50 protein-coding genes and 1 pseudogene (1 of these 51 cut by a window edge) are annotated in these 57,671 nt (G+C 53.8%); 37 read left to right on the top strand and 14 right to left on the bottom strand.

Annotated elements, in window-relative coordinates:
• The first annotated feature begins 251 nt into the window (after positions 1–251).
• On the top strand, positions 252–1,235 hold the full coding sequence (locus TQ39_RS01345) for a helix-turn-helix transcriptional regulator (protein WP_050004277.1): 984 nt from the start codon (positions 252–254) through the stop codon (positions 1,233–1,235).
• 60 nt (positions 1,236–1,295) lie between these two features.
• Here the strand turns inward: TQ39_RS01345 and TQ39_RS01340 are convergent, their stop codons facing one another.
• The 7 genes and pseudogenes from TQ39_RS01340 to TQ39_RS01305 form a co-directional block, all read right to left on the bottom strand.
• Positions 1,296–1,649 (bottom strand): TnpV protein, encoded by a 354-nt coding sequence (locus TQ39_RS01340; RefSeq protein WP_050004276.1) that lies wholly within the window; start codon positions 1,647–1,649, stop codon positions 1,296–1,298.
• Positions 1,650–1,675: 26 nt separating this feature from the next.
• Positions 1,676–3,556, bottom strand: coding sequence for a recombinase family protein (locus tag TQ39_RS01335; protein ID WP_050004275.1), 1,881 nt, complete (start codon positions 3,554–3,556; stop codon positions 1,676–1,678).
• A gap of 90 nt (positions 3,557–3,646) precedes the next feature.
• A pseudogene (locus TQ39_RS01330) lies at positions 3,647–4,600 on the bottom strand (type IV secretory system conjugative DNA transfer family protein); the annotation flags it as partial.
• Complete coding sequence (locus tag TQ39_RS01325; RefSeq protein WP_412433752.1) at positions 4,587–5,024, bottom strand: PcfB family protein; 438 nt, start codon at positions 5,022–5,024, stop codon at positions 4,587–4,589. The pseudogene TQ39_RS01330 and the gene TQ39_RS01325, both read right to left, overlap by 14 nt.
• Before the next feature lie 193 nt (positions 5,025–5,217).
• Positions 5,218–5,931 (bottom strand): antirestriction protein ArdA, encoded by a 714-nt coding sequence (locus TQ39_RS01315; RefSeq protein ID WP_050004272.1) that lies wholly within the window; start codon positions 5,929–5,931, stop codon positions 5,218–5,220.
• Positions 5,931–6,272 carry a DUF7768 domain-containing protein gene (locus TQ39_RS01310; protein WP_050004271.1) on the bottom strand — a complete coding sequence of 114 codons (342 nt, stop codon included), beginning with the start codon at positions 6,270–6,272 and terminating at the stop codon, positions 5,931–5,933. Before TQ39_RS01310 ends, TQ39_RS01315 begins: the two co-directional genes overlap by 1 nt.
• A 277-nt stretch (positions 6,273–6,549) precedes the next feature.
• Positions 6,550–7,917 carry a ParB/RepB/Spo0J family partition protein gene (locus TQ39_RS01305; protein WP_050004270.1) on the bottom strand — a complete coding sequence of 456 codons (1,368 nt, stop codon included), beginning with the start codon at positions 7,915–7,917 and terminating at the stop codon, positions 6,550–6,552.
• A 235-nt stretch (positions 7,918–8,152) separates the two neighbouring features.
• On the opposite strand from TQ39_RS01305, the gene TQ39_RS01300 reads away from it, so the two are divergent.
• The 3 genes from TQ39_RS01300 (at position 8,153) to TQ39_RS21545 (ending at position 11,550) form a co-directional block, all read left to right on the top strand.
• A complete protein-coding gene (locus TQ39_RS01300; RefSeq protein WP_050004269.1) occupies positions 8,153–9,193 on the top strand; it encodes a hypothetical protein in 1,041 nt (346 codons plus the stop codon).
• The gene (locus tag TQ39_RS01295) at positions 9,180–10,787 is read left to right on the top strand and encodes a hypothetical protein (protein WP_050004268.1); all 1,608 of its coding nucleotides are present in this window, start codon (positions 9,180–9,182) and stop codon (positions 10,785–10,787) included. The genes TQ39_RS01300 and TQ39_RS01295 overlap by 14 nt, the downstream gene beginning before the upstream one ends.
• Before the next feature lie 433 nt (positions 10,788–11,220).
• On the top strand, positions 11,221–11,550 hold the full coding sequence (locus TQ39_RS21545; protein ID WP_243134021.1) for a BglII/BstYI family type II restriction endonuclease: 330 nt from the start codon (positions 11,221–11,223) through the stop codon (positions 11,548–11,550).
• 236 nt (positions 11,551–11,786) lie between these two features.
• Here the strand turns inward: TQ39_RS21545 and TQ39_RS01285 are convergent, their stop codons facing one another.
• Positions 11,787–12,353 (bottom strand): TetR/AcrR family transcriptional regulator, encoded by a 567-nt coding sequence (locus TQ39_RS01285; RefSeq protein WP_050004267.1) that lies wholly within the window; start codon positions 12,351–12,353, stop codon positions 11,787–11,789.
• 199 nt (positions 12,354–12,552) lie between these two features.
• Between TQ39_RS01285 and TQ39_RS01280 the strand changes: the two genes are divergently transcribed.
• From TQ39_RS01280 to rd, 12 genes are all read left to right on the top strand, one after another.
• The gene (locus TQ39_RS01280; RefSeq protein WP_050004266.1) at positions 12,553–14,616 is read left to right on the top strand and encodes an efflux RND transporter permease subunit; all 2,064 of its coding nucleotides are present in this window, start codon (positions 12,553–12,555) and stop codon (positions 14,614–14,616) included.
• A gap of 16 nt (positions 14,617–14,632) precedes the next feature.
• Positions 14,633–16,813 carry a hypothetical protein gene (locus TQ39_RS01275; protein WP_050004265.1) on the top strand — a complete coding sequence of 727 codons (2,181 nt, stop codon included), beginning with the start codon at positions 14,633–14,635 and terminating at the stop codon, positions 16,811–16,813.
• Between the two features lie 27 nt (positions 16,814–16,840).
• On the top strand, positions 16,841–18,586 hold the full coding sequence (locus TQ39_RS01270; protein WP_050004264.1) for a glycoside hydrolase family 3 protein: 1,746 nt from the start codon (positions 16,841–16,843) through the stop codon (positions 18,584–18,586).
• A 239-nt stretch (positions 18,587–18,825) separates the two neighbouring features.
• Positions 18,826–19,401: a 50S ribosomal protein L25/general stress protein Ctc gene (locus tag TQ39_RS01265; RefSeq protein WP_009325837.1), complete on the top strand. Its 576-nt coding sequence runs from the start codon at positions 18,826–18,828 to the stop codon at positions 19,399–19,401.
• A gap of 60 nt (positions 19,402–19,461) precedes the next feature.
• A complete protein-coding gene (locus tag TQ39_RS01260) occupies positions 19,462–20,265 on the top strand; it encodes a hypothetical protein (RefSeq protein ID WP_050004263.1) in 804 nt (267 codons plus the stop codon).
• Between the two features lie 172 nt (positions 20,266–20,437).
• The gene (locus TQ39_RS01255; RefSeq protein ID WP_050004366.1) at positions 20,438–20,812 is read left to right on the top strand and encodes a hypothetical protein; all 375 of its coding nucleotides are present in this window, start codon (positions 20,438–20,440) and stop codon (positions 20,810–20,812) included.
• 204 nt (positions 20,813–21,016) lie between these two features.
• Positions 21,017–21,211, top strand: a complete 195-nt coding sequence (locus tag TQ39_RS01250) for a hypothetical protein (protein WP_050004262.1) — start codon at positions 21,017–21,019, stop codon at positions 21,209–21,211.
• Positions 21,212–21,309: 98 nt separating this feature from the next.
• A complete protein-coding gene (locus TQ39_RS01245) occupies positions 21,310–22,290 on the top strand; it encodes an AraC family transcriptional regulator (RefSeq protein WP_050004261.1) in 981 nt (326 codons plus the stop codon).
• 136 nt (positions 22,291–22,426) lie between these two features.
• Positions 22,427–23,872 (top strand): rhamnulokinase, encoded by a 1,446-nt coding sequence (locus TQ39_RS01240; RefSeq protein WP_050004260.1) that lies wholly within the window; start codon positions 22,427–22,429, stop codon positions 23,870–23,872.
• Positions 23,869–25,116 (top strand): L-rhamnose isomerase, encoded by a 1,248-nt coding sequence (locus tag TQ39_RS01235; RefSeq protein WP_050004259.1) that lies wholly within the window; start codon positions 23,869–23,871, stop codon positions 25,114–25,116. Before TQ39_RS01240 ends, TQ39_RS01235 begins: the two co-directional genes overlap by 4 nt.
• Before the next feature lie 5 nt (positions 25,117–25,121).
• Positions 25,122–25,946, top strand: a complete 825-nt coding sequence (gene rhaD / locus TQ39_RS01230; protein WP_050004258.1) for a rhamnulose-1-phosphate aldolase — start codon at positions 25,122–25,124, stop codon at positions 25,944–25,946.
• Between the two features lie 167 nt (positions 25,947–26,113).
• Positions 26,114–26,272 carry a rubredoxin gene (gene rd / locus TQ39_RS01225; protein WP_009325829.1) on the top strand — a complete coding sequence of 53 codons (159 nt, stop codon included), beginning with the start codon at positions 26,114–26,116 and terminating at the stop codon, positions 26,270–26,272.
• Positions 26,273–26,371: 99 nt separating this feature from the next.
• Here the strand turns inward: rd and eno are convergent, their stop codons facing one another.
• Positions 26,372–27,652 (bottom strand): phosphopyruvate hydratase, encoded by a 1,281-nt coding sequence (gene eno, locus TQ39_RS01220; protein WP_050004257.1) that lies wholly within the window; start codon positions 27,650–27,652, stop codon positions 26,372–26,374.
• 193 nt (positions 27,653–27,845) lie between these two features.
• Positions 27,846–28,232: a metal-dependent transcriptional regulator gene (locus tag TQ39_RS01215; protein WP_009325827.1), complete on the bottom strand. Its 387-nt coding sequence runs from the start codon at positions 28,230–28,232 to the stop codon at positions 27,846–27,848.
• 203 nt (positions 28,233–28,435) lie between these two features.
• On the opposite strand from TQ39_RS01215, the gene TQ39_RS01210 reads away from it, so the two are divergent.
• From TQ39_RS01210 to nrdR, 10 genes are all read left to right on the top strand, one after another.
• Positions 28,436–28,648 carry a FeoA family protein gene (locus tag TQ39_RS01210; protein WP_040910281.1) on the top strand — a complete coding sequence of 71 codons (213 nt, stop codon included), beginning with the start codon at positions 28,436–28,438 and terminating at the stop codon, positions 28,646–28,648.
• Between the two features lie 13 nt (positions 28,649–28,661).
• Entirely contained in the window at positions 28,662–28,883 is a 222-nt protein-coding gene (locus tag TQ39_RS01205; RefSeq protein WP_009325825.1) for a FeoA family protein, read from the top strand.
• 73 nt (positions 28,884–28,956) lie between these two features.
• Positions 28,957–31,140, top strand: coding sequence for a ferrous iron transport protein B (feoB, locus tag TQ39_RS01200; protein WP_009325824.1), 2,184 nt, complete (start codon positions 28,957–28,959; stop codon positions 31,138–31,140).
• A 98-nt stretch (positions 31,141–31,238) separates the two neighbouring features.
• Entirely contained in the window at positions 31,239–31,628 is a 390-nt protein-coding gene (locus tag TQ39_RS01195) for a heavy-metal-associated domain-containing protein (protein ID WP_009325823.1), read from the top strand.
• Positions 31,629–32,048: 420 nt separating this feature from the next.
• Positions 32,049–35,168: an isoleucine--tRNA ligase gene (ileS, locus tag TQ39_RS01190; protein ID WP_050004365.1), complete on the top strand. Its 3,120-nt coding sequence runs from the start codon at positions 32,049–32,051 to the stop codon at positions 35,166–35,168.
• Positions 35,169–35,400: 232 nt separating this feature from the next.
• Positions 35,401–36,675 (top strand): aspartate aminotransferase type Ic, encoded by a 1,275-nt coding sequence (locus tag TQ39_RS01185; RefSeq protein ID WP_050004256.1) that lies wholly within the window; start codon positions 35,401–35,403, stop codon positions 36,673–36,675.
• 68 nt (positions 36,676–36,743) lie between these two features.
• Positions 36,744–38,183 (top strand): preprotein translocase subunit SecD, encoded by a 1,440-nt coding sequence (locus TQ39_RS21540; RefSeq protein WP_009325820.1) that lies wholly within the window; start codon positions 36,744–36,746, stop codon positions 38,181–38,183.
• Complete coding sequence (gene secF / locus TQ39_RS21535; RefSeq protein WP_009325819.1) at positions 38,167–39,105, top strand: protein translocase subunit SecF; 939 nt, start codon at positions 38,167–38,169, stop codon at positions 39,103–39,105. Before TQ39_RS21540 ends, secF begins: the two co-directional genes overlap by 17 nt.
• A 103-nt stretch (positions 39,106–39,208) precedes the next feature.
• A complete protein-coding gene (locus TQ39_RS01170; protein WP_050004255.1) occupies positions 39,209–40,030 on the top strand; it encodes a sugar phosphate isomerase/epimerase family protein in 822 nt (273 codons plus the stop codon).
• Positions 40,027–40,524, top strand: coding sequence for a transcriptional regulator NrdR (gene nrdR / locus TQ39_RS01165; RefSeq protein WP_009325817.1), 498 nt, complete (start codon positions 40,027–40,029; stop codon positions 40,522–40,524). Before TQ39_RS01170 ends, nrdR begins: the two co-directional genes overlap by 4 nt.
• On the opposite strand, the gene TQ39_RS01160 is transcribed toward nrdR, so the two are convergent.
• Together TQ39_RS01160 and TQ39_RS01155 are read right to left on the bottom strand one after the other, a co-directional pair.
• Entirely contained in the window at positions 40,504–40,872 is a 369-nt protein-coding gene (locus tag TQ39_RS01160; protein WP_050004254.1) for a DUF4363 family protein, read from the bottom strand. The two genes, nrdR and TQ39_RS01160, sit on opposite strands and share 21 nt — an antisense overlap.
• 38 nt (positions 40,873–40,910) lie before the next feature.
• Positions 40,911–41,588 carry a DUF421 domain-containing protein gene (locus TQ39_RS01155; RefSeq protein WP_009325815.1) on the bottom strand — a complete coding sequence of 226 codons (678 nt, stop codon included), beginning with the start codon at positions 41,586–41,588 and terminating at the stop codon, positions 40,911–40,913.
• Between the two features lie 114 nt (positions 41,589–41,702).
• On the opposite strand from TQ39_RS01155, the gene TQ39_RS01150 reads away from it, so the two are divergent.
• Genes TQ39_RS01150 through TQ39_RS01140 form a run of 3 tightly spaced genes read left to right on the top strand, consistent with a single transcriptional unit; the run spans position 41,703 to position 45,272 of the window.
• The gene (locus TQ39_RS01150) at positions 41,703–43,166 is read left to right on the top strand and encodes a spore germination protein (protein ID WP_009325814.1); all 1,464 of its coding nucleotides are present in this window, start codon (positions 41,703–41,705) and stop codon (positions 43,164–43,166) included.
• On the top strand, positions 43,163–44,218 hold the full coding sequence (locus TQ39_RS01145) for a GerAB/ArcD/ProY family transporter (RefSeq protein ID WP_050004252.1): 1,056 nt from the start codon (positions 43,163–43,165) through the stop codon (positions 44,216–44,218). The genes TQ39_RS01150 and TQ39_RS01145 overlap by 4 nt, the downstream gene beginning before the upstream one ends.
• Positions 44,199–45,272 (top strand): Ger(x)C family spore germination protein, encoded by a 1,074-nt coding sequence (locus TQ39_RS01140; protein WP_050004251.1) that lies wholly within the window; start codon positions 44,199–44,201, stop codon positions 45,270–45,272. Before TQ39_RS01145 ends, TQ39_RS01140 begins: the two co-directional genes overlap by 20 nt.
• Before the next feature lie 89 nt (positions 45,273–45,361).
• Here the strand turns inward: TQ39_RS01140 and TQ39_RS01135 are convergent, their stop codons facing one another.
• Complete coding sequence (locus tag TQ39_RS01135) at positions 45,362–46,735, bottom strand: NAD(P)/FAD-dependent oxidoreductase (RefSeq protein WP_009325811.1); 1,374 nt, start codon at positions 46,733–46,735, stop codon at positions 45,362–45,364.
• A gap of 2 nt (positions 46,736–46,737) precedes the next feature.
• The gene (locus TQ39_RS01130) at positions 46,738–47,952 is read right to left on the bottom strand and encodes a glycosyltransferase (protein WP_050004250.1); all 1,215 of its coding nucleotides are present in this window, start codon (positions 47,950–47,952) and stop codon (positions 46,738–46,740) included.
• Positions 47,953–48,120: 168 nt separating this feature from the next.
• Here TQ39_RS01130 and hprK point away from each other — a divergent pair, with 168 nt between their 5' ends.
• The 8 genes from hprK to pfkA form a co-directional block, all read left to right on the top strand.
• A complete protein-coding gene (hprK, locus tag TQ39_RS01125) occupies positions 48,121–49,059 on the top strand; it encodes an HPr(Ser) kinase/phosphatase (RefSeq protein WP_009325809.1) in 939 nt (312 codons plus the stop codon).
• 43 nt (positions 49,060–49,102) lie between these two features.
• Positions 49,103–49,858, top strand: coding sequence for a phosphatase (locus tag TQ39_RS01120; RefSeq protein WP_050004249.1), 756 nt, complete (start codon positions 49,103–49,105; stop codon positions 49,856–49,858).
• A complete protein-coding gene (locus TQ39_RS01115; protein ID WP_050004248.1) occupies positions 49,855–50,820 on the top strand; it encodes an ROK family protein in 966 nt (321 codons plus the stop codon). Before TQ39_RS01120 ends, TQ39_RS01115 begins: the two co-directional genes overlap by 4 nt.
• A 17-nt stretch (positions 50,821–50,837) precedes the next feature.
• The gene (gene murB, locus TQ39_RS01110) at positions 50,838–51,743 is read left to right on the top strand and encodes a UDP-N-acetylmuramate dehydrogenase (protein ID WP_050004247.1); all 906 of its coding nucleotides are present in this window, start codon (positions 50,838–50,840) and stop codon (positions 51,741–51,743) included.
• A 19-nt stretch (positions 51,744–51,762) separates the two neighbouring features.
• Complete coding sequence (gene rapZ, locus TQ39_RS01105; protein WP_050004246.1) at positions 51,763–52,629, top strand: RNase adapter RapZ; 867 nt, start codon at positions 51,763–51,765, stop codon at positions 52,627–52,629.
• 31 nt (positions 52,630–52,660) lie between these two features.
• Positions 52,661–53,578, top strand: coding sequence for a DNA-binding protein WhiA (whiA, locus tag TQ39_RS01100; RefSeq protein ID WP_050004245.1), 918 nt, complete (start codon positions 52,661–52,663; stop codon positions 53,576–53,578).
• Entirely contained in the window at positions 53,571–57,053 is a 3,483-nt protein-coding gene (locus TQ39_RS01095; protein WP_050004244.1) for a DNA polymerase III subunit alpha, read from the top strand. Before whiA ends, TQ39_RS01095 begins: the two co-directional genes overlap by 8 nt.
• Before the next feature lie 92 nt (positions 57,054–57,145).
• A protein-coding gene (gene pfkA / locus TQ39_RS01090; protein WP_009325802.1) for a 6-phosphofructokinase crosses the window boundary here: on the top strand, positions 57,146–57,671 show its 5' portion. The gene runs 449 nt beyond the window's last position; the window shows 526 of its 975 coding nt (coding positions 1–526); its start codon is at positions 57,146–57,148; its stop codon lies off the right edge, out of view.

Here is a 57,671-nt window from a genome sequence, read left to right as displayed (position 1 = left end):
TGACCTACGCACAAAATCGTGATAGAATTGCTGTGATTAGAGTCAGCTAACCAGCCAGTAATGTCATTCTACTCAGTGATTTTTTGGGTGTCAAATCCGGCAAAAAAGGTCAAAACAGGAGTTAAAAGTGGAAAAACAACCGGATATATCAGTGCTTTTTGTGGTTTTGCTGACAGCCTTTGCGACATTTTGGAGCATAAAAAAAGATACTGCGGATTATTCCGACTACATAAGAAACGGGGGTGAGCAGGATGCAGACCGATTCTACACAGGCCGCGCACGAATTAGGGGATGCTTCTTTTTATCTGCATGATTATCATTTTCGACAGGATAATCATAATGGAATCTGCACCTTGCAGCCGCAAAACAGACAAGGCTATGGAAATATCTATCAGGTTCAACCGACAGATGGATTATTCCTGTCAACCGGAAGCTGGATACCATACGCCTCAATGGAACGCAAATATGAGATCAATCAAAAGCTGGTGAAAATTTATTATTTGGAATCCGGCGGTGTTACCCTGATCCAGAATGGGCGGAAAGCCCAACCTATCACAGAGGGAATCCACCTTTATCTAAATAAGCCGTCACAGGGGCGAGTATTATATCAACCCAATATACCAATCAGCTATGCGTCAGTTTTGCTGTTTGAAGATTACATAGAGAAAAATCTGCAAGACCGTTTTACCCCGGACGATTTTGACTATGCAGAGGTTTATGATTGGAAAGCTTTTGATTATAATACCCCGGAAATTGGAACCCTGTTTTTGCAGATACGGGATAAACTGATTGCTGGCGAAACCTCCCGTCTTTACTACGAAAGCAAAGTAGGTGAACTGCTTTCTATTGTGGCAGGCAACTTTCATAAACAGCGACAGGAGATAGCATCTAAACACCAGTCTCTTTCCAAACAAGAGAAAAAGGCGCTGGAATCTGTACGTCTGGCTATTGAACAGAATATTTTAAACCCACCAGAACTCTCGCAGCTTTGCAAAATAGCAGCAATGGGGCAGACCAAACTTCGAGAATCATTCAAAGCCATGTATGGTGTTCCTATTGGGGCTTATATCCGACAGGCAAAAATGCGGTATGCGCTTTTATTGATGTCAAAACCGAATTTGACAATCGGCAATATTGCAGAGCATTTGGGCTATGCCAATGCAAGTAAATTTGCGGCCACTTTCCGTAAAGTTTATGGAAAATCCCCAGAAGAATATAGGAATCAAAAAAGATGAAGTCAGTCTATTTACACTAACTTCGTCTTTTTGATTATATTGTAATTTATTGTTAGGGAATCAGTCGTTAATCAATTCTGCTAATATGATTTCTTCTGCCTGCGCTTTCAGCGTGTTCATCAGCCCCACCCAGCGCATAGGGTCACAGGCTTTCAGTTCCTCCGTGACACCCGCAACTTCCATCATGTGAGGCAACATGGTTTCCACACGCCCCTGTGCTGTCCGCTCAATCTCTAACAGGTGCGGATACAGCTTCTCGCTCATCAGCAGTTGGTTGTAGAGAATAGGACGGTGTTCCTTCAGGTAGGACTTTCTCATCCTGCCGTACTTACCGATAGAAGTTTCCGGCTGTTCAGAAAGTTTTAGGTTGGGTATATCATAATCTCCACAACGAATGTAAGTCAACTTACTCATATTCATTCTCCTTTGCTCCGTGATGATTAGACTGCTGCGCTGGCTGCTATGCTGCCTTTGCGCGGTTCTTCTTTCGGCAGCTGTCCGACAGTAGAAAAAACACCTTTTTTCATATCCTCAGCCCGGATCAGGGCTTTCTTAGCGTCCATTTCCGCTTTTTTCTGCGCCTTGATTTTGTCCTCATACCGTTTCTGTGCGCCGCTGGCTTTTCGTTTCAAATAGTTCTGATGGAGCCTGTCCTTGCGTTCTTCTTTTTTTCGCAATTCTTCCTGTTCCTCCGGTGTTAAAGGAACCGGCTGTAAGGATGGTGGGATATAGCGTCCTAAAAAATTGAAGTAGATTTCAATTTCCTGCGTGGTGTCCTGGCTGCCTTTTCGGGCGCGTTCGTGGACAAGGATTTTCTCTACAAACTCATTGAGCATGGTGTTTGTCAGCGTGTCAAAATTCTCGTATTTATCAATCAGGGCTATAAATTTCTCTGCGGATTTCTGGCTCTGCTCATAGCCGGTAACAGCCTTTTCCAGCTCTGCAATTTCAATCTCAAGTGCGTCCTGCTCTTTGGCATACTGTGCATCAAGCGCCTTATATCGTGCATCCGGCAGCTTGCCGAGGGCGTTGTCCTCATAGATTTTGCAAATCAGTTTTTCCAGTTCTCCGGCTCTCTTTTGGGCAGCAGCCAGACGCATGCGCTTTTTCGATATATCGGCACTCTGTTGAGCAACCTGCGTCTCCTGAACAGTGTGAATAAATTCCGTCCGGTCATTTCTCGAATATTCAGCGATAGCCCGGAGCGTGTCGGAAACCAATGTCAGGACAGCACTCTCATTGATACGGTGTTGTGTAGGGCATAGTGTCCCACACGGAACTTTGGTATAATTGGAACAGGTATATTGAGAAACCCGCTTGCCATTGTTGGTGCGGTGGACATACATCTTGCCGCCGCAATCGGCACAATAGAGCAAGCCTGTGAGGGGAGCCGCTTCGCCCCAGCCGTTTGGATAACGCCGTACATTGCTGCGGATTTTCTGCGCCAAATCAAAGGTCTGCTGGTCGATAATGGCTTCATGGGTATTCTCAAAGATCGTCCACTCGTCCTCAGAAACATAGTGGCTTTTCTTGTCCTTAAAGTGCTTGCGGGTCTTGAAATTGATGGTATGCCCCAAATACTCTCGTTTTTTCAAAATGTTCACGATGGTAGATGATCCCCATCCATAGGGGTCTTTGACCGGCTTTGAACGGTTCACACCCTCGTTGAAGCGGGCAAGGTGTACGACAGGAATTTCAATCCGCTCTGCGGATAATTTGCAGGCGATCTGATAAGGCCCATATCCCTCCAGCGTGAGGGAGAATATACGGCGTACCACTTCGGCAGCTTCCTCATCTACCAGCCAATGCTCCCGCTTTTCGTCCCATAAGTAGCCGTAAATCACGGTGCCTGTCAGGTGCTTACCGCTCATGCCTTTTGACTTAAACACAGAGCGGATTTTCCGGCTGGTATCACGGGCGTAAAATTCATTCATAATGTTGCGGAACGGAGTGAAATCGTCATCGCCTTTCAGACTGTCCACACCGTCATTGATCGCAATCAGCCGAACTCCGCGCTGCCGCAAAACCTCCATGACCTGACCGACCTTTAAATAGTCGCGCCCCAACCGGCTCATGTCCTTGATGACGATTGCCTCTACACGCCCTGCCTCCACTTCCTCCATCATCGCCAAAAATCCGGGGCGGTCAAAACGGGTGCCTGAGATACCATCATCGGTAAAGTGCGTAGGGTTGGGCAGCCCGTTCCGGCGGGCAAAATCCTCTAACATCTGTTTTTGGTTGGATATGGAGTTGCTCTCGCCCTGTAACTCATCGTCCCGGCTCAGGCGCTCGTACAGTGGGGTAATTTTTTCATTTCTCATGGTTGTACCTCCTGAAACAAAAATGCTCTAAGTGATTGCTTCACTAACCATGACAAAATCATGATTAAGAAGTCACTTAGAGCATATATCACCGCTGGCCAGCTTGTACTTCTTGTACTGCTTCACCGCAAAGCAATCCGGCTTGCGCTGTTCCAGCCCCTTGAACATATAGTCCACGGCGTTGAGAAAGTCCTCGTCATCCTCCTTCACTTCCATGCCGGAGATCATGTCAACCAGCGTATTCATGTTGCGCTCCTCCTCGGAGCCCTCAAAAATGATGTACCCCAGCAGGGCGCAGTACAAAAGCGTTTCGGCCTTCGTCCAGAACGGATCGCCCTCTTTGCCCTCGCCCTTGGTGTTGGAAATCAAGGCGTTTACAAACTTCAAGATGTCCGCCTCATTCTTGATGTAGGCCAGCGGATTATAGTGCATGGATTTTGAAAAATCTATGCTGTTGAATACCTTGATTTTATACCCCCGCTGCTGGAGAAAGTGACCGACTTGCCCGAGGACACCTCCTTTGGGATCGACCACTACATAGGATGAATGAGCTTGGAGCAGCTGGGGGGTGAGCCAGAACCGGGTCTTGCCGGAGCCGGACGATCCGATGACACAGGCGTTGAGGTTGCGGGCGTTGGCCGGATTTTTGGGCCGGGTGTTGATGGTGAGCATCTCCGTCCCGGTGAGAATGATATTATTTTCAAACTTGGGATCGACAAAGGGCTTGATGTCCTTTTCCGTTCCCCACCGGGCGGAGCCGTATTCCTCGTCCCGCCTGTATTTCTTTGCGTTCTTGCTTTTGAAGTAGATCAGTAGGCGAAAGGCCACCGCCCCCACAAGGCCCACCAGCCAGTCAAAGGGATCGAGCCCTGGCGCAAAGTCGGCAAAGGCCGGGCCGATGCTCCGGCCCAGCCCCAGCAGCTTTTCACCAAACCCGGCCCCCGCTGCCAGACGGTAGGCCGTCCCCAGCTTCAGACAGGCCCAGCCGATAAACAGATAGGGAATGTTGGGGAGAATGTACTTTCGGATTTTATCTGTCGGCATGAACCACCTCCTGTACCCGCTCTTTGGGACGGGGCCGCTCTTGGGCAAGCTGCTCCGACGCCCGTTTGAGCTGATCCTGGATGGGGATGCGCCGGGACTTGGACTTGTTCAGTACCTTGCGGGAGTATTCAGAAAAACAGGCGGTCATGGCGTCGGCCTGCCCAGCCTTGAAGAACAGCAGATATTTGTCCGGCCCGGTTTTGTAAAAGGCGTAGTCCACATTCCATTTCCGGGCCACCCGGTCAAACAGCTTGGTGTCGCCGGACAGCTCGATGCTGGATGCCGATGCGCCGTGGGCCATGAGCTTTTTCACGCTTTGCTTGCCATGTGGCGTCTGCTTGGCCCGGTGGTGCTTGGCGATTTTCCGGCCAATGGCCCGCAGCACATAGGCAAGGCCCCGGGCGGTCAGTTTGGACGCCTTCACGGAAACGGCAATCGTGCGCCGGGAAACATCTTCATCAACCAGTCAAACCACCCCCTCGTCGTCACAAACTCCGCTTTGCTCCTTCGGGCGTTGCCGCCCGAAATCCGCCCGCTTCGTTGCTCCTTCTCTCCCCACAAAGTCATGCGACTTTGTGGGGCACCCCATGTTTGGGACAAATTGTCCCGAAGTGTTGTTATCGCTCCGGCACCTCCTTTCTCGGGTGCAGCCGTTCTCCCTCCAGCGAGGAACGGTCAATGACCTCCTTGTAGGCGGCCATCTGTTCCCGGATGTTAAGCTTGGGCATGGAGAAAACCTTGTGTTCGTCGGGAATGTCCTCCCGCCCGTGGTAGTGCTCAATGAAGCTGCCGCCATTGTTCAGCACATAGCCACCTGGGGCGTAATGCCCATCCTCGTTGAGCCGAATATCCCGCCCGTATGCCTCGTAGTCGAAATAGTTGAGCAGGTGCTCCGGCACATCAATAGCCTCCATGTCCTCCACATAGATGCGCCCCAGCGTTTCATCGTCTGTCACACCCGGATAAAACTCAAAGCAATCCAGATTTTGCGCCAGATTGATCAGCTCTTTCACGCTGCCGGTGTATTCGCCGCTGTCAATGACCGCTTCAAACTTCTCCAGATCGCTTTGATCCAGCTCGGAGATCACGCAGGCCAGATGGTTGAGTTCGTCGATGTTCTCATATTCACCCAAGTGGTCGTACAGCCCCAGCACATCCCCGTCAAAGTCGGTGATGAAGATTTCCTCATACCGCACCCCGTCAATGCCGATGCGCTTCAAGAGGGCCTGCACCTCCTCGTGTGTCGTGGGGAATTTCAGATATTCGCCTACCAGTTCACCTTCGTTGTACTTCCCCAAGTTGGTGACATAGGCTTCAAACAAGGAGGGCATCAGCGCCGCCCCTGTCCTTTGACGGTGAGGATACCCTCCAGCGTTGTGGCGGTGATCCCCAGTCGCTGGGCCACGGCGATGTCGTTTTTCATGGCCTCGGTGACGGTATGGCCGCACACCACCAGCACATGGGAGCGCCGCAGCAGGTCTCGGCTCATGTCGATGCCGCTCTTATGCTCCTCGGGAACCGCATCGTTGAGGAACAAGGGCAGATACAGCGTGGGGCAAATAGGCGAAAACCCCGCCTCGTACACCGCCCGGCAGTACCGGGCCGCCTGTTCCGTGCTTTTGTAGTCCTCGCCGCACCATGCGGCGGTGATATACGCAAGGGGTCTTTTCATAGAAAACCTCCGTTTCATGGTGTTCAACTCTATCCCCCCGCCCTTTCCCATTCATGGGAAAGGGGGCGGCTCTGGAGGATATGCCCCCGTCACGCCCCCGGGAATGGCACAGCCGGGGCCGCCCGTAAAGGGCAAGCCGCCGCAGGGCGGCGGTGCGATGCACCCTTGACGGACAGCGCCCGGCCATGCCGTATAAAAGGCGGCGACGGGGGATAAATCCCAAGAGCCTTGAACGAGGGAACGAAAAAGACCTCTGGACAAATTGTCCCAAGGTCGGTTACTTCTCCATGTCCTTTTTCTTGTCCGGCTTGCCCAACTCCGGGGGCTGCTTCTCCTTCCACTCGTCCAGCAGGGCCAGAATGGTGTCCTTCATCTCCCGGGGCGTCTTGTTCTTACCAAAATACTTTTCCAGTTCGGCGCTGTTGATGATCACCTTGTCAACCTCCTTCTTCTGTTCGCTCAAAATGCCGTCGATCACATCGCCGTTCAGCTTGCCCTCCTTATCCAGTTCCCGCATCTTCTGCGCTTGGGAGAGTGACGGAGAGGACGCCTGCCCCTCAATGGCAACGGCGATATACTTCTGGTGCTTGGGGCGGATGAAAGAAATCTCTACGGCGGGGGTAAAAGAGAGTTGCTTCTCGTCCACCATCTTTTGCAGATCAGGGACAAGCTCGGTCAGGCGGATATACCGCTGCACCTGCTTGTAGTTCATGCCGTTGCGATCCCCGACAATCTGCGTGGAGCGTTTTCCGGCGTCCCGGTCATCCTCGCCGGGCCGGGCTCCTTGGTGTTTGATAGCCTCCACCTGCTGTTTCAGCGCAGCCCCTCTTTCTGTGGGCACGATCTTCTCCCGGTGCCGCAGGTTGTCATCCGTCATGGCGAGGATGGCCTCGTCATCGGTCATGTTGCGGACGATACAGGGCATATTGATAAATCCGGCCATTTCGCTGGCCCGCTGGCGGCGGTGTCCGGCGATGATCTCATATCCGCCGCCCTCACGGGGACGCACCAGCGCAGGCTGATTGACCCCGGCAGCCTTGACCGACTCCACCAGCCCCTGCATTTCCGCATCGTCCCGGACACTAAAGGGATGATTTTTGAACGGGTGCAGCTCGGAAAGATTGAGATACACGATCTCCTCTTTCACGCCACGGGTGGCATCCCGAGGGGTGGGCGGCTGCTCAGTTGCAGCCGGGGCCTTCGCCGTGGCGGGAGCACCTTTCCCGGCAGGCGGTTTGCTTTGGGACATTTTGTCCCGAGGTTGCGGCTTGGCCTTGTCGGGGGCCGCCTTGTCAGCCCTGGCCGGGCGGCCCCTGCGGGGCTTGGCCGCATCCTTCGCTTTATCCGCCTGCTTGCCCTTATCCGGGGCCGCAGCCTTTTCCGGGGGCTTGCCCTTCGCCGCCCCATCCCGGGCAGCGGTAAAATCCACCACCTTTCCGGCGGGGGCGGGATCTCCCATGCCGGGGATCGTGGTCTGCTTCTCGTCCTTGCCCGGCTGCGGTGTACCCTCTACCACGGGGGACTCCGTCTTGGCCGGGGCGGGCTCCTGCACCGTGGAATCGGCTTTGATAGGCTCCACCTTTCCCGGCTTGGGGGACTCGTCCACCTTCCCAGCGTCAGGAATATTCTTTTTATCGTCAGCCACCTAAAAACCTCCTTCGTTGTGAAATAGAAAAAGCCAGCCCGACGGCTGGCCTGTAGGGGAGCACCCCTCCTTTCTTGTTGGAATATATGAAAACGCTGCTCACAGTCCCTATAAAGCAGCAGCATCATCCAAAGGTATTTAATGACATTCTAAAGTGTTCGTGGTAGAATTATTGTAAAAAACAGCGATTCTCTGAACTTGACCATCAAGTATTTTTCTGATGTGGGTGGTTTAAATGTACAAATTCAAAACCAGTGAACAGAATAATGATAAAGCAACTGAATTTGAAACCAAATCTCTCCTTTACCTATTGACTAAAATTAAAGGTCACCGTGGTATAAGCCTCTTTATCATTGATTGCTTTAACGATGTCACAGGTGTTTCCGAAGATTATTTTGACAGTTGGGATATTCAATCAAAAAATGTTGCATCGTTAACCCCTCGTACGGTCGGCAAAGCACTATATACGCTATTTTCAAATTATGTGAGTGACATTTCTTTTGGCCATTTTATTCTATACTTGCCACAACTTAAAGAAAGCTATGTTGAGAATACCTCAGTAGAGATTTTTGACATTAGTAATTTCAAGAAAACTAAAGTCTCTCATGTAAAGGAAGGGTTGATAGCCGAGATTAAGCGTCGAAATGATCCGGATATAAACACACCAGCTATTATTTCGGAAGTAGACCAATTTTTATTTGATGTTATTTTTATATTTGACAAATACAATAAAAGCGATTACATCAAATCTATTATTAAATTCAAGAACGTTTCCAAATTGGATGATGAGTTCTTGACTCGTATTTTTGATGAAATTCGAATGCAGCAAGCATCCAAAAAAATCAGAAATGTTTACGGTGAAGAAGTTTCTTCAATCCAAGAAGCAGAGAAATTCGAAAAAAATATCTATCGAAAAGATATCGAACTGCTTGTTGTTAATAGAGTAATTGGAAATGATTTATTTTCCTCAAGAGGAATTCCGCTCTACTTCATTCAAGAAGTCCAAGGAATGGATGAGGAAGACATTGCTGATTTAATCCAAGAATGCCAAGCCCAAATTAGTAGAACACTTTTTAATAAAAACAATAAAAGTGCATTTTGGATCCTATTAGAAGAAATAATGACAACACTCGAAAAAGATTCTGCGGCAGGGATTCGCGTGATTCTTGGAAAATTATCTTCTCGAACTAAAAACAGGCTATTCACATTAGACGAAACCGCACTGCTGTATTTGATAGCGTTAGTAAAGGAGGGCCTGAAAAGTGAAAATTCTTAAAACAGGCTGCGGAAATACCCAAGAATCGTTCATCGAGGATCGCCTTACTGATGGAGTGAATGTAATTTTTAGTAACGACAACAATAAGGGAAAAACTATTATCTTTCAAGGAATGATGTATGCTTTGGGAAATGAGCCAATTTTCCCGAGCGGTTTTAACTACAAATCATATTACTTTTATACCAGTATCGAACATAACGGAGAAATATTTGAGTTTCTACGAAAAAACAGCACGATTGCTGTTAAACAGAGAGATATTGTAACGGTATTTAATGATACATCTGAGTTAAAATACTTCGTTACAAAAAATATATTTTCACTACCATACATTATCAAGGATGGGTTTCAAAAACTTGTTGATCTCTCACTCTTCTACCAACTATTTTTTGTTGGTCAGGATAGACGTAATCCATCTAATATTGTAAATAATGGGTATTACAACAAGCAGGATTTTGCAAATATGTTGTATGCTCTTTCCGGCTGCCTGACGTTGACAGAATCCATCGAAAAGTTAAAAGCATTGAGATTAGAACTAAAAAAATGTAAATCTAATATCGAATCATTAAGTAAGCGGCTGACTCTTTACCGTGAACATCCCGAGATTGCGAGTGCAGTCTCAAAAACTGCTGATCGAGAAAACATGGAAAAGGAACGGCAAGAATACCAAGCTCTTAATGATGCTATTTCTACTATGCAAAAAAAGCGAGCGCGGCTCATAAATCGTAAAATTAAATTGGAAAACCTCATCTCCGAGCTTAATTCCTTGAATACGCAGTTAAAATCAGGCGAAATACGCTGTCGAGACTGTGGCAGCAGCAATATTACTTATGTCAGCGGAGATTTGAGCTTTGAACTAACAAATGACTTAGTAAGAAAAAACGTTATGCGCTCTATTTCTGACTCCATCACTCTATATACAGCCGAAATCACAGAATTACAGCAGAGAATAAATCAGAAGCAAGACGAGTTAAAGCAAAAAATCCAAAAAACACCTGTCCCTGTTTCAAATATGCTGATATACTCTGAAACAATTCGAACATATAGCGAGGATGAAGAACGACTGTCTGAATTGCATGATAAACAAGATGCTCTTGAAGCCGAAATTGAAACAGAGCAAAATCTTCAAGATTCAAACTCTCAAAAGCAAACCAAAGTAAAAGAAAGCATCCTTGCAAGCATGAACTCATTTTATAAGCTCATTGATCCTGATGGAACTCAAATCTTTAAAGACTTCTTTTCTACAAAATCAATGACGTTTTCAGGAAGTGAAGAGCAGGAGTATTATTTTAGCAGAACATTGGCAATCTTCTGGCATCTCAAGCACGATTTTCCAATTATTATGGATTGTTTTAGAAAAGGAGAACTGTCCACAAAAAAAGAAAACATTATGATCAAAGAGTACCAGAAGACCGGAGCGCAGGTTATCTTATCTTCCACCTTGAAAGATGAGGAATACTCATCTGGCACAAAATATTATAATATGGATGGTGTGAACGCAATAAACTACGAATCAAATCCCAATAGCCATATATTGCAAAGTATTTACTGCGAACGCTTTATGGGCCTTGTCGATTCGTTTGGTGTTATTTATTAAGGATTTCTAAAAACAAAGTGTAACCCAATGCTTATTGTGGGTTACACTTTGTGACTGTGACTGGGAAGAAGCCTTGCTTGCTGCTTGCAAACTATTGGTATTACTGGATTTCCACAGATCCTTTAATGACACTCGGACCACGGGTAAGTCCTTATGGGGCTTACCCGCTTTTTTGTTTGCATTTGTTGTGCTGTCTGGTCTTTTTTGTCGCGTTATGATATACTTCAATTATACTGTTACTGTGATTGGAACTGATATTGCATGGCTGTACGCCTTAAAAAGTATTCTTTCCGCTTTTCAGAGGAACTCTTTAACAGCCGTCTTGCCCAGAAAGCAGAAATTGAACAATTTTATATGCAGCGTGTGTTGATTTTTCCAAACTAAATCGTAAAGAATTTATTAAAATTCTAAATGATTTGTTTTTGGAAAAAGGCTGGGAGGGGCAACCACGCATATCTCCGGATATGAAAGCATACAGCAAATTCGATTTTCAAAAAAACGGATAGCTGTTGAGGTCCAATTTGGACATGCTTCGTTTTTGGGAACTGACTTGCTAAAGTTCCAGATGGCATCCTATTCAAATTTGGATCTTATTGATTTCGGTGTTTATATCACAACTGCAAAAGCCATGCAAAAATTTTTGACCAACCAATATGGCCATAACTGGGAGGGATCTCTTAATTTTGAAAAGGTTGAAAAATACCTGCCCTATTTCAAAAGCGCAATACAAGTTCCAATATACGTAATTGGAATTGATGTTTAATCACTTTAGCTACTTTCCTGAATCCTATAATTACACTCGGGCTAAAACCGTCGGAATCGTATGATTCTGGCGTTTTTTTGTTAATAGAAAGCTTGGTGTTTGCAGTAAGTGGGTTCATTTTCTTATAGGCCCGTTTGTGAAACATGAACGACATTTAGTTTTCCATATAGACTGTATCTATCATTTATGTTGAGGCGCAGCCGAATGCTGCGCCTTTTTGCATATAAAAACACAACTTACAAACCCGCAAGCATTGTGTTGATGGCCTGCGCCGCCTTTTCGGTCAGCTCGTCCAGCGAAAAAGGCAGGTTGCCGGAAAACCAGTCCTTATATAAAGTGATAACGCCGCCGGAACCAAACCGGACGGTAAACACATATTGTTCATGGTTGCGGACAGCATAGCCGCTTTCGCGCTGCATCATCTGTTCAATAAAGAATTCCCGCAGCTTTTCCAATACGATGTTGGAAACATTGGTGCGGATGGCATTTCGGTAAAATTCCGGGTCGCTTTCCAGCATGCGCTGCAAGTGCTGCAGCACAATGCGTGCATCTGGAGCTTTTGCCCAAAGCGGTTGTTTTTCCAGCGCTTCCCGGATGGTCTGGCAGACATTTTCCATAATACTGTCAAGCACGCCCGAAATGTCTGCATAGTGCGCATAAAAAGTACCGCGGTTGATGTCGGCGCGCGTCACGATGTCCGTAACGGTGATCTTATCAAGTTCCTTTTCCTGCAGCAGTTCGACCAGCGCGCGCTGGATCATCCTGCGTGAACGAATTGCGCTTTTGTATTCTGCTTTCGCCATTTATGGAACCTCCACTGCGGCCAATTGAGTTGACTGCAAAATATTTTTAAAACTGTACAATATCCGTTCAATTTATACAAAGTTGCATAGATCAGCGGGAATCTGCTGATTGCATTTTATTATCTGATTCCACTATAATCAATTCAGAAACAAAAGTCAACATATGTACAAAAATGAAAAGACTGAGGAGTTCGGTTGGATGAACAAAATAGCCCAGAAAATGCTCCATCATAAAAAAGGCATCGTTGCCCTGTTTGCGGTGCTGGCGGTTTTGTGTGCACTGCTCAGCCGCAGAGTAAAGGTAGACTATAATATGATGCATTATCTGCCCAAGGACGCGCCGTCCACCATTGCCCTGGATGTAATGGAGGAGGAATACAGCGCCAAAACTGCCAACTGCCGCATTATGATCGAGGATGCGGCGATTCCGGAGGCGCTGGCGCTGAAGAAACAGCTCCAGCAGGTGCCGGGCGTGTCGGAGGTGATGTGGCTGGATGATTACGCCAATGTTTACGCGCCGCTGGAGACGCTGGACGGCGACACAGTGGAAAGCTGGTACAAGGAGGGAAACGTGCTGTTCACCTGCTATGTGGATGAGGATGACTTGTACAGTCATTTAATGGATATCCGCGCTGTGGTTGGTGAGGACGCCGCCATGAGCGGGGAGGCGGTGAATACGGGGATGGCCACAGAATCTACGACCCGCGAGCTAAAGATGGTTATGGCCATTGCGCTTCCACTGGTATTCCTGATTTTGCTGCTCACCACCACGAGCTGGTTTGAACCGGTGCTTTTCATGGCAACCATCGGTGTGGCTATCGTTCTGAACATGGGCACGAATCTTGCATTCGGGACCATCAGCTTTGTGACGAATGCAGCGGGCAGCGTGCTGCAGCTCGCCGTCAGCATGGACTATTCGATTTTTCTGCTGCACAGCTTTTCCCGTTTCCGGGCGAGCGGGATGGATGTACAGGATGCCATGTCTCACGCGGTAAAGGACAGCTTTTCTTCCGTGACCTCCAGCGCACTCACCACCGTGATCGGTTTTGCCGCTCTGATCCTGATGCGTTTCCGCATCGGGCCGGATATGGGCGTTGTCATGGCGAAGGCTATCGTGTTCTCGCTGCTGTGCGTGCTGGTCTTTCTGCCATGTCTGGCGGTACTGTGTTATAAGCTGATTGACAAAACGCAGCATCGCAGCTTCATACCGACGTTCCGCGGATTTTCTTACTTCGTGATGAAGGTGAAGGTCCCGGTGCTTATCCTGTTCATTCTGCTGGCGGTGCCTTCCTTTGTCGCCAAAGACAGGATCGACTTTGCTTATGGCTCCAGCGAGATATACGGGGATGCCTCCACTCAGATCGGCGCGGACGCCATCCGCATCAACGAGGAATTTGGCCGTTCCAACCAGATCGTCTGTATGGTTCCCAGGGGGGACACAGCCCGCGAAAAGGCGCTCTCCGACGCTTTCAAGACCATTCCCGAGGTAACGGAGGTGCTCAGCTATACGGATACTGTGGGCAGCAGTATCCCGGAGGAATATGTGCCAAAGACGCAGCGGGAGCTGCTGATCAGCGAGCATTATACGCGCATGGTCATCAGCACCAGCGTAGGCGTGGACGGGGAGATCCCTTTCGCGGTTGCCACACAGCTGCGGGAAACTGCGCAGGAGTATTACCCGGACGCCTATTTGATAGCGGGAGAAGCCGTCAACACGCTGGATATGCGGGACACCGTGACAGAGGACGATATCGTAGTGAACGGTATCGCTGTGGGAGCGATCTTCCTCATCCTGCTCATCACGTTCAAGTCGCTCTCGTTGCCCGCGATCCTTGTATTCGTCATTGAAAGCGCCATCTGGATGAACCTTGCGGTGCCATACTTAACGGGAGAACGGCTGAATTATATCGCATACCTGATCATCAATACGGTACAGCTTGGCGCTACGGTAGATTACGCCATCCTGTTCACCAACAAATACCTGGAAAACCGGCGCGAAAATTCCCGTTGGCATGCGGCGCGTATCACTGTGCGCGAAACAGTCGTCTCTATTCTGACCAGCGGAAGCATTCTGTGCATTGCCGGCAGTATGCTGGGTGCGCTGTCCACAAACGGGGTCATCAGCCAGCTTGGGTATCTGGTGGGCCGCGGCGCAGTGCTGTCATGCTGCATGGTTTTGTTCGTGCTTCCCACCTGCCTGTGCCTGTTCGACGGACTTGTGCAGAAAACAAGCCTAGGACTGCGTTTTGAAAAGAATTATTAAAGGAGGATATTCCATTATGAAACGCCTCATTCAACGCGTGGCGGCATTGACGGCCGCACTATGTGTAGCTGCAGCCTGTGTGGCTCCTGTTTATGCGGAAACGGCAAATACCGAAAAAGAAGAAAATGTATATGTGAGCCTCGCTGGAGACGGCAGTGTGGCAGACATATATATTGTCAATATGTTTGCCCTGGACGGCAAGACGGAGATACGGGACTACGGCGCCTATTCCTCGGTGCGCAATCTGACGAGTGAAGCGGACATTTCACTGGATGGGGACTCTGTCACAGTGTCCGCGGAGGCAGGTACGTTCTATTATCAAGCGAACCTGAAGGATGCGCAGCTTCCTTGGAATATCTCTGTTGCCTATATGCTGGATGGAAAAAACGTCGCAGCCGATGAGCTTGCCGGGGCCAACGGACATTTGGTAATCAGCGGATCCGTCACGAAAAACAAATTGGCGGACGGCGATTTCTATGAGGCCTACATGGTCCAGGCCACAGTGCTGCTGGACACCGTGAAGTGCCGCAATATCCAGACCGAAGGCGCGACAGAGGCAAATGTGGGCGCTGACAAGCAACTGAGCTATATGAAGCTGCCGGGGCAGGATCTTTCTTTCACCATCGAGACGGATGTGACGGATTTCTCTATGGAGGGTATTTCCTTGAATGCCGTCCCCTTGGCGATTCATATGGAAAAGCCGGACACCAGTGAGCTGGACGGGCAGATCGACGACTTGCAGGACGGCGCGCAGGAGCTGGACGATGGTGCGAAAGAACTGGCAGCCGGAGCGCAGGAACTGAACAGCGGCGCGGCTGCCGTCGCCTCAGGCGCTGCCAGCCTTGTGGCAGGCGCAAACACACTAAGCGGCGGAGCGGCCGGGCTTGCGGGCGGAACAAGCGAGCTGTCCAGCGGCCTGTCGCTGCTGGCGGGACAGAGCGCGGCGCTGCAAAGCGGCGCGGGCACGATTTTCGATTCGCTCCTTTCTGCGGCCAACACGCAGCTGGAGAACCTACTGACGCGGACCGGTCTCAGCTATACCCCAATGACGCGCGAAAACTATGCCGCCGTTTTGGCGGATGTACAGCAGCAAATCGGCGGCGCGGCGCTGAAAGCCGCAACGGAAGAGGCCCGCGCAAAAGTGACGGCAGAAGTGACAGCTGCTGTACAGGTACAAGTGGAGCAGCAGGCAACTCGGGCCGCCCGCGCACAGGCGGAAGCAGAGGTGCGCAAACAGGAACAGCCGATTCGGGACGGCGTGACCGCCGCCATACGTGAACAGGTAAAGGCAAGCATCACGGAGGAACAGATCTTTTCGGCTGCCTACGAGAATGTGTGCACCCAACCCGGCGCAGAAAATATGACGGAAGAGGAAAAAAGGGGCGCCGCCGCGGCGCTTGCTGCTTCGGAAAGAGAAGCCCTGCTGGAAACGGTGACGGACACAGCGATGGTCTCGCCGGAGGTGCAGCAGCAGATCGATACGCAGGTGGAGAACGAGGTGCAAAAGCAAGTGGACGCCGTGATGGCAATGCCGGAGACCCAGGCGGCCATTCAGCAGCAGATTGACGGGCAGATGGTCAGTGACGAAGTACAGGGACTTATCGCTATGAATATCGAGTCTGCAATGGCGGGCGATGCTGTCCAGAGCGAGATTGCCGCCGCGGTAGAGCAGGCGACTGGGGCGGACAGTGCTTTGATCAAGCCGCTGAATACACTGGCAACGCAGCTGACAGGATTTGACGCATTTTACCAGGGCCTGCTGCAATATACAAATGGAGTGGACAGCGCAGCTCGGGCTGCGTCTCAAGTGGCGGACGGCACAGCCCGATTACAGGCGGGTGCGGCCCAGGTATCGGGCGGTGCGGCCAGCTTACAGCAGGGGTCTCGGTCGCTGACCGACGGCGCGGCCCGGCTTGCGGGCGGCAGCAGTGAGCTGGCCGAAGGCACTGGGGAGCTGCGCGGCCGTACAAGCGATATGGACAGCCAGCTCAATGATAAGATAGACGAGCTGATTGACGGCTTTACAGGTGCGGATTATGAGATATGCTCATTTGTAAGCGAAAAAAACACGCAGGTAGACGCCGTGCAGTTTGTAATGACGACGCCGGCCATTGAAGAAGCGGAGGCGCGGCGGGCACCGGCGCAGGAGGCACAGACGCTCAGCTTGTGGCAGCGGCTGCTGGCTCTGTTTCAATGAGGATGACGCCGTACGGGAGGACACGATATGAGTTTTGATATGCGCGCCAAGCCATTCGATTTGGACGATAACGCCGTACGCTGGGTAAACGACACGTTCAATGCCATGACACAGGAAGAAAAAATCGCCCAGCTGTTTGTGGATATGCTGTGGAACGACACCGGGAAGCAGACCGCCGCACTGCTTGGAAGATATCCATCCGGCGGCCTGCGCTACAATAACCGCAAGCCCCGGGAACTGTACAGACAAAACGCGGCGGCACAAAAAAACAGCCGAATCCCGCTGCTCATCGCAGCCAATGTGGAGGCGGGCGGTAACGGTGCAATGACAGGCGGCACAAAAATCGGGGAAGGCATTGCATGCGCGGCCACAGGAGATACCCGCAGCGCTTATGAGATGGGACTGTACGGTTGCCGCGAGGCGGCGGCGGTGGGCTGCAACTGGACGTTTGCCCCAGTTGTGGATATTGACCGGAACTGGCGCAACTGTGTTATTCCTACGCGCTGTTTCGGCAGCAATCCAGACACTGTGCTGGAGATGGCCCTCGCTTACATGAAAGGGGCAAACGAGGCAGGCGTCGCCTGCTGCATGAAGCATTTTCCCGGTGACGGCTGTGATGACAGGGACCAGCATATTGTCACTACGGTAAATGACTGTACCTGCGAGGAATGGGATGCCTCCTACGGGAAGGTGTACCAGGGAATGATCGGCGCGGGTGTACCCAGCATCATGGTGGGGCATATCCAGCAGCCTGCCTATTCCCGCAAGCTGCGGCCCGGCATACGGGACGAGGAGATTATGCCCGCCACGGTGGCACCGGAACTTCTGCAGGGCCTTCTGCGTGAAAAGCTGGGCTTCAACGGGCTTATCATCACCGACGCGACACACATGGTGGGCCTCACAGGAAAAATGCGGCGCAGTGAGTTCCTGCCCATTGCCGTGCAGAGCGGCTGCGATATGATTTTATACTATCGCGACCATGACGAGGATCTGCGGTTCATGCGGGAGGGGCTGGAGTCCGGCCAACTGACGCAGGAACGGCTGGATGAAGCGGTACTGCGCGTTCTGGCGTTCAAAGCAATGCTGCGGCTGCACGAAAAACAACGTACAAATGCGCTGATGCCGGCGGAGGAAGGCCTGTCTGTCATTGGATGTCCGGAGCACCGTGCGGCCGCAGCCCGTATCATCGACCGCTCGATCACGCTGGTGAAGAACAGCAGGGCGCAGCTCCCCATAACGCCGCAGGCCCACAAACGGGCAATCCTTTATTCGGTGTCCAGCGTTTCTCTCGCGGCACGGGTTTTGGGCAAAGCGGACAAGGTGAGGGAGTATCTAGCACAGGAATTGGAAAAGCAGGGGTTTTCGGTAGAAGTCTATAGGCTGAATCCTTTCAAATACTTGACGCCCAAGGGCATCAACGGCAAAAAGGTGCTGGCGGATATCCCGGTGCTGGAATTTCGAAAAAAATACGATGTAGTATTTGTTATTGCAGATGTGCAAAGTTTTTCCACCACAAACGAGCGCAATCTGCACTGGAGCATCCCGATGGGCCCGGAGATTCCCTGGTATGCGGCTGAAAAACCCACTGTGTTTATCAGCGTGGCAAATCCGTTTCATTTATATGACGTGCCTATGGTGCCTGTCTGCATCAATACCTACAACGGCTCCCGTGAAGCGATCCGGCAGGCTGTGGAAAAGATTACAGGAAAATCGGAATTCAAAGGAAACAGCCCGGTGGACGCATTTTGCGGTATGTGGGATACAAGGCTCTGATCGCGTGCGGGAGGAGCCGTATAAACGGAACTATGGTTGCATTTGTATTTGGTCTGTGCTATACTATATAAAACGAATAGGAAAAGAACCGTCTTATCAAGAAGGGCTTTTAGTATTGCGCCGCGTGGTGCCATATGAAGAAGCTCTTCTTTTTTTATTATCCATCCAAAAACAGCCGACGGCCGGTATGCACTGTATACCGGTTAAATATATAAAATCTGATTGGGAGGAACAACACGATGGACATGATCACAGTGGAAAAAAGAGATTTTGCCGTGAAAGCAAAAAAGCTGAGACGGCTGGGGCTTGTTCCGGGAAGTGTTTTCGGCGGCCCTTTGCGCGAAGCGCTGGCGCTCCAGCTTGAGGAAGCCGACGCGCGCAGGCTGGTGGAGCAGAAGCGGGAAGGAAGCAAGCTGAAAATTGTGCTTGACGGACAGCAGATACCGGTGCAGATCAAGGAAAAGGCGGTAAATCTGCTGAACAATGATATTCTGCATCTCAGCTTTCAAGCTCTGCAGGCGGATCAAAAAGTGAACAGTGTCATCCATATTTTTTTGACAAATACGGAAAAGGTGACGGATGCACTGGAAAGGATGCTTATGGAGATCCCATATGCGTCCCTGCCGGAAGATATGATTGATACGATAACGGTGGATGTTGAGGGAATGCCCTGCGGTACGGTGCTGACGGTCGGAGATATCCCGGAACTCAACAGCGGGAAATTGGATCTGCAAGCAGACAAAACGGAGATCGTTCTTCGCATCAGCGATAAAACGCGCGGCCCGTCCCGCGCGGCAAAGCAAACAGAGGAATAACACGGATGTGCGGCATTACGGCTGCGGGATGGCTTTTTATATCAGCAAGGGAGGAGAACAATGCAGTTGCTGGGACAACCGGTCAGGCACAACGCTTTTGGAACGGGCGTGATAACCGGTCTTTCGGGGAATATCATTACGATAGACTTTGCCCAGGGGGAAAAACGGTTTCAGTATCCGGACGCATTTTCCCGCTTTCTGACCCTGAAGGACGCAGGAAAGCAAAATGAGATACGGGCAGGATATGAACGAAGGCTGCGGGCGGAACGTGCGGAAAGACAAAAGGAACTGGAACGGCAGGAGCGGCTCGGGAAAATACGCTCCATGAAAGTTACGCCGTATTCGCAGGCGGCTTTTGACATCCCGTGGAAGGAAGCCAAAGCGGCGGCAGAAGCCGACGCGGTATCCACAGGCTTCTATTTGAGCGGCTACTCCAAGGACAGGCCGCGTATCCCCAGCAGGCTCAAGCCGAATTCGGCGTGTCTGCTGACAACTCTGGAGACGGGCTGTGAAGAGAAGGAACGCCGTATTTTGGGAGCTTTCATGGTGCGGGACGATTTTTGGGGCGCTTACTGCCGGGAGGGTATGATCAGGGCGCACGACAGATACAAGCTTTATCTGCCGTCCGGCAGTATGTTGCCATACTGGAATTATTTTGAACAGGAAGAGTTTGTACCGCGCTGGGGAAAGGTGGTCTTCAAATATTTCTCCAGCCGTGTTATGCAGCGGATATTGCTGGATATGTGCGGCGTTATGGATGGTACAGACCAGGGTGAAACCGCAGCCGAATTCTGCGATTACTTCTGTGCGATCAACCGTCTGTCCGCCGAACAGGCTCAGACAAAGGCAACAGCGGACGAGTAAAGCACAGCAGCATATTTTTTGCAGGGCATCTTCTTTCAGGAAGATGCCCTTCTGTTTTGCTGTTTAATATTTCAAAAACAATTTTTGAATATTTCCCGAACATACACACTGTAAAATCATGTGCAGAACGTGAGCGAAAGCTCATGAATTTTGCCGGAAGGATGATATGGATATGAAAAAGAGAGATTTGATCACGATGTTTCTGTGTGTGCCGGGCGCAGGCCTTTTTGCACTGGGAATGTGCATGTGCCTGCTGCCGGAGTGGGGCGCTGCAGTACAGGGCGTATGGACCGGGGCGGCAGGGATAGGCGTGCTGCTGTGGGCGTGGGTGCTGCATCGTATTATGTCAGGCAAGCCGGCCGTGCGGCATTTCAGTGGGCGTAGTCTGATTCGGGGCTTGATTGGGCTGGCGGGCACACTTGCACTGGGAACGGGTATGTGCATGACCATGCTTTGGGGCATGCTGGTGCCGGGCGTCGCGGTTGGCTTTGCAGGAATCGTTCTGCTTCTGTGTCTGATTCCGCTGTGCCGCGGCATAAAGGAGTAAGCGGTGGCGGAACAGGCGGACGGCCGCCGTTTATAAGATTGATTGTAAAAAAGAAAAGAGGAAAGAAAATGCACATCAGAAAGAAAGATTTATTTATGGGCCTGATAGGGCTTTCGATGATGCTCGGCAGTACGTTTTCGCCGGCGCAGCTGTCGGAGCTTGTGGATGAACTGCGCACCATGCGGTAAGAAAGGAAGATGGGAAATGCCCGAATACAGATTAAAAACACCGGCGCTCGCGCGCAAGGTTGTTGGCCTTTACAGGAAAATTGAACAAGGGACGGTGTTGGCCTACAAAAAGATAGAGGACAGATTCGTGGATGCTTTTCTGGAAAAGGTGGAAAATGCTGCGCAGAAAGAGGATGAAGAAGCGCAGGCTGATGCAGGCACCAGGGATTGAATCGCGGCAGATTTCCACAGGCTGGTCTTGCATCTGCCGTTCTTACCCTGTATGATAAAGAAAAGCTGACGATTCAGGATGCGCGGGGAGTGATACGAATGGATGCAGTCCTGCTGCAGCGTCTGTCGCAGATCACTGAGGAAGAACGGGAGCTGCTGCAGGGCCGTGGTGTGGACCGGGCGCTGTACGCCTCGGGCCGTGCGTTTGAGGTGGATGCGGCAAAGATGCTGGAGAAGGGAAAGCTGATGTCCATCCGCCCCCATACGCGCTTCGCACCGTTTCCGAGGCACAGCCACAATTATGTGGAGATCATGTATATGTGCCGTGGAAAAACGGTGCACCGCATCGACGGGGATGCGCTTGTGACGCTGGAGGCCGGGGAGCTTTTGTTCCTGAACCGGCACGCGAGCCATGCCATCCAGCGGGCGGACGCGGGCGATATCGCCGTCAATTTTATTGTGCTGCCCCAGTTCTTTGACGAGGCGTTCAATATGGCGGGGATGGACAATGTTCTTTCGCGTTTTTTACTGGGGGAACTGTACACCGGAGGGGCTGCCGTCAGCTATCTGCATTTTCGGGTGCGGGAGGTGCTACCGGTGCAGAATCTTGTGGAGAATATGGTGTGGACGTTGGTGAACCGCCAGCCGGGTGCCCGGCGTATCAATCAGGTGACGATGGGGCTTTTGCTGCTGCAGCTGATGCATTATACGGAATGCATTGACATGTCCCGGAACGGCAGCATCCGCAGCCCGATGGTGGAGGCCGCGCTACGGGAAATCGAAGAGAACTACCGTGCGGCGAGCCTCACCGATGTGGCGGCTGCATTTCATGTGGGTCTGCCTTATCTGAGTGCGGAAGTGAAGCGTGCCACGGGAAGCACCTTCAAGGAGCTTCTGCTGCACAAGCGGCTGGACAAAGCGGCGCGTCTGCTGCGGGAGACGCGGCTCACCATACAGGAGGTCTGCGCCGCGGTCGGGTATGACAACACCAGCTATTTCCACCGTGTGTTCCGGCGGCGGTATGGCAAAAGCCCCAAGGAATACCGGTCAGAATTGTGGAAAACAGAAAATGCAACATGAATATGCGAAATAAGGACGCGGTTATTTTGAAAACCGCGTCCTTATTTTGTTTTCGCCTGTGCAGTATAATGAAAAAAGAGCACGGCAGAGCCGTGCCGGAACACCCGAACCGGGCAGAACGAGCAGGAGGGATCATGTGAAATATCATCTTGCCATCGACATCGGCGCATCCTCCGGGCGCCATATTTTGGGCCATGTGGAGAAAGGCTGCATGATGCTGGAGGAGATCTACCGCTTCGATAACATTCAGGTGCGGAAAAACGGGCATGACTGCTGGAATACGGAACAGCTGTGGCAAAGCATTCTGGAGGGACTGCGCGCGTGCAAGGCTGTAAATAAGGTTCCCGAAACCATGGGTATAGACACCTGGGCCGTGGATTTTGTGCTGATGGGAGCCGACGGCAGGCCTGTGAGCGACGCCGTGGCGTATCGGGACAAACGCACGAAAGGCGCGATGGAACAGGCGGAACGTGGCCTGCCGTTCCCGGAGCTGTACGCCCGCACAGGTATCCAGAAGCAGGTGTTCAATACCGCGTATCAGCTGACGGCTTTGCAGCGTGAGCACCCGGAACAGCTGGCCGCTGCCAGCCGTCTGCTGATGATACCGGAATATTTCAATTATCTGCTCACAGGCAATATGCTGAACGAATATACGAACGCAACGTCCACCGCGCTGGTGAACGCTTATACCAGGAGTTGGGACGACACGGTCATTGCAGCGCTGGGGCTGCCCCGGCGCATCTTTGGTCCGCTGAATTTGCCGGGCGCACGGGTGGGGCGCTTTACCGGGGAGGTGCAGGGCGCAGTTGGGTTCGACTGCGACGTGCTGCTGCCTGCTACGCATGATACCGGCAGCGCATTTCTGGCCGTGCCGGCCCGGGATGAAAACGCGGTGTATATTTCCAGCGGAACCTGGAGCCTGCTGGGCGTGGAAAACGAAGCCCCCATTACCGGCGAGGCGAGTATGCTGGCCAATTTTACGAATGAAGGCGGTTACAGGTACCGCTACCGTTATCTGAAAAATATCATGGGCCTTTGGATGATCCAGTCCATCCGGCGCGAGTTGAACGGCGTTTCTTATGTGGAGGATTCAAAAAAAACGGCGGCGGCACAGCGGCAGTGGAGTTATGCGGAGCTGGAGGCGGAGGCGCGCGGATGTGCGGATTTTACGTCCCGGGTTGACGTCAATGACAGCAGCTTCCTTGCACCGGAGAGTATGACCGATGCGGTGAAGCAATTTTGCGTACAGACCGGACAGTCGGTGCCGCAAACCGTCGGCGAGCTGATGCAATGTGTATATGCCAGCCTGGCCGCCGGATATGCGGGCGCTGTTCGGGAGCTGTCCGCGCTGACGGGAAAAGTATATACCAGTATCAACATTGTGGGCGGCGGCAGCAAGGACGGTTATCTGAATGAGCTGACGGCACGGACCACAGGTCTTCCGGTGTTCGCCGGGCCCACGGAGGGGACGGCGTTGGGAAACCTGATGGCACAGTTCATCGCGGCGGGTGAGTTTGATGACTTGGAGGCCGCCAGGGCGGCGATCCGACAAAGCTTTGATATCAAGGAGGTAACACCATGAATGATTATGAGAACGCAAAAGCATGTTACAGGCGCTTCGGCGTTGATGTGGAACGCGCGCTGGCACGGCTGGCGGAGAAAGCCATTTCCATCCACTGCTGGCAGGGAGACGACGTGGCGGGCTTCGACCAGAAGGATGGTAAGGCTGGCGATGGCATCCAGACAACAGGCAACTACCCCGGCAAAGCCCGTAATTTTGAAGAGCTGAAAGCCGATTTCCTGAAAGCTGCCGGCCTTATCCCGGGCAAAAAACGCATCAACCTGCATGCGAGCTATGCCGTGTTCCCGGAAGGGGAGTGGGTGGACCGCGACAGGCTGGAATACAAATACTTTGTTCCGTGGGTGGATTTTGCGAAAGAAAACAGCTTGGGGATCGATTTTAACCCGACCTGCTTTTCGCACCCCATGGTGAAGGACGGGCTGACGCTGTCTCATCCGGACGAGGCGGTGCGCCGTTTCTGGATCGACCACTGCAAGGCCAGCCGGCGCATTGCACAGCGTATCGGCGAAGAGATGGGGGATCAGGTGCTCAACAATGTATGGGTGCCGGACGGCTTCAAGGATATTCCGGCGGACCGCATGGGCCCGCGGCTGCGCCTGAAGGCGGCGCTGGACGAGGTGTTTGCAGAGCCGTGCCCCAACGTCATAGACTGTGTAGAGAGCAAGGTGTTCGGCATCGGGCTGGAAAGCATGACCGTAGGCTCCAATGAGTTTTACACGGCGTATGCGGCCACACACCCGGGTGTGTATAATCTGCTGGATGCGGGCCATTACCATCCCACGGAATTCATAAGCGACAAGATCCCGGCCATGCTGTGCTTCTTTGACAAGGTGCCGCTGCATGTTACGCGCCCGGTTCGCTGGGATTCGGACCATGTGGTGCTGTTCGACGATGAAACACGGGAAATCATGAAAGAGGTCGTGCGCAACGACGCGCTGGACCGGGTGCTTATCGGTCTTGATTTCTTCGATGCCTCCATCAACCGTGTGGCAGCCTGGGTGGTGGGCACGCGCAGCGCGCAGAAGGCGCTGTTGTTTGCTCTGCTGCAGCCGGATGAAAAGCTCAGGCAGCTGCAGGACGGGGCGAACTTCACAGAGAAAATGGTGCTGATGGAAGAAGCGAAGACGCTTCCCTTCGGTGACGTCTGGGCAGAATACTGCCGCCGGCAGGGCGTGCCCGCAGACGGAGATTGGTATGCCGCGGTGACACAGTACGAAAAAGAAGTTTTAAGCAGAAGAGGGTAACAGCAATGGGAATTTTGGATGTAAAAATCGTGCAGGACTATATCCGCATGTGCACGGACGGTTGGAAGCAGGGCTGGCACGAGCGTAACGGCGGAAATCTGACCTACCGCATGCGGCCGGAGGAGGTAGAGCAGTGCCGTCTTTACTTCCGAACGGCGGGAGAATGGGTGAGCATGGGTGTAACGGGGAAGAACCTGGCGGGGGAATACTTTCTCACCACGGGCAGCGGCAAGTATTTCCGCAACGTCGCGTTGGACCCGGCACATAATATCGGTATCGTAGAGATCGACAGCGCAGGCGGAGCCTGGCGTATCGTATGGGGCCTGGAAGACGGCGCAAAGCCGACCAGCGAATTCCCGAGCCACTTTATGAACCACAGCGTGCGTGCGGCCGCGACGGAGGGGGTATACCGTGTTATTTATCATGCCCACACGCCGAACCTGATCGCTATGACATATGTCCTGCCGCTGACGGCGCGGGATTTCACCCGTGCCTTGTGGCAGAGCGCCACAGAATGCCCGGTGGTTTTCCCGGGCGGTGTGGGCGTCGTACCCTGGATGGTGCCGGGCGGCGCAGACATCGCCATAGCTACGTCGGAATTAATGAAACAGTACGACGCAGCGGTATGGGCGCATCACGGTTTGTTTTGTTCCGGTCCGGATTTTGATACCACCTTCGGCTTGATGCATACCATTGAAAAGGCGGCACAGATATGGGTTCTGGCACAAAGCGCAGGGCAGGGGAAAATATGTCAGACCATCTCGGACGACAATCTGCGCGCCATCGCAGGAGAATTCGGTGTTACGCTTAACGAGGCGTTTCTTGGCTGAGCCTGTGCGTAAAAAAACGGCTGGCTGTGCTGCGCAAAAAATCCGCTTGCGTCCTGCAAGCCTGCGTGCTATAATGACATCAGGTTGAAAAGGCATATATTTCCAATTTTGCTTTTGTGCCTTGGAATGCCGGACAGAAAGAAGAAATAAATGGAGGTTTTGCTGCAATGAAGAAATATGTCTGCACTGTTTGCGGGTACATCTACGATGAGGCGGCTGGCGACCCCGATAACGGCGTGGAGCCGGGCACCAAGTGGGAGGATGTTCCCGAAGACTGGGTCTGCCCTGTTTGCGGCGTGGGCAAAGATCAGTTTGAAGAAGCCTGATTTTTGAAGCAACTGAATAAATGCCCTCCGGCAGAGTATTCCGCCGGAGGGCATTTTTACATACTTATATACAGGGAAACGCGCTGCTGTGATCGGGAACTATTTTGCAAAGCAGCCCCGTCCCAAATATCTGGCGCCGGAGCCAAGTTCTTCTTCGATGCGCAGCAGCTGGTTGTATTTGGCCACGCGTTCGGTGCGGCTGGGTGCGCCTGTTTTGATCTGGCCGGCATTCAATGCTACGGAAAGATCCGCGATGGTGGTATCCTCTGTCTCGCCGGAGCGATGAGAGACGATGGCTGTATAGCCGGCGCGTTTCGCCAGCTTGACAGCCTCCATGGTCTCTGTCAGAGTGCCGATCTGATTCAGTTTAATAAGGATAGAATTCCCGCATTTCCGGTCGATGCCTTTCTGAAGACGCTGCGTGTTGGTGACAAAAAAGTCGTCTCCCACCAACTGCACCTGGCTCCCCAGCACCTCCGTGAGCTTTTTCCACCCGTCCCAGTCCTCTTCATCCAACGCGTCCTCAATCGACCGGATGGGATATTTTTCGCACAGAGCTTTCCAGTGCTCGATCAGTTCATCTGTGGTGAAGTGCGTTTTTTTCTTTGGCAGGAAATAGCCGTTTTCATCTTTCCATTCGCTGGAGGCTGCGTCCATAGCCAGTACAAAATCCTCGCCGGGGCGGTAACCAGCAGCCTCAATGGCGCGCAGCAGATATTGGATGGCTTCTTCGTCGCTCTCAAGATTCGGCGCGTAGCCGCCTTCGTCGCCGACAGCGGTGGAGTGCCCTTCCGCTTTCAGAATCGCGGCCAGTTTGTGGAACACCTCGGTGCACCAACGAAGCCCCTCGTGAAAACTGGGCGCGCCTACCGGCATGATCATGAATTCCTGTACATCGATATTATTGGCTGCGTGCGCGCCGCCGTTGAGAATGTTCATCATCGGTACAGGAAGTACATCGGCGCTGACGCCGCCCAAAAACCGGTACAGGGGAAGGCCCAGCGCGTTTGCCGCGGCCCGGGCACTGGCGAGCGAAACCGCCAAAATCGCGTTTGCGCCAAGCCGGGATTTGTCCGGCGTACCGTCCAGGCGAAGCATGGCCGCGTCGATCTCCCCGGTATGGGAAGCGTCCATGCCCGTCAGTGCGGCGCATATTTCGGTGTTGATATTTTTCACAGCGCGCAGCACGCCCTTTCCGCCGAAACGGGCGGGGTCTGCATCGCGCAGCTCCAAAGCTTCAAATTGTCCGGTCGAAGCGCCGCTGGGGACGGCAGCTGTGCCGCTGACGCCGTTTTGCAAAAGGACGACCGCCTCAACCGTGGGGTTTCCCCGGGAATCAATAATTTCGCGTCCGTGAATGCTTTGAATCATTAAGCTCATAAAAGCGCTCCCTTTCCATAATGTCTCAATAAAACGATTAGCATATGCTAACTGTTTTAAGTATACCTGATAAGTATGAATGATTCAAGGGGAATTTGGCGCATATCAAAAAAATTGGGGCAATATTCCGGCAGGGAGCAGAAAAGGCAGCGGCAGGTATCTGCCGCTGCCCAACAGGATATACACAGTCTGTTCAGCGTGTACCTGGGTCCTCGGAGTTTTTCTGTGCATGGAGCAGCAGTTTTTCAAAAGTTTCCTCGCTCAGGTCATGCTCAACTTTGCAGGCGTCTGCCGCAGCGGTCTCCTGGCTCACGCCCAGGCGGACAAAGAATTCCGTCAGCAGCTTGTGGCGGCCGTAAATGCGGGCTGCAATTTTGTGGCCCGCGGGTGTGAGGGTGATAAAACCTTCAGCATCCACTTCGATATAGCCGTTTTCCCGCAGCTTTTTCATGGCGATGCTGACACTCGCTTTGGTATAATCCAGCTCGTTCGCAATATCAATGGAGCGCACGAAGCCTTTGCGCTCTTTTAACATTAAAATGCTTTCCAAATAATCCTCGGATGATTCATGGATCTGCATGCGTGTGCCTCCCTTTGACACATTATTGATAATTAAAGAGTAGCATAATCCCGAACTTTTAGCAAGTTCGAGAAAAATGGAGCAAAATTATGGGGTTAGCTATTGACAACTTTGGTTAGTCGTGGTAAACTTCATGCTGTTGAAAGAGGTTAGTTAAAGCTAACTTTTGCGCTTGAACAGCGTTTGGGAAGGAGGCAAGGGGAGTGATGCCTTTGACGATGGCAAAACCGGGCGAAACGGTGACGATTCGAAAAATTACCGGCAAGGACGAAGTGCGTCAGCATCTGGCGGAGTTGGGATTCGTAGTAGACGGTTCTGTCACGGTGGTGAGCGAGATTGCGGGAAATCTGATTCTTCAGGTGAAGGAAAGCCGTATCGCGCTGGACAGAACACTGGCGAACCGTGTGATGATTTAAAGGAGGAACCGAAATGAAAACACTGAAGGACGCAAAGGTGGGAGAGACCGTAAGGGTGAAAAAACTGTACGGCGAGGGCCCGGTAAAGCGGCGTATCATGGACATGGGAATCACCAGAGGCGTTGACCTGCATGTGCGCAAGGTAGCCCCGCTGGGTGATCCGATGGAGCTGAACGTGCGCGGATATGAACTGAGCGTACGCAAGGCTGATGCGGAAATGATCGAGGTTGAATGAGTGTCCGTTTTTGCAAAGGGGTTAGTGTAAGCTAACAACTGCTGGCGGCTCATGAATAAGAGGAGGCAGAGAAATGAGTATCACCATTGCGCTTGCCGGAAACCCGAACTGCGGCAAGACAACCATGTTCAATGACCTGACAGGGTCAAATCAGTACGTTGGCAACTGGCCTGGCGTTACCGTGGAAAAAAAGGAAGGCCGGTTGAAAGGGCATAAGGATGTCGTCATCCAGGATCTGCCCGGCATTTATTCCCTCAGCCCCTATACTCTGGAGGAAGTGGTCGCTCGCGGATTTCTGGTGAAAGAAAAACCGGATGCGATCATCAACATTTTGGACGGCACCAACGTGGAGCGCAATCTTTACCTTACCACACAGCTGCTGGAGCTGGGTATCCCTGTGGTCATCGCGGTGAATATGATTGATATCGTGCGCAAAAACGGAGACAAAATCGACCTCGCGAAGCTGGGCGCAGAGCTTGGATGCGCGGTGATGGAAACGAGCGCCTTGAAGGGCGAGGGCAGTATGGCGGTTGCGGAAAAAGCCATCGCCATCGCCTCGGGCCGCGCGGCCAATGAGCAGCCCCATGTGTTTACGGGAAGTGTGGAGCATGCCATTGCCCACATCGAAGAATCCATCTCCGACAAAGTGGATGCGCAGAACCTGCGCTGGTACGCTATCAAGCTTTTTGAGCGCGATGAAAAAGTGGCTGCGGAGCTGGACCTCGGCAGCCGTCTGATGACGCATTTGGAGACACATATCAAAGACTGCGAAAAAGAGCTGGACGACGATGCGGAAAGCATCATCACAAACCAGCGTTATGCATACATCAGCAAGGTTGTAGACCGCTGTGTGAAAAAGAAGGCGGCCAGACACAGCATGACGGCTTCCGACAAGATCGACCGTATCGTAACGAACCGCGTTCTGGCGCTGCCGATTTTTGCCGTAGTCATGTATCTGGTCTATTGGATCGCCATGGGGCCGTTCGGCAGCTTTTTGACGGACTGGACAAACGATGTATTTGCCGCTGAATGGCTGCAGGGCGGAGCGGCCGCGCTGTTGGAGGGCTGGGGCGTGGCCGGCTGGCTCACGGGCCTTATCGTCGACGGCATCATCGGCGGTGTGGGCGCGGTGCTGGGCTTTGTGCCTCAGATGCTTGTACTGTTCCTGATGCTCTCCGTTCTGGAGGACATCGGTTACATGGCCCGCATTGCATTTATTCTGGACCGTGTTTTCCGCAAATTCGGCCTCTCGGGAAAGAGCTTCATCCCAATGCTCATCGGCTCCGGCTGCGGCGTGCCGGGTGTTATGGCGTCCCGCACCATTGAAAATGACCGCGACCGCAAGATGACCATTATGACCACCTGCTTTATCCCGTGCGGTGCGAAAATGCCCATCATCGGCCTGTTTGCGGGAGCGTTGTTCGGCGGCAGCGGCCTTGTGGCTGTAAGTGCATACTTCATTGGTGTGGCAGCTATTGTTATCAGCGGCATTATGCTGAAGAAAACAAAGCCTTTCGCGGGCGAACCGGCGCCCTTTGTCATGGAACTGCCCGCTTATCATGTGCCAAGTGCGAAAAACGTGCTGCATGCCACATGGGAGCGTGGCTGGAGCTTCATTAAACGCGCAGGCACCATCATTCTTGCTTCCTCCGTTGTATTGTGGTTTCTGCAGGGCTTTGGCTTTACGGACGGCTCCTTTGGCATGGTGGAGGACAACAACAGCAGCCTGCTTGCTGTTGTCGGCAGCGCTGTGTCCTTCATCTTTGCGCCGCTTGGCTTTGGTGATTGGCAGTCCACCGTGGCTACCGTCACAGGCCTGATTGCCAAGGAAAACGTGGTGTCGACTTTCGGCGTGCTGTTTCATGTGGGCGAAGAAGTTGCGGAAGATGACGCGAATCTCTGGTCTGCCGTCGCGCTGCATTATACGCAGCTGTCCGCATACAGCTTTATGCTGTTCAATTTGCTGTGTGCGCCGTGCTTCGCCGCTATGGGCGCCATCAAGCGCGAAATGAACAACGGGAAATGGACGCTCGCGGCCATCGGATACATGTGTGTGTTTGCCTATGCTGTTTCGCTCATCACCTATCAGTTGGGAGGTCTTATCACAGGCGAGACTGCGTTCGGGGCCGGCACTGTTGCCGCTCTGTTGGTTCTTGCATTCCTGATCTACATGCTGGTACGCCCCAATCAATACAACGCGGATTATAAGCGCGGTGGGGCAGCCTCCGGCAAGCTGAACGGCAAGATCAATGTTTGATGATGCCGTGTTTTGATTCCGGTTCTTCCGGGGTGCCCGTAAAGGCCGCTGCACGTGCGCTGCGGCGGCCTTTGCTTTGGAAAAGGAGGTTCGTTATAATGACTGCGGTCGTTTTGGTTCTGCTGACATTGTGCGTGTGCTTCGGCATCCGCTCCTATGCAAAGAAACTGCGGCAGGGCGGCGGCTGCTGCGGCGAACGGGAGCCGGCAGAAAAAAAGGTGCGCGTGGCGGACCGGAACAGGAGCCATTATCCCTATCATGCTGTTCTGAAAATAGACGGCATGGTGTGCGCAAATTGCGCGCGCCGTGTGGAAAATGCCATCAACCGCATGGACGGATACTGGGCTGAGGCGGACGTGGCCGGCGCGCGGGCAAACGTGCACTGCAAGGAAAAGCCGGATCTGGGACAGCTGAAAGAAGCTGTCCGGGCGGGCGGCTATACGGTGCTGTCTGCGGAATGCGCCGAAGACGCGCGTCACGCCGGCTAGCATGGTGCTGCACGCAAAAGATTTTCGGTGTGTTTTGTTTGACTTTTTCGCGGGCTTGTGCTATATATAAAAGGTACAAGGAAAAAGGCGCTGATGGAGACAGTAAGCACCGTGCAAAAGCCAAAGCGAACCGGGGAGAGTGGAAGCCCGGTGCAAGTAGTACTTTGCCGAATATCCCTCCGGAGCTGCAGGCTGAACCGCTAGTAAGCCATGCCGGTTTTTCACCGTTATCGAAAGCGCGTATGCTGGTACGCTGCAATAGGTGGTTCGCGAAGCAATGTCTTCGTCCTGTTCGCAGGACGGAGGCATTTTTTTGTATTTGACAGTGAAAGACGTTTCAAAAGCAGGAACGCATGCGGTAAGCGCCGTCGTGTGTGGTTTCATAAAAAAGCAAACTTGCTGCAGGAGGATTTTGACGTGTTGTATGACAAGGTATCCGCAAATCTGAATTTTATCGAGCGGGAAAAGGCTGTGGAGAAGTTCTGGGAGGACAACCAGATCTTCGAAAAGAGCATCGACTCGCGCAGAAACGGCCGGACATATACATTTTATGACGGCCCGCCGACAGCCAACGGAAAACCCCATATCGGCCATGTGGAAACACGCGCCTTTAAGGATATGATCCCGCGTTATCACGCGATGAAAGGCTGCATGGTGCCCCGTAAGGCAGGATGGGACACGCACGGCCTGCCTGTGGAGCTGGAGGTGGAAAAGCTCCTGGGGCTGGACGGCAAGGAACAAATCGAGGAATACGGCCTGGAGCCGTTCATCCAGAGGTGTAAGGAGAGCGTTTGGAAATACAAGGGCATGTGGGAGGATTTTTCTCACACGGTTGGTTTTTGGGCGGATATGGAGCACCCTTATGTCACTTATGATAACGCCTACATTGAATCCGAGTGGTGGGCGCTGAAAAACATTTGGGAAAAGGGCCTGCTTTACAAGGGCTTTAAAATCGTGCCCTATTGCCCGCGATGCGGGACGCCGCTGTCCAGCCATGAAGTGGCACAAGGGTACAAGGACGTGAAGGAGCGCTCCGCCATCGCCAAATTCAAGGTGAAGGATGAAGACGCTTACATCCTTGCGTGGACGACCACGCCCTGGACGCTGCCTTCCAATGTTGCACTGTGCGTACACCCGGATGAGCGTTATGTCAAGGTGCGCATGAACGGGGACGGCACCGTCTATTATCTGGCGGAGGCTCTGGCGGATACCGTACTGGGCGAGGGCGCTTATACGGTGCTGGAGGCCTATACAGGACGCGATCTGGAATATAAAGAATACGAGCCGCTGTTCGCATTCGTACAGCCGAAGGAAAAGTGCTGGTATGTGGTATGTGACGGTTACGTCACGCTGACGGACGGCACGGGCATCGTGCATATCGCGCCGGCTTTCGGTGAGGACGATGCGAATGTGGGACGTAAATATGGCCTGCCGCTGGTGCAGCTTGTGGACGCAAAGGGCGAGATGACCAAAGAAACCCCTTGGGCGGGTATGTTCTGCAAAAAAGCGGACAAGGAAGTGCTCAGGGATCTGGAAACGCGCGGCCTGCTGTTCAGCGCGCCGGTATTTGAGCATAGCTATCCGCACTGCTGGCGCTGCGGCACACCGCTCATCTACTATGCCCGCGATTCCTGGTTCATCAAAATGACGGAGGTAAAGCAGGATCTCATCCGCAACAACAATACCGTCAACTGGGTGCCGGAGAGCATCGGCAAGGGTCGCTTTGGAGACTGGCTGGAAAACGTGCAGGATTGGGGTATCAGCCGCAACCGTTATTGGGGCACGCCGCTGAATATTTGGGAATGCGAGTGCGGTCACCGCCATTCTGTCGGCAGCATCGAAGAACTGAGATCCATGTCCGATAATTGCCCGGACGAAATCGAGCTGCACCGGCCGTATATCGATGCGGTCACCATTAAGTGCCCGCACTGCGGCAAGCAGATGAAACGTGTTCCCGAGGTCATCGACTGCTGGTTCGATTCGGGCGCCATGCCTTTTGCACAGCACCATTATCCCTTTGAAAACAAGGAGTTGTTCGAGCAGCAGTTTCCGGCGGATTTTATTTCTGAATCCGTGGATCAGACCCGAGGCTGGTTCTATTCGCTGCTGGCTATCTCCACGCTGATTTTCAACAAGGCGCCCTATAAGAATGTCGTTGTCACGGGGCTGGTACAGGACGAAAACGGCCAGAAGATGTCTAAGTCCAAGGGCAACGCGGTCGATCCGTTCGAGGCGCTGGCGAAGTACGGCGCGGACGCCATTCGCTGGTATTTTTATACGAACGGGGCGCCTTGGCTGCCCAAACGCTTTTCAGACAAAGGCGTGCAGGAAGGCCAGCGCAAGCTGATGGGTACGCTGTGGAACACCTATGCATTCTATGTGCTGTATGCCAACATCGATGCATTCGACGCTACGAAATATGCGCTGGAATACGACAAATTGTCTGTGATGGACAAATGGATCTTGTCCAAAATGAACTCTATGGTAAAATCCGTGGATGAAAATCTGGCAGCTTACGCCATTCCCGAGGCGGCGCGCAGCTTGCAGGAGTTTGTGGATGATCTGAGCAACTGGTACGTGCGCCGCAGCCGCGAACGGTTCTGGGGCAAAGACATGCCGCAGGATAAGATCAACGCCTATATGACGCTGTACACCGCTCTTGTGACCACAAGCAAGGCTGCCGCGCCCATGATCCCTTTCATGGCGGAGAGCATCTACCAAAATCTGGTGCGCAGCCTGGATAAGGGCGCGCCGGAGAGCGTTCACTTGTGCGGTTTCCCCGAAGCGGACGAGCGCCGCATCGACGCGCAGCTGGAGCGGGATATGGACCTTGTGCTCAAAATCGTGGTGCTGGGCCGGGCGGCGCGCAACGGTTCAAACCGTAAGAACCGCCAGCCTCTGGCGCAGATGTTTGTGAAAGCGGAGGAGGAGCTGGGAGATTTCTACAAAGAGATCATCGAGGATGAGCTGAACATTAAGGCCGTGACCTTCACGCAGGACGTTTCCGCGTTTACCTCGTACAGCTTCAAGCCCCAGCTCAAGACGCTGGGCCCCAAATACGGCAAGCGCCTGGGCGAGATCCGCACCGCGCTGATGGAGCTTGACGGCAGTGCAGCAAAAAAAGAACTGGATGCAAACGGCGTGCTCCGTCTGGAACTGCAGGGGGGAGCCGTTGAACTGGCGCCGGAGGACCTGCTCATCGAGATGACGCAGTCTGACCGGTACTTCACCGTTGAGGACGGCGGCGTGACGGTGGCCATTGATACGGAGCTGACGGAAGCGCTCATCGAAGAGGGCTTTGTGCGTGAGCTTGTGAGCAAATTCCAAACCATGCGCAAGGAAGCGGGCTTTCATGTGGAAGACCATATCCGGGCCTATGCCTCCGGCAACCGAAAGATCGAGGCGCTGCTCGCAGCAAACAGCGCGCAGGTAGGCAGCGATATTCTGGCGGATGCGGTGTGCACAGGAAGCCTCGCAGGCTACACCAAGGAGTGGGACGTCAACGGAGAATCAGTCACACTCGGCGTGGAGCGCATCTGATTTTAAAAGAAAACACCCCGAAAAGTTACAGCGCGCGTTGCGCGCTGTAACTTTTTTGCGTAAAATGGAGGGAAAATTGCGTTTCAACTTGTACAATTGCGCCGTTTATATTATAATAATATCTTGTGCCGGCCTGCTTTTTTGACGTGCCGCACAGTTGAAGCGTTCCGGCTTTGGGGACGCTCCGGGAAGTATCGCATGAGGGAAATGGATGAGAGAGGGGAAAAGAAACATGGCAGATTATTTTGCTATGGACAGCCGGCAGTGCGCGCAGGAACTGGACAGCCTGCGCAAGATTTATGAGGAGTATGCGGCGAAAGGTTTGAAGCTTGATATGTCACGCGGGAAACCCGCGCCGGACCAGTTGGATCTTTCGATGGACCTGCTTACCATCACGGATTACAAAGGTGAGACGGGGATCGATTCGCGCAATTACGGCAACCTGGAAGGCATGCCGGAGGCACGCCGCTTTTTTGCCGATATTCTGGGCGCACAGCCGGATGAGGTGATCGTGGGCGGAAACTCCAGCCTGAATATGATGTATTACCTGATCGACCTAGGATGGCGCCTGGGCTTTGCCGATAGCCCTGCCGCGTGGAATGCGTGCGGCAGGCCTAAATTTTTGTGCCCTGCGCCGGGCTACGACCGTCACTTCCGTGTGACGGAATATTTCGGATTTGAGCTTATCGCCGTTCCCATGCTTCCCACAGGGCCGGATATGGACTGTGTGGAAGCGCTTGTGAAGGATGAGGCGGTAAAGGGAATCTGGTGCGTGCCGCTGTATTCCAATCCGGACGGATACAGTTACAGTGATGAAACCGTGCGCCGGCTGGCCGCGATGAAAACCGCCGCGCCTGATTTCAAGATCATGTGGGACAATGCATACTGCGTGCATCATTTGACCGATACCCATGACGTGATCTTGAACATGCTGGAAGAATGCCGCAAGGCCGGCCATGAGGACCGTGCCTTGATGTTCTGTTCACTGAGCAAGGTGACATTCCCGGGCGCAGGCGTAGCTGCAATGGCCGCCAGCCGCCGCAACATCGACTATATCCTTAAAAACATGTTCCCGATGATCATCAGCTTTGATAAGCTGAACCAAGTTCGTCATATACGTTTTCTGAAGGATATGGATGGTTTGGCCGCCCATATGGAAAAGCACCGTGCGCTTCTGGAACCGAAGTTCAGGGCCGTGCTCGCGATATTGGACGAGGGCCTCTCCGGCTGTGGAAGTATTGCCCGCTGGACAAAGCCCAACGGAGGTTATTTCCTCAGCCTGTATACGCTCGGCGGATGTGCCAAACGTACGGTCCAGCTGTGCAGGGAAGCAGGCGTTGTGCTGACGGATGCCGGGGCCGCTTATCCTTACGGCGTGGACCCGCAGGACAGCAACATCCGTATCGCGCCCACGTTCCCGCCGCTGGATGAGCTGGAGACAGCTTCCCGGCTGTTGTGCGTGTGTGTGCGTATCGCCACGCTGGAAAAGCTATTGCAGCGGCAGTGATGTCCCGGCGCTTTGCGCCTGGGCCCGCGCCGTGGTAGGATAGATAATTTCATTTCTGGAGGAACACCATGAAGACAAAAGGGAAACCCTGGCAATTTTTTGTTGTTGCGGTCCTGATCGTCGTGTTCGCGTTTACCGCGTTCCTGGGCATCAGCACGCAGTATGGCGACACAACAAAAATTTGGGTGAAGGGCGCGCAGGACATCCGCTTCGGCATCGACATCCGAGGCGGCGTGGACGTGACGTTCATGCCGGCCGACGGCTACGACGCAACGGACGAGCAGATGGCCGCGGCGGAGTCCGTCATCCAGCAGCGCCTTGTGAACCTGAACATCACGGACAACGAAGTGTATACGGATTACAATAAGGACCGTATCATCGTTCGTTTCCCGTGGAAGGAAGGTGAGACGGATTTCAACCCCGAGTCCGCGATCCAGGAGATCGGCGCCACTGCGGTGCTCACGTTCCGCGAGGGTAAAGAAGTGGACAGCGAGGGCAAGCCCACAGGTGTGACGGCGGAGAACATCATCCTTGAGGGCAAGGACATCAAAAGCGCGACCGCTGCCGTGGACAACAATGCGAACAGCGCTACATACGGCCAGTATTATGTTTCGCTGGAACTCAACGATTCCGGCAAAGAGAGCTTTGCCGAGGCCACCACGCGCCTTTCGGAGTCCAAGGGAACCATCTCTATCTGGATGGACGACACGATGATCTCTTATCCCACCGTTAACTCTGCAATCACGGACGGAAACGCCATGATCACACTGAACGGTTCGGATGACAAGACGCGCGACGAAGCCATCTCTCTGGCAAACAAGATCAATTCCGGCGCGCTGCCGTTTGCGCTTACGGCCGAGAATTACAGCACGATCAGCCCCAGCCTGGGAGCAAACTCGCTGCAGGCCATGGTGATCGCAGGCGTGGTCGCGTTCGTGCTGGTGGCGCTGTTCATGATTGCGAATTACCGTCTGCCCGGCGCGGTGGCGGTTATTGCGCTGTTGGGGCAGACGGCCATGACGCTGGCATTCGTATCCGGCTATTTCTCTGTGCTCAACAGCTTCACGCTGACGCTGCCGGGCATCGCGGGCATCATCCTTGCCATCGGTATGGGTGTTGACGCCAACGTCATCGCCGCCGAGCGCATCAAGGAGGAGATCCGCTCCGGCAAGAGCATCGACGGCGCCATCCGCGCCGGCTTCGACCGCGGCCTTGCGCCGGTCATCGACGGCAACGTCACGGTCATCATCGTCGCGGTGATGCTGATGGGTGCGTTTGGCCCCACAGACGGCTTTTTCGCCAGGATGCTCAAGCCGATCTTCTTTGCCTTCGGCCCCTCTACGGCGGGCACGATCTATTCCTTCGGGTATACGCTGCTGGTGGGCGTGCTGCTGAACTTTGTGTTCGGCGTTATCTGCACGCGCGTGATGCTGAAGGGCATCTCCAAGCTGAAATGCATGCGCAACCCGGTTTTGTATGGAGGGGTAAAGAATGAAAAAACAGTATGACATCGTTGGGAACCGCAAAAAGTTCTTCATCTTTTCCGCCGTGCTAATCGTATTCATTCTTCTGTTCAGCGTGATTTTCGGCGTTGAAATGGATATCCAGTTCAAAGGCGGCGCGATGCTTACCTACAGCTATACGGGTGAGCTGGATATCTCTGCGGTGCAAAAGGATATTGAAAGTACGCTGGGTAGCAACGTAACGCTACAGACCGGCAGCAGCATTGCGTCCGACGCACAGACGCTGACGATTTCCATGCCGGGCACACAGACGGTGGAAACCGCCACAGTGGAAGCCTTGAGTGTCAGGCTGGAAGAAAACTATTCGGATAACAGCTTTCGCCAGCTTTCGCTGAATAATGTGGACCCGACCATCGGTAAGGAGTTCTTTGCCAAGAGCATCGTGGCCGTTGTGGCGGCTTCGCTGTTGATCTTGGTCTACATCGCCGTCCGCTTTAAGAAAATCGGCGGCTGGCCTGCGGGCAGCATGGCTGTTGTGGCTCTGGTGCATGACCTGATCGTGGTATATGGCGTGTTCGTCGTCATGCGCATCCCCCTCAACGGGAACTTTATTGCGGCACTGCTCACGATCTTGGGTTATTCCATCAATGATACAGTCGTTATTTATGACCGTGTGCGTGAGAACCGCCAGTTGTACGGTAATTCGATGGATTTTGCCACGCTTGTGAACAACAGCATCAATCAGAGCCTGCGCCGCTCCATCAATACGACCATTTCCACGCTGCTGGCGTTGGGTACTGTATGCGTCGTGTCTGTGGTGTTCGGGTTGGACAGTATCTTTACATTTGCGTTCCCGCTCATCATTGGCATGATCTCCGGTGTTTACAGCACAATCTGTATTGCCGGCCCGCTGTGGGTGGAATGGGAATTGCACAAAAAAGCGAAGCCCCGCAAGAAAAAGGCCTGAATAGGGAATACCAAGCGGACGTATCTTGGATGCGTCCGCTTTTTGCTTGCAAAAAGGCCGGGACTGTGCCATAATAAGAGCAATCAAGCGAGGTGTTTTGACCATGCAGTGCGGAATATCCACTTCCTGCTTTTACCCGCAGGAAACAGCAGAGGCGCTGTCCGCACTGCGCGGCGCAGGCGTGGAAACGGTGGAGATTTTTCTCAACACATTCAGTGAACTGGAGCTTTCTTATACGGAGCGCCTGCGGTCGGTCCTTCAGGATGCGGGCATGCGCGCCGCCGCTCTGCACCCCTTTACGTCGGGGATGGAAACATTTTTCTTCGCTTCTGAATACGGCGGCAGGTTGGAGGACGGCCTGCGTATCTATCGGCGTTATTTTGAGATATGCCGTGTGTTGGGAATCCCACGCGTGGTGTTCCACGGCGATTACAGGCAGACGCCGTTTCCGTTTCAAAGGCATTGCGAAAATTATCTGCTGCTGCGCAGGACAGCGCGGGAATATGGCGTTGATTTCTGTCAGGAAAACGTGGTGCGCTGCAAATGCGGCCTGCCGGAATATGTGCGTCAAATGCGGGAATATACGGGGGACGATGTCTCATTTGTTCTGGATGTAAAGCAGCAGCGGCGTGCCGGAGTGCAGTTGGAGGAAATGCTGGATGCGATGCGCGGAAAAATCGCGCATGTCCATTTGAGCGATTATACACAGCAAAACGACTGTACAGCGCCGGGTACGGGCGGCTTGGCACTTGAACCGTTTTTCAGGGAACTCAGGCGCGGCGGTTTTGCGGGAGACATCATCATCGAGCTGTACCGAAGCGGTTTTTCCTCAATGGATGAGCTGCTGGCTTCTGCGGCGATGGTGAACAAAATTTATGCCGGATGCTCCGTAGCATCCGGCTCGGAAAAGGAGCAGTGCCCATGAAATGTCCTTATTGCGGTGAGATAGACTCCAAAGTGATCGATTCCCGGCCGGCTGACGACGGAGAACGCATCCGCCGCCGCCGGGAGTGTCTTGTATGTCAAAAAAGGTTCACCACCTACGAGATCGTGGAGACCGTGCCTCTTATGGTGGTGAAAAAGGATAAGTCGCGCGAAGCGTTCAACCGTCAGAAGCTGCTGAACGGGATGATGCGGGCCTGCGAAAAGCGGCCGGTGTCGTATCAGATGCTGGAGGACGCCGTGGACAATATCGAACAGGCGCTGCTCAATTCCTACGAGCGGGAGATCACGTCCATTCATGTGGGCGAACTTGCCATGCAGGAGCTGAAAAATATCGACGAAGTAGCTTATGTGCGCTTTGCGTCGGTATATCGCCAGTTCGGAGATATCAACACCTTTATGGACGAATTGAAGGACCTGCTGAATAAGCGTGCCACACAGGGACGTGACACCGCGTCAGAAGATGCTGAAAAATAAATGCTCCATGGCATGGATCTGCTCGCTTGCTTTGTCGATCTCGCTGAACAGGTCCTGTATGGTTTCGCCGTTCGCATAGGCTGACAGGCCATGCAGGCTGACTGAAGCGGATGTAACGGTTTCACGCCGGATGAAGAATTCCAGCAGATGCTGGCGTGTTTCATAGTATTCCAGCAATGCGTCGATTTGGTGTGCGGCGTTTTCGTAATTCTGCGCGCCTGCGGCTTCGCGTATCCCGGAAAGCTGGGCCTGGACAGATCGTGTTACACGAAAAACTGCAAAGTGGCTGGCGGCCGAAAGCGCTGCGGCAAGCAGCAGAATAAAGATCGCAATGCGTATCCTGCGCATGAAAACATCTCCTTAAAAACGATGCGGAAAGCCGGTTTTTACCGGCTTTCTTTTTTTACGATACTCGTCTCTTTGGCGTCGTTGCACAAAAATAAAAGCACGTCCTTCCGTGCGAGCCCCGCATTGCGGCACTGAGCGTCTATCCAGTCCGCATCCACAGAGTAAAGCCGCATATTGACGGGATTCAGCTCGCCGTCCACCAGCAAAGGAAGCGACGGTTGCTTTGCCGTGGGCGGTTCAATGTGAAGGTCTTCGTTGCAGGGCGTATCGCGCGGAAACTTTTTCAGCACGCTCACGCTTCCATTGGTTTCCACAATGGCGAAAGCGACATCTGAAAGCTCAAATACGTCCTTGCCCCGCAGCGCTTCCAGCAGGTCGTCCACGGTAAAGCGCAGATCGAACAAAGTGGCTTGGTCGATCACGCCGTTCCGGATGATGACGCGCGGGCTGCCGGAGACCAGCTTTGCAGCGCGGCGGGACCGCACACACAGCGCGGACAGGAGTATTTCCGTTGCGACAATGATGAACACGGGAACCACGCTTCCGATGAGCGGGAGCTCCGGCGATTCAATTGAGATAGAAGCAAGATTGGAAATCAAAATTGTGGAAACAAGCTCGGAGGGCTGCAGCTCGCCGAGCTGTTTTTTGCCCATCAGGCGCATTGCGCCGATAATGAGCACATAAACGAGCAAGGTGCGGAACAGCAGGATTGCCATGGCGGACTCCTTTTCAATGTATTGGCCCACAGCGGGCCGCTGTTATTGAATGTTGCCCGGTTTGACTAAATTTATCCTGCTCCCGCCATACTAAGGGCACGGGAGGGGATGCATTTGGAACAGACATTAACGACAAGCCTTTTGGACAACAAGCTCGCGCTCAAGGGACTGTTCGGCACAGCGACGGATTTTTATACAAAGGATATCACACTGATGGGATATCCGGCCTGTATTTGCATGTTTGAGGGGCTTTCCAGTATAGAGCGGCTCTGGATCATGATGCTCGACGTTTTGAGTAAGCCGGACGTTCAGCCGGAGACTCCGGAAGAGCTGTTTGACTATATCCTCAAGCAGACGGCCATTCCGCTGGAGAGCAAAAGCGTTGTCTGTGTGGAAGATGCGCGTGCGCAGCTGACGGCGGGCACCAGTGTCATTCTGATCGACGGCGTAGCACGGGGGCTGGTTCTTTCTACACAGAGCATGCAGTTCCGCTCGGTGCAGGAGCCAAGCGGGGAAGGGAATGTCCGTGGCTCGCGGGAAGGCTTTACAGAACCGCTTCGTGTGAACATCAGCTTGATGCGGCGTCTGATACGCAGCGGTGAGCTGATGGTGGAAACAATGACTGTGGGGGAACATACCAAAACGGAAATTGCGCTTTTATACAACACACAGCTTGTCCCGAAGCAGATGCTTTCCACTGTGAAGCGCAGGCTGGAATCGGTTAAGCTGCCGTTTTTGTTCGATACCGGTTATCTGGCGGCGTTTTTGCAGAAAAGCCGATTTTCATTTTTTCAATCGGTAGGATACACGGAACGGCCGGATACTGCCTGCGCAAAAATCTGCGAGGGGAAAATCATTATCATGGCGAATGGAAGCCCTTTCGCTATGATCGTGCCTTATTTTTTCAATGAGAATTTTCAGAGCATGGACGACTATTCCGAAAAAGCATACTTTGCATCGCTTATCCGCATTCTGAAATACTCTGCGTTCCTCATCGCGGTGATGCTGCCGGGCGTATTCGTGTCCGTTGCGAATTTCACGCCGGAGCTGCTGCCGCCGGAACTGCTGTACAAAGTTGCGTCTGCGGAGCTTGCCACGCCGCTGCCGCTGTTTATGGAAGCACTGTTTGTCAATTTTCTGCTGGAGATCGTGCGGGAGGCAGGGCTGCGTCTGCCCAAGCCCATCGGCCATTCGGTGAGCCTTGTGGCGGCGCTCATCGTAGGGGATGCTGCCGTCAGCGCAGGCATTGTGGGCACACCTGTGGTCATCGTGGCCGCAATGACAGCGATTTGCACCTTTGTAGTGCCATCGCTGTACGAGCCGATCACAGTGCTGCGCATCCTGTATATATTGGCCGGCGGCCTCCTGGGGCCTTTGGGTATCGTTACGCTGCTGTTTTGTATGCTGCTGGGGATGTGCGGTATGAATTCTTTCGGTATCCCGTATACAGCGCCCATCGCGCCGGGCAGCAGTGCATTTTGGAGGGACGGCCTGCTGCGGCGCAACTGGCATACGCTGGCGCGGGCAGATTTTTCCATTGACCAGCTGCCCGGAAAGGAAACGGGGGAGACGCAATGAACGAGCATACAACAGTGAGCGCAAAACAGCTCTGTACACTGGTGTTCCTCTCATTGGCGGTGGATATGGCTGTGCGCCCATTTACCTCCGGAGGCTCGGCGGGCGCGCAGATTGCGATTTTGGCCGCTGTCCTCAACACGGCTGTGGTCAGCATACTGCTTCTGCCCGTGCTGGGGTTGCTGCGGCGCGAAGCCTTCACCACGCTGAAGGGCGGTGTTACGTTTGGGTCCAAGGCGCTGCTCACGCTTTCGGCGGTGCTGTTCGCCGCCGGGGGAGCGGCAGCGATGGTGCGTTCCGAGGCGTTTTTTCGCTATGTGAGCGACGAGCCGATGCCGCAGCTGTTGGTATACGGGCTGTTTCTTCTTGTGGTGTTTTATGCGCTGCGGTGCGGGCTGGAAAGCATCGTACGTGTGCTCGGTCTGGCCGCAGGCCTCTTTTTACTCTCTATGGCACTGATGCTGGTCTCCAACCTGGGCGGCATGCATCTGTCGAACCTTACCTTTCAGCCATTTGATTTTCCAGAGGTTTTGCGGACGGCCGCGCGCGGTTTTACGCTGCCGCCGGAATTGCCGTTGTTCTGTCTGCTGAGCCTGCATGCAAACCGGGAGAAGCGCCGGCCGCTGCTCAAAACGCTGGCGCTGCTGTGCGTATTTTATATCGGACTGACGTTCTGCTCCGAGGCGGTTTTGGGTATGAAAGCGCAGCTGCAGCAGCAGACCATCCATACGCTTTCACGTCTGGGCAGCATTTCTGTATTCCGCCGTCTGGATGCTCTGCACATTGCTGCGTGGATGCTGGCGGAGCTGTGTAAGGTAGCAGCGCTCGCCTACGGCGTGCAGAGCGCCCTTACACCGCTGCTGCCCCATAGCCAGCGCGGAGGCAAAACCTGCGGATATGCTGTGGGATTGCTTGCCGTGCTGCTGGCCGTATGTGCGGGCGCGCCGCCTGAGACGCTGCGCGCGGTACTCACGGCAGGTACGGCCGTGCTGCTGGCATGTACGGTGGTGTACGGCTGTGTAATGGAGGGCTTCTATGCAAAAAAACGCGTATAAAATAATTGCGTTGACACTGCTTTTGATGCTGCTGTGCGGCTGTAAGCAAAGCCGCAGTCTGGGGGAACGCGCCATTGTGAAGATGGTGTACCTGGACGAGTCCGGCGGGCAGGTGCAGGCTGGACTGGTGGTGTTCACCTGTGCGCCGAATTCTGATACGGCCTCGGTGGAAGGGCAGGCTAAAATTTATACGGCGCAGGGAAAGAGCATTGAAGAAGCTCTGTACAAGGCGGAACAGCAGCAAAACAAAAAACCGTTTTATGCCCAGAATGAGATTTTGCTTTTGGGGCCCGGCGCCGCGCGCAATGTAACGCCGTACCTTTCTTATTTTGCAGACGAAAACGCCGCGCGTCCAAATCTTGCTGCGTTTTTAACGCCGCTGACGGCGGAAGAGCTGTCTGAATGCGAGGACGTGATCAGCGATGTAGTGAGAGAAGGCGAACGGCTGATCGGAATGGGAGCCGATGAGCAGGATCGTACGCAAAGCATTTTTGAGATCAATCTTTCGGGAACAGGCGGTCTGGACGGATATCTTCCCGTGTTTTCATTTTCCAAAGAAGAGAAGGAGTTTCGCGGGGTCCGGCAAATGGTGCTGTTTCGCAGCGGCGCACCCTATGCTGTTTTGGAGGACGCTGCAATGCAGATGTTTCTTCTGCTGAATGGGAAGGCACGGCAGCTTACAGTGAACACACAGATCGAGGGACGGGTCGTATCATTCCGGACACAGCAGCTGCGGCTTACGCATACAGCTTCCACTGCAGGCGGCGCACCGCATCTTGAAGTGTGTCTGACCGGAAAGCTGGACGATGTAACGGTAGACGGAGCCCCCGTTGCGGACAAAGAAGAAGCGGAAATGACACGGGAGATCAACGCTTACCTGAACCGGGAAGCCGAGATGCTCAACCAAGCGACATTTGCCAGGGGAAACGATACGTTCCATTATGCATGGTGGCTGAAGCTGTATGATACCGCAGCCTGCGAAGCGCTGCTTCGTACGGGGACACTGTACGACATTGCAACGGTGGACTTTTCATCAGAGCTGAAGCCCGTGTAAAGGCCCTGCGCATGCGTCTGTGCTAAAAACAAAAAACCGCCCCGGAATACTCCGGGGCGGCCGCTTTTCTTTTAGGGGCCGGGAAAGGCTTAATCCCGCAGGATCTTATCTGCCACATACAGGCCGTGGGCGGCCGCCTGGCTGAGCGAGCGGGTGAAGCCGGTGCCGTCGCCCACAGCATAGATCTTTTCGCAGCCATCCAGTTCAAAATCGGTGCAGTCGGGACGGGCGGAATAGTATTTGCATTCCACACCGTAAAGCAGCGTGTCGTAATTCATCGTACCCGGCGCGATCTTGTCCAGCGCGGCCAGCGTTTCCACAATGTTGTCCAACTGACGTTTGGGCAGGCAAAGGCTCAGATCTCCGGCGACTGCATTCAGTGTAGGACGCACGGTGCTCTGGGCCAGCCTTTTTTCATCTGTGCGGCGTCCGGCCATCAGGTCGCCGAGGCGCTGCACCAGCACGCTGCCGCCGCTGATGAGGTTTGCAAGCCCTGCGACGCTGCGGGCATATTCGATAGGTTCCTTGAACGGCTCGGTAAACCGGATGGTAGAAAGCAGCGCAAAGTTGGAATTCTGGCTCTTTTTGGCTTCATCCACATAGGCGTGGCCATTGACCGTGAGAACTCCGGAGGTGTTTTCCATAACCACCTGCCCGCGCTCGTTGAAGCAGAACATGCGCGTGACGTCTCCGTACTGCTTGGAACGGTACCAGATTTTTGGCTCGTAGATCTTATGGGAAAAATCATCCCATACCATGCTGGGAAGCTCGACGCGAACACCGATATCCACCTGGTTGTTTTTCAGCGGAATACCGTTTTGAGAACACCATTTGGCAAAAAAGCGGCTGCCCACACGGCCGACGGCAAAAATGATATGCTCCGCCGTGACGCTGTCCTGTACGCCTTTGCCTTCATAATGCACAGTATGAGCGGCTTTGTCCACATCGGTCACGTCGGTATCCGTCAGAATGGTTACATGTTCCTTCAGAAAAGCCGCCATTTTTCGCATGGTTTCGAAATTGGCGTCCGTTCCCAGATGCTTGAGCTGGGCCTGCGCCATATGCAGGTCATACTCCAGGCATTTTTTCTTCAGCTCGTTGTTGGGCATGAAGCGCTCTGCAGGCGCGCCGAAGTGCTGCAAAATACCGTCTGCCTGCTCGATGTAATCCAAAACCTGTTCGGGAGGCAGAAAATCCGGCAGCCAGCCGCCGTATTCTGTGGAAATGACGTATTTGCCGTCGGAAAAAGCACCTGCTCCGGCAAGGCCCTCCATAATGGCGCAGGAGGGGCATTTGATACAGGTAGGGGCTTTTCCGGTGACGATGGGGCATGCCCGCTTTTCGATGTCGTGTCCTTTCTCGAACAGAACGACCTTTGCCCCAGGCGCTTTTGTGGCAAGCTCGTAAGCGCTCATCAGTCCGCCGATGCCGCCTCCGATGATCGCAACGTCATAATGCTGCATGATTATCTGACTCCTTTGCTTTTTGCTTTTGCTTTTATCTTCATCTTGGCCTTATATTCGGCCATTGCGCGCTCATATACGTTGAGCACCGCACGGATGAACTCTTTTTCGCCGTAGCGCTGCGTAAACGCTGTTACCTTTTGGCGGCGCAGTGCGCGCTGCTCAGGCGTAAGAGCGGCTTCCTCGCGCAGCAGCGCAGCCATTTCCTCCGCCGTGTTAAAGACGTTGCCGTTTTCGCCGGGGGTGATCTGGTTTTTGTTGTAGATGTCCAGCCGCTGGATCACGTACAGTCCACTGGCCATAGCCTCCAGCATGGAAATGGAATTCATTTCGGACAATGAAGCGGTGGTGAAAAGGTCGCATGCATGGTAATAGGGCGGCAGGAACTGGTGCTCAATGCGGCCAAGCAAACGAACCTGAGCACCTACGCCCAGACGGACGATCTGCCGTTCCAGATTTTCCTTTTCCGGGCCGTCTCCTATGATGAACAGCTTGTAAGCGTCGTCCCCGCGGAAATGCGCGGCAAAAAACTCCACCAGCACGTCGATGCTTTTTTCCTTGCCCAGACGGCCCACAAAACACATGGCCGTATCCCCGTCACGGATGCCCAGTTTTGTCCGGATGGCGGCAACGTCGTCGCGCGAGACGTTTTCGGGCATAAAGTCGGAAAGATCCACTGTATTTGGGATAATATTGATGTGCCGCTCTACGCCGCACCGGCGCAGGAACTCCACTACCTTCAGAGACGGGCCGATGATCTCAGTGGCCTTGTTGGCCACTTTGCGGAAATAAACATGAGCGGCCGGCTTGACCATGTTCTGGAACCGTTCCGGCGCGACATAGAACATGTAATCGTCATACATCGTGTGCAGTGTGTAGACGATGGGCTTTTTCAGCTTGCGCGCGGCAAACTGCGCAAAGATACCCATGCTGAACTCGGTGTGGATATGAATGATGTCCGGGTCAAAATCCTGAATGATGCGCAGGCGCTGGATGTTGACAGGGTTGGACAGTCCATACCCGTAAATGCGTTTGAGGGGGATGGCGGGGCAGTACAAAACACCATCCTTAACATAATGGCATACGGCCTTGGGGCTGGTGGTGACGATGAGCACCTCATGCCCTGCGTGCTCCAGGCTCTCCTTCAACGTCTTGATATGCGTCACGACGCCGCTGATGAAGGGGAAGTAGGTCTCTGTAAAAATAGCTACCTTCATAAATGATTACTCCTTTTGGGTGTGCTGTTCCCATACAATTATCAGTATAACAAAAAATCGTTCGGAAAGAAAGCGTATGGCTGTACAAAAACAAAATTGATATCTCTCTTCCAATCATATATAATAGAATTATCAATGGAATCCTATAGGATAAAGGAGGACGTTCCTATGCCGCAGTTCAGTGTTTCTTTGGACAAGGTCGTGGAAAAGCTGCGCCTGGAAGTGGTCTACACTCCCACGGAGCTGAAAAATATCCCTATCTATACGGCGGATGTGAACCGCCCGGGCCTGCTGCTGACAGGCTATGACGAATACTTTGATCCCACCCGCATCCAGATATTCGGCAACGCCGAAGTGGGTTATCTTACCACGCTGCCGGAAAGCGAACGCCGCAGCCATATCCACACGCTGTTCGCGGCAAAGCCGCCTGCGCTTATCGTAACGCGCAACCTTTCCGTGTTCGACGAGGTGCTGGAGTTCGCTTCCCAGTATGAAGTACCCGTGCTGCGATCCACAGAAAATACATCCAGTCTGATGAGCGCGCTGATTTCGAACCTGAGCGTCGAGGTGGCGCCGCGCATCACGCGGCACGGCGTATTTGTAGAGATTTACGGCGAGGGCATTCTCATCCTGGGCGAGAGCGGCGTCGGCAAGAGCGAAACAGCCGTGGAGCTCGTGAAGCGCGGGCACCGGCTGATTGCGGACGACGCGGTGGAGCTGCGCCGTGTGTCTGACCGCACGATCTTGGGTACAGCGCCGGAAAACATCCGCCATTTTATCGAGCTGCGCGGAGTGGGCATCATCAATGTGGCGCGCGTATTCGGCAGCGGCGCGGTAAAGATGAGCGAAAAAGTGGATCTTGTGGTGGAGCTGGAGCCGTGGGACAAGACCAAGAATTACAGTCGCACAGGCCTTGAGACAGATACGACGGATATTATGGGCATCCAACTGCCCTGCACGGTGATACCCGTAATGCCCGGCCGCAATCTGGCCGTGATCCTGGAGGCGGCGGCCATCAACAACCGCCAGAAAAAAATGGGCTACAATGCGGCGCGCGAGCTGCTTGCCCGCCTGGGGCTGGACGAGGATGATCCGTCCCTGCGCTGAGCTGCTTACATGAATTTAACGAGAAAGAGAAACAAATTCCTTCATGAATATCATTGCAGACCTTCATATGCATACAATGGTATCGAACCATGCGTTCAATACCGTCACGGAGATGGCGCGGCGCGCCTGTGAGCTTGGGATGTTTGCCGCGGCGCTCACCGACCACGGCCCGTCTATGCCGGACGCGCCGCACCCTTGGTATTTTTACAATCTGACAACGCTTCCCAGCCGCATCGAGGGCATCTGGCTGCTCAAGGGAGTGGAAGCGAATGTGCGCGGCACAGACGGCAGTCTTGACATCGAGCCGCAGGAATTTGAGCGGATGCAGCTCGACTGGGTGATCGCGTCTATCCATAGCGATACATTATGCCCTTCGCTTTCTGAGGACGAAGCCACGCAGCTGTGGCTGAACGTTGCGCAAAGCCCTTATGTGGATTGCATCGGCCATTCGGAAAGCCGCAGGCACCGCTATGATTACGACGCCGTGACAAAGGCTTTTGCCCGCTGCCGCAAGGTGGTCGAGATCAACGCGAATTCCGCTGTTGTCCGTCCGGGCAACGAGGAAAACATGCGTGAGCTTGCGCTTGCCTGCAAACGCAACGGCACAAAGATCGCCGTGAATTCCGACGCGCATTCCATTTATCATTTGGGCCAGTTCGATACGGTGCTGCCCATGCTGCGCGAGATCCATTTTCCGGAGGAGCTTGTGGTGAACGCAAGCCGGGAAAACCTGATCACTGTGCTGAAAGAACATCAAAAGCCGGTCGCAGACCTGCTGGAAGGAAGTAAAGAAGAATGAAAATATATACCATCGGTGTCGACCTGGGCGGCACAAATATCAAGGCGGGCCTTGTAGATGAAGCACATCATATCGTGGACAGCGTTTCCTGCAAGACAAATCTGCCGCGGCCTGAACATGAGGTGGAAGCGGAGATCGCCGCGTTGTGCAGCCAGCTCGCACAGCGGGCAGGACTGGACATGGCCACGCAGATCGAATCCGTGGGCATCGGCACGCCGGGCAGTGTGAACCCGCATACAGGCGTCGTGGAGTTCAACGCCAACTTCGGCTACCGCAACTGGCCGCTGGTATCGGCAATGGAAAAGCTGCTGCCGTGCCGCGTGTACATTGAGAACGATGCAAATGCCGCAGCCTACGGCGAATACATCGCAGGTGCGGCGCAGGGAGCAAAGTACGCCATTGCCGTTACGCTGGGCACGGGCATCGGCGGCGGCATCATCATCGACGGAAAGATATTTTCCGGCTTCAACTCCGCGGGCGCGGAGATCGGGCATACGGTTATCGTCAAGGGCGGGCGCCCCTGTATGTGCGGGCGGCGCGGCTGCTGGGAAAAATATGCTTCCGCCCGTGCGCTGGCTGAGGATACACTGGCCGCGATGGAACAGCATAAGGATAACATCATGTGGAGCTATGTGCACGGCGACCCTGCGCGCGTGAATGCCAAGACGGCTTTTGACGCGATGCGTGCGGGCGATGCGCTGGGCACGCAGGTGGTGCAAAACTTTGTGGAATACGTTGCCTGCGGCCTGACGAACCTGATCAATATCTTTCAGCCGGAGATCATATGCATCGGCGGCGGCGTATCCAAGGAAGGCGATACGCTTCTTGCGCCCGTGCAGGCGGTAGTGGACCAGGAAGATTACGCCCGAGAGGGCATGCGGCGTACGAAAATCGTCACTGCAAAGCTGCGCAATGACGCGGGCATTATCGGTGCGGCCGGGCTTGCCACGCAGCATCAATGATTTTGGAGGGATTCCCCATGGAGCACTTGAACGAGATCGCTGCGGCTTTCCGCCAGGCATCCATCCCATGCGCTGCCCGCGAACCGCTTTCGCGCCATACCAGCTTCCAGATCGGAGGCCCGGCGGCTTTGTTCTGTGAGCCGCAGAATAAGCGGCAGCTCGCGCGGGCCGTTGCCGTCTGCCGCCAGGCGGGCGTGCGGTATTATTTGTTGGGCAAGGGCACGAACATCCTGTTCGCGGACGAGGGGTTCGACGGCGTGGTCATCCACATCGGCGAGGTGCTGGGGAACATCGAATGCAACGGGCTCTCTGTGACGGCGCAGGCAGGGGCCGCTCTCTCAAAGGTGTGCATCGCGGCCGCAAACGAAGGGTTGTCCGGCCTGGAATTCGCCTACGGCATCCCAGGGTGTGTGGGCGGCGCCGTATATATGAACGCGGGCGCTTACGGCGGCGAGATAAAGGATGTGCTTGCCTGCGCAACGTTTCTGGATGAAACCGGCGCGGAGCGGACACTTCAGGCCGGCGAGCTGCAGCTTGGATACCGCACATCTGTTTTTGAGCGCGAGCCGTGGTGCATCCTGTCCGCGACGTTTACGCTGCGGGAAGACGACACAGGCCCCATCCGGGAGCGGATGGCGGATTACGCCCGCCGCCGCATGGAGAAACAGCCGCTGGATATGCCCAGTGCGGGCAGCACGTTCAAGCGCCCGGAGGGCGCATATGCCGGAGCGCTCATTGACCAGTGCGGGCTGCGGGGATACGCCATCGGCGGCGCGCAGGTGAGCCAAAAGCACTGCGGTTTTATTGTGAACACGGGCAACGCCACCTGCGCGGATGTACTGTGCCTTGCGGATACAGTGTGCAAGATCGTGACAGACGAAACGGGCTTCCGGCTGGAAAAGGAAGTCAGAGTCGTAAAATAAAAATGGGGTAAAGGGACGTATGAACCTATTGATCGTGACCGGGCTTTCGGGCGCGGGCAAATCGCTGGCAATGCACGCGCTGGAGGACATCGGCTTTTTCTGCATCGATAACATTCCGGCGAATCTTCTGGCGAAGCTGATGGAATTTGCCCAGCAGAGTGAAAATACGCTGGAGCGCGTGGCTGTTGTGTTGGACATCCGGGGCGGAAAATCCTCCGAGGATATTCTAAATGCGCTTGGCCAGCTGAAAGCCGGGCGGGTGAACTATAAAATATTGTTTTTGGACGCGCGCAACGATGTGCTGGAGCGGCGGTACAAGGAAACGCGCCGTCGCCATCCCATCAGCATCGCGTCTCAGGTATCCACGGATGAAGCCATTCTGCAGGAACGGGAGATTCTGGCGCCGTTGTATGAAATGGCGGATTATAAAATCGACACCTCGCTGTTTTCCACGGCTCAGCTCAAGGACCGCGTGGTCTCTCTGTTTGTGAACCGGTCCTCGGACGCGATGGCGCTCACGGTGACGTCCTTCGGCTTCAAATACGGCCAGCCCAAAGAGGCGGATATCGTATTTGACGTCCGCTGCCTGCCCAACCCGTTTTATATCCCTGAGCTGAAAAACAAAACCGGCCTGGACAAAGAGGTTGTGGAATATATCATGCAGTTTGAGGAGGCGCACGGCCTGCTGCAGCGCATGGAGGACCTTGTAGGATACGCACTGCCGCTCTATGTGAAAGAGGGCAAAAGCCAGCTTACTATCGCTGTGGGGTGCACGGGCGGCAAGCACCGTTCCATCGCCTTTGCGGAGATGCTGGCCGCGTTTGTCAAGAAGTTGGGGTACCATCCGGTCGTGGAACACCGGGATGTCCAGCGCACCCATACATAACCCGGCGCAGCCCGGGCAAGGAGGACGCGTCGTGAGCTTTTCCCAGGACGTAAAAAAAGAGATCATTGCGCGCGAAGCGGGCGGCAGCTGCTGCGCCGTTGCAGCTGCCTATGGCTTTGCGTGCTTCGGCAAATATTTTGACACCCGTGGCGTTGTTCTGCACACGGAACAGATCGCCGTAGCGCAGTACGCGAAAAAAATGTTTGCCCGCGCGGGCGTGGCGGGAAAGATTTATGTTAAGGGGAGCGAGGAAAGCCGCGTTTATGAATTCGCGGTGAAAGAGCCGGGCGAGGTGCGGCGGATGCTGGCCCTGTTCGGACATACAGGCGAAGAGCCGAGCCTGCGCATCAACAGCAGAAACTTTACCTGTGAACACTGCGTGAGTGCGTTTGTTGCCGCGGCCTTTTTGTGCTGCGGCACCATTACAAACCCGCAGAGGGAATATAACCTGGAATTTTTATCGGTGCGCTACAACCTGATCCTGGATTTCGAAGCACTGCTGATGGGCCATGGCTTCGCGCCTAAGCACACCCGGCGCAAAGGCTCCAATGTGCTTTATCTGAAAGCAAGCGAGCAGATCGAGGATCTGCTCACATTCATGGGAGCTTCCGGCGCGGCTCTGGAGATCATGAACCTGAAGGTGTACAAGGATTTTCGAAACAAAGCCAATCGTATTACCAATTGTGAAACGGCAAACATCGATAAAACCGTGTCTGCCAGCGGGCAGACGCTGGAGGCTATCGCTTATCTGAAAAAGCGCGGCGCGTTCGAAACGCTGCCCGCGCCGCTTCGGGAAGCCGCCGCCCTGCGGGAGCAAAACCCGGACCTTTCCCTCAAGGAGCTGGCCGGGCTGGTCCGCCCTCCGCTGAGCAAATCGGGCCTTTCGCACCGAATGAAAAAACTGGAGCAAACGGCGGAAAGCCTGAAAGAAAGGACAAGGAATGGCTGAAAAGGCAAGAAACTTTACACATCTGCATCTGCATACCGAATACAGCCTTTTGGACGGTGCATGCCGCATTGAGGGGCTGATGCAGCGCGTGAAAGCGCTGGGCCAGACCGCTGTTGCCATCACCGACCACGGCGTCATGTACGGCTGCGTGGATTTTTACAAAGCCGCCAAAAAGGCGGGGGTCAAACCCATCATCGGCTGTGAGGTGTATGTCGCCACACGTACACGGTTCGACAAGGTGAACCGCATCGACGGCTCCAACCATCTGGTGCTGCTGTGCAAAAACGAGACGGGCTATAAAAATCTTATCAAGATGGTGTCGGTGGGCTTTACGGAAGGCTTTTACAACAAGCCGCGTGTGGACCACGAGCTGCTGGAAGAGTACCATGAGGGGCTGATATGTCTCTCCGCCTGCCTTGCGGGCGAAATCCCTCAGGCTTTATTGGCAGGGGATTATGAAAAAGCCAAGAATCTTGCGCGGTACTATGAAGATCTGTTCGGCAAAGGAAACTATTATATTGAGATACAGGACCATGGGCTGGACGAGCAGCGCACGGTGCTGCCCCTGCTTGTGCGGCTTTCCCGGGAAACAGGCATTCCTCTGGTCGCCACCAACGACGCCCACTATCTTGAAAAAGAAGATTCCAGGATGCAGCACATTCTCATTTGCATCCAGACAAACAAGACGGTGAATGACGATGACGTACTGGAATTCGGCACGGATGAGTTCTACGTCAAAAGCACCGACGAGATGTACGAGCTGTTCAGCGCATGGCCCGAAGCCTGTGAAAACACGAACCGAATCGCAGAGATGTGCAGCTTTGATTTTGAATTCGGCGTGACAAAGCTGCCGTATTTTGTGGCGCCGGACGGCATGGACAACAAAGAGTATTTTGTAAAGCTGTGCCGGGACGGTCTGCTGCGGCGATACGGTGCGGACGTGCCGGAGGATATACGCGCCCGGCTGGACTACGAGATATCCATTATTGACCGCATGGGGTATATCAACTATTATCTGATTGTGTTCGATTTCATCAACTATGCGAAAAGCCAGGGGATCCCCGTGGGCCCGGGACGCGGCTCCGGTGCGGGAAGCCTTGCGGCCTACTGTGTAGGTATCACCAATATCGACCCCATCAAGTACAATCTGCTGTTTGAACGCTTCCTGAACCCGGAGCGCGTCTCGATGCCGGACTTTGACATCGATTTCTGTTACGAGCGCCGTCAGGAGGTCATCGACTATGTGATCCGCAAGTACGGCGCCGACCATGTGGCGCAGATCGTGACCTTCGGTACGATGGCGGCGCGCGCTGCCATCCGCGACGTAGGCCGCGTTTTGGACATGCCCTACGGCACGGTGGACGGTATTGCCAAGCTGGTGCCGATGGAGCCGAAAATGACGTTGACCAAGGCGCTTTCCATCTCCAGGGAGCTGAAGGCGCGCTACGATGCGGACCCGCAGGTGAAAGAGCTCATCGATATGTCCCTCAAGCTTGAAGGCATGCCGCGCCATGCGTCCACGCATGCGGCGGGCGTAGTCATCACCCGTGAGGCAGCGGATGAATACGTACCTCTCGCAACCAACGACGGCAACCCTGTCACTCAGTTTACGATGACCACAATTGAGGAGCTGGGCCTGCTGAAAATGGACTTTCTTGGCCTGCGTACGCTCACTGTCATTGACGATGCGGAGAAAATGATCCGAAAGCGCGAGCCGGGCTTTTCCATGGACGCGGTTCCTTATGATGACCAGCGCGTTTACGCCATGCTCAACGCGGGCGAGACAGAGGGCGTGTTTCAGATGGAATCCGGCGGCATGACGCAGGCGGTGATGGGCCTGCAGTCCAAAAGCCTGGAGGACATCATCGCCATTATCTCACTGTACCGTCCGGGCCCGATGGAGTCTATTCCAACGTATATTGCGAACCGGCACAATCCGGGCAATGTAAAATATAAAACGCCGCAGCTGGAGCATATTCTGGACGTTACCAACGGATGCATCGTTTATCAGGAGCAGGTGATGCAGATCTGCCGTGAACTGGCGGGCTTTTCTTACGGGCAGGCCGACCTTGTGCGCCGCGCCATGAGCAAAAAAAAGCACGATGTCATGGAAAAGGAGCGCCAGCATTTCGTGCACGGCAACACCGAGCCGGGGCACGAGTGCGCCGGTTGTGTGGCAAACGGGATCTCCGAAACAGTGGCCAATGCCATTTTTGACGATATGTCCAGCTTTGCATCCTATGCTTTCAATAAAGCGCATGCGGCGGCCTATGCGGTGGTGGCATACCAAACCGCTTATCTGAAAAGGCATTATCCACGTGAATTCATGGCAGCCCTGCTGACGAGCGTGCTGGACAACACGGGAAAGGTGATCGAGTATACCGCTGAATGCCAGCGTATGGGCATCCGCGTGCTGCCGCCGGACATCAACGCCAGCGATGCGGGCTTTACGGTGGAGGGAAAGGATATCCGTTTCGGCCTGCTGGCGCTGAAAAATGTGGGGAGGAACCTGATCGCTACCGTTGTGCGTGAGCGCAGCGGCACGCCGTACCGCAGCCTGTATGATTTCTGCAAGCGTCTGCATGGCACCGAGATCAACCGCCGCGCGGTGGAAAGTATGATCAAAAGCGGGGCGTTCGACAATCTGGAGGCCAAGCGGCGTTCCATGATGGACGGCGTGGAGGGCATCCTCAAAAGTGTGGAGAGTGAAGCGAGGCGGAATCTGGACGGGCAGATCGATCTGTTCGGCGCTCTGGACGGTGAACAGGAGTCTGGACGGAACGTCTATAAATTGCCGGACAGCGGGGAAGAATATCCTTATGACATCCTGCTCCAGATGGAGAAAGAAGTGAGCGGCCTGTACTTGTCCGGGCATCCCCTGGACCATTACCGTCCGGTGATCGAAAAGGTGTCCACATGCCGCATCAGCGAGCTTGTGGGAGAGAATGCGCATGCCTATGATGAGCAGAATGTGACGCTTGTCTGCACGGTGGTGCGCACCAAGACGATCAATACCAAAGCGGGCGGCATGATGGCGTTCATCACGGTGGAGGACCTGAGCGGCTCCATGGAAGTGCTTGCGTTTCCGAAGGTCCTTCTGGCTGCTTCTGAAGCTGTGCATGACAACGCCGTAGTGGTGATCAAAGGGCGCGTGTCTTATAAAGAAGATGAACCCAGCAAGCTGATTGCGGATTCCATTGTGGACGTAGAGCGATATGAGCCCGATAAGATAAAAACTGACATCAAAAGTACAAAAAACGGACTATGGCTGAAACTTTCGTCCATGCGCAGCGAGAGCTTTGAGGAGACGAAGAACCTGCTCCAGATATTCGAGGGCAATTTCCCTGTTTATATGTACTTCGAGGATACAAAACAGCGCATGCTTGCGCCTAAAAGCCTTTGGTGCACACAGAGCGACCTGTTGGTCTCCGAGTTGGAGCGGGTACTGGGAGCCGGTAATGTAAAAGTAAAATAAGGTGATTTTTTTAACGAAGCGGCTTGAATTTGATGCAACATCTGTTTATAATGGGTAACTAGAGTGTTTGAATATTTGAAGGAGGTTTTTCCATGGCAACCGAAATCAAAACCATCGGCGTGCTGACCAGCGGCGGCGACGCCCCGGGCATGAACGCCGCCATCCGCGCCGTCGTGCGTACGGCGATTATGCGCGGATATAGTGTAAAGGGCATTCGTCACGGCTACAATGGTCTGTTGACGGGAGATATCATTGATATGAACCTGCGCAGCGTTTCCGAGATCATCCATCGCGGCGGCACCATTTTGTATACGGCCCGCTGCCTGGAGTTTAAAACGCTGGAGGGGCAGCAAAGAGCCGCGCAGGCCTGCCGTGACAACGGCATTGACGCGCTTGTGGTCATCGGGGGCGACGGCTCATTCCGCGGCTGCAAAGATATGGCGGCGCAGGGGATTCCCTGTGTGGGGCTTCCGGGCACCATCGACAACGATATCGCCTGCAGCGATTACACCATCGGTTATGATACGGCCATGAATACCGCGGTGGAAATGATCGACAAGCTGCGCGACACCACACAGAGCCACGACCGCTGTAGTGTTGTGGAGGTCATGGGACGCA

Source organism: Ruthenibacterium lactatiformans (assembly GCF_000949455.1).
Taxonomy (GTDB): Bacteria; Bacillota; Clostridia; order Oscillospirales; family Ruminococcaceae; genus Ruthenibacterium; species Ruthenibacterium lactatiformans.
Note: the sequence above shows the minus strand (reverse complement) of the source record. Positions and strands in the feature narration are given on the sequence as shown.

Coding starts and splice junctions, on each gene's coding strand:
- TQ39_RS01235 (WP_050004259.1), top strand. CDS start 23,869: ATGAATGATTATGAGAACGCAAAAGCATGTTACAGGCGCTTCGGCGTT.
- TQ39_RS01195 (WP_009325823.1), top strand. CDS start 31,239: ATGACTGCGGTCGTTTTGGTTCTGCTGACATTGTGCGTGTGCTTCGGC.
- TQ39_RS01250 (WP_050004262.1), top strand. CDS start 21,017: ATGCCCGAATACAGATTAAAAACACCGGCGCTCGCGCGCAAGGTTGTT.
- rhaD (WP_050004258.1), top strand. CDS start 25,122: ATGGGAATTTTGGATGTAAAAATCGTGCAGGACTATATCCGCATGTGC.
- TQ39_RS01260 (WP_050004263.1), top strand. CDS start 19,462: ATGCAGTTGCTGGGACAACCGGTCAGGCACAACGCTTTTGGAACGGGC.
- TQ39_RS01160 (WP_050004254.1), bottom strand. CDS start 40,872: ATGCGCAGGATACGCATTGCGATCTTTATTCTGCTGCTTGCCGCAGCG.
- TQ39_RS01270 (WP_050004264.1), top strand. CDS start 16,841: ATGAGTTTTGATATGCGCGCCAAGCCATTCGATTTGGACGATAACGCC.
- rapZ (WP_050004246.1), top strand. CDS start 51,763: ATGAACCTATTGATCGTGACCGGGCTTTCGGGCGCGGGCAAATCGCTG.
- TQ39_RS01155 (WP_009325815.1), bottom strand. CDS start 41,588: ATGGCAATCCTGCTGTTCCGCACCTTGCTCGTTTATGTGCTCATTATC.
- TQ39_RS01310 (WP_050004271.1), bottom strand. CDS start 6,272: ATGAAAAGACCCCTTGCGTATATCACCGCCGCATGGTGCGGCGAGGAC.
- TQ39_RS21540 (WP_009325820.1), top strand. CDS start 36,744: ATGAAGACAAAAGGGAAACCCTGGCAATTTTTTGTTGTTGCGGTCCTG.
- TQ39_RS01255 (WP_050004366.1), top strand. CDS start 20,438: ATGAAAAAGAGAGATTTGATCACGATGTTTCTGTGTGTGCCGGGCGCA.
- TQ39_RS01300 (WP_050004269.1), top strand. CDS start 8,153: ATGTACAAATTCAAAACCAGTGAACAGAATAATGATAAAGCAACTGAA.
- TQ39_RS01340 (WP_050004276.1), bottom strand. CDS start 1,649: ATGAGTAAGTTGACTTACATTCGTTGTGGAGATTATGATATACCCAAC.
- TQ39_RS01265 (WP_009325837.1), top strand. CDS start 18,826: ATGGACATGATCACAGTGGAAAAAAGAGATTTTGCCGTGAAAGCAAAA.
- TQ39_RS01185 (WP_050004256.1), top strand. CDS start 35,401: ATGGCAGATTATTTTGCTATGGACAGCCGGCAGTGCGCGCAGGAACTG.
- rd (WP_009325829.1), top strand. CDS start 26,114: ATGAAGAAATATGTCTGCACTGTTTGCGGGTACATCTACGATGAGGCG.
- TQ39_RS01095 (WP_050004244.1), top strand. CDS start 53,571: ATGGCTGAAAAGGCAAGAAACTTTACACATCTGCATCTGCATACCGAA.
- TQ39_RS01115 (WP_050004248.1), top strand. CDS start 49,855: ATGAAAATATATACCATCGGTGTCGACCTGGGCGGCACAAATATCAAG.
- eno (WP_050004257.1), bottom strand. CDS start 27,652: ATGAGCTTAATGATTCAAAGCATTCACGGACGCGAAATTATTGATTCC.
- TQ39_RS01205 (WP_009325825.1), top strand. CDS start 28,662: ATGAAAACACTGAAGGACGCAAAGGTGGGAGAGACCGTAAGGGTGAAA.
- TQ39_RS01280 (WP_050004266.1), top strand. CDS start 12,553: ATGAACAAAATAGCCCAGAAAATGCTCCATCATAAAAAAGGCATCGTT.
- TQ39_RS01130 (WP_050004250.1), bottom strand. CDS start 47,952: ATGAAGGTAGCTATTTTTACAGAGACCTACTTCCCCTTCATCAGCGGC.
- murB (WP_050004247.1), top strand. CDS start 50,838: ATGGAGCACTTGAACGAGATCGCTGCGGCTTTCCGCCAGGCATCCATC.
- TQ39_RS01335 (WP_050004275.1), bottom strand. CDS start 3,556: ATGAGAAATGAAAAAATTACCCCACTGTACGAGCGCCTGAGCCGGGAC.
- TQ39_RS01345 (WP_050004277.1), top strand. CDS start 252: ATGCAGACCGATTCTACACAGGCCGCGCACGAATTAGGGGATGCTTCT.
- TQ39_RS01140 (WP_050004251.1), top strand. CDS start 44,199: ATGCAAAAAAACGCGTATAAAATAATTGCGTTGACACTGCTTTTGATG.
- TQ39_RS01275 (WP_050004265.1), top strand. CDS start 14,633: ATGAAACGCCTCATTCAACGCGTGGCGGCATTGACGGCCGCACTATGT.
- TQ39_RS01120 (WP_050004249.1), top strand. CDS start 49,103: ATGAATATCATTGCAGACCTTCATATGCATACAATGGTATCGAACCAT.
- secF (WP_009325819.1), top strand. CDS start 38,167: ATGAAAAAACAGTATGACATCGTTGGGAACCGCAAAAAGTTCTTCATC.
- TQ39_RS01215 (WP_009325827.1), bottom strand. CDS start 28,232: ATGCAGATCCATGAATCATCCGAGGATTATTTGGAAAGCATTTTAATG.
- TQ39_RS01145 (WP_050004252.1), top strand. CDS start 43,163: ATGAACGAGCATACAACAGTGAGCGCAAAACAGCTCTGTACACTGGTG.
- TQ39_RS01245 (WP_050004261.1), top strand. CDS start 21,310: ATGGATGCAGTCCTGCTGCAGCGTCTGTCGCAGATCACTGAGGAAGAA.
- hprK (WP_009325809.1), top strand. CDS start 48,121: ATGCCGCAGTTCAGTGTTTCTTTGGACAAGGTCGTGGAAAAGCTGCGC.
- TQ39_RS01170 (WP_050004255.1), top strand. CDS start 39,209: ATGCAGTGCGGAATATCCACTTCCTGCTTTTACCCGCAGGAAACAGCA.
- TQ39_RS01135 (WP_009325811.1), bottom strand. CDS start 46,735: ATGCAGCATTATGACGTTGCGATCATCGGAGGCGGCATCGGCGGACTG.
- feoB (WP_009325824.1), top strand. CDS start 28,957: ATGAGTATCACCATTGCGCTTGCCGGAAACCCGAACTGCGGCAAGACA.
- TQ39_RS01315 (WP_050004272.1), bottom strand. CDS start 5,931: ATGCCCTCCTTGTTTGAAGCCTATGTCACCAACTTGGGGAAGTACAAC.
- nrdR (WP_009325817.1), top strand. CDS start 40,027: ATGAAATGTCCTTATTGCGGTGAGATAGACTCCAAAGTGATCGATTCC.
- TQ39_RS01285 (WP_050004267.1), bottom strand. CDS start 12,353: ATGGCGAAAGCAGAATACAAAAGCGCAATTCGTTCACGCAGGATGATC.